Source organism: Paenibacillus sp. FSL P4-0338 (genome assembly GCF_038002365.1).
GTDB lineage: Bacteria > Bacillota > Bacilli > Paenibacillales > Paenibacillaceae > Paenibacillus_AQ.
In genome coordinates this window covers 288,357-346,027 of sequence record NZ_JBBOCG010000001.1, presented here as the reverse complement: position 1 = coordinate 346,027, position 57,671 = coordinate 288,357, and the positions used below count along the sequence as shown (strand labels likewise).

Annotated in this window: 52 protein-coding genes and 1 pseudogene (2 of these 53 cut by a window edge); 17 read left to right on the top strand and 36 right to left on the bottom strand. The window is 53.3% G+C overall.

Features of this window, described 5'->3' with window-relative positions:
• The 18 genes from MKZ07_RS01435 to MKZ07_RS01350 form a co-directional block, all read right to left on the bottom strand.
• Positions 1-1,897 carry the 5' portion of a hypothetical protein gene (locus tag MKZ07_RS01435; protein WP_036702408.1) on the bottom strand. The gene continues 821 nt to the left of window position 1, outside the view, so 1,897 of the gene's 2,718 nt are visible here — the first part of the coding sequence; it begins with the start codon at positions 1,895-1,897; its stop codon lies beyond the left edge, outside the window.
• A 10-nt stretch (positions 1,898-1,907) separates the two neighbouring features.
• The gene (locus tag MKZ07_RS01430; RefSeq protein ID WP_051494129.1) at positions 1,908-2,717 is read right to left on the bottom strand and encodes a copper amine oxidase N-terminal domain-containing protein; all 810 of its coding nucleotides are present in this window, start codon (positions 2,715-2,717) and stop codon (positions 1,908-1,910) included.
• 50 nt (positions 2,718-2,767) lie between these two features.
• On the bottom strand, positions 2,768-4,075 hold the full coding sequence (locus MKZ07_RS01425) for a hypothetical protein (RefSeq protein WP_036702410.1): 1,308 nt from the start codon (positions 4,073-4,075) through the stop codon (positions 2,768-2,770).
• A gap of 48 nt (positions 4,076-4,123) precedes the next feature.
• Positions 4,124-6,238 (bottom strand): peptidoglycan-binding protein, encoded by a 2,115-nt coding sequence (locus tag MKZ07_RS01420; protein WP_036702411.1) that lies wholly within the window; start codon positions 6,236-6,238, stop codon positions 4,124-4,126.
• Between the two features lie 144 nt (positions 6,239-6,382).
• A complete protein-coding gene (locus MKZ07_RS01415; RefSeq protein WP_036702412.1) occupies positions 6,383-6,673 on the bottom strand; it encodes a WXG100 family type VII secretion target in 291 nt (96 codons plus the stop codon).
• A 33-nt stretch (positions 6,674-6,706) separates the two neighbouring features.
• Complete coding sequence (locus MKZ07_RS01410; RefSeq protein WP_036702413.1) at positions 6,707-7,033, bottom strand: WXG100 family type VII secretion target; 327 nt, start codon at positions 7,031-7,033, stop codon at positions 6,707-6,709.
• 35 nt (positions 7,034-7,068) lie between these two features.
• On the bottom strand, positions 7,069-10,962 hold the full coding sequence (gene essC, locus MKZ07_RS01405; RefSeq protein WP_051494130.1) for a type VII secretion protein EssC: 3,894 nt from the start codon (positions 10,960-10,962) through the stop codon (positions 7,069-7,071).
• A 12-nt stretch (positions 10,963-10,974) separates the two neighbouring features.
• The gene (locus MKZ07_RS01400) at positions 10,975-11,811 is read right to left on the bottom strand and encodes a DUF5050 domain-containing protein (protein ID WP_036702415.1); all 837 of its coding nucleotides are present in this window, start codon (positions 11,809-11,811) and stop codon (positions 10,975-10,977) included.
• A 4-nt stretch (positions 11,812-11,815) separates the two neighbouring features.
• Positions 11,816-12,052 carry an EsaB/YukD family protein gene (locus tag MKZ07_RS01395; RefSeq protein WP_036702417.1) on the bottom strand — a complete coding sequence of 79 codons (237 nt, stop codon included), beginning with the start codon at positions 12,050-12,052 and terminating at the stop codon, positions 11,816-11,818.
• Between the two features lie 21 nt (positions 12,053-12,073).
• The gene (locus tag MKZ07_RS01390) at positions 12,074-12,562 is read right to left on the bottom strand and encodes a hypothetical protein (RefSeq protein ID WP_036702419.1); all 489 of its coding nucleotides are present in this window, start codon (positions 12,560-12,562) and stop codon (positions 12,074-12,076) included.
• A 32-nt stretch (positions 12,563-12,594) separates the two neighbouring features.
• Positions 12,595-13,074 (bottom strand): hypothetical protein, encoded by a 480-nt coding sequence (locus MKZ07_RS01385; RefSeq protein WP_036702420.1) that lies wholly within the window; start codon positions 13,072-13,074, stop codon positions 12,595-12,597.
• Positions 13,075-13,095: 21 nt separating this feature from the next.
• Positions 13,096-13,314 (bottom strand): hypothetical protein, encoded by a 219-nt coding sequence (locus tag MKZ07_RS01380; RefSeq protein WP_036702422.1) that lies wholly within the window; start codon positions 13,312-13,314, stop codon positions 13,096-13,098.
• A gap of 25 nt (positions 13,315-13,339) precedes the next feature.
• Positions 13,340-14,221, bottom strand: a complete 882-nt coding sequence (locus MKZ07_RS01375) for a hypothetical protein (protein WP_076157844.1) — start codon at positions 14,219-14,221, stop codon at positions 13,340-13,342.
• On the bottom strand, positions 14,218-15,201 hold the full coding sequence (locus MKZ07_RS01370; RefSeq protein WP_036702426.1) for a hypothetical protein: 984 nt from the start codon (positions 15,199-15,201) through the stop codon (positions 14,218-14,220). The genes MKZ07_RS01375 and MKZ07_RS01370 overlap by 4 nt, the downstream gene beginning before the upstream one ends.
• Positions 15,179-16,645, bottom strand: coding sequence for an ATPase, T2SS/T4P/T4SS family (locus tag MKZ07_RS01365; protein ID WP_036702427.1), 1,467 nt, complete (start codon positions 16,643-16,645; stop codon positions 15,179-15,181). Before MKZ07_RS01365 ends, MKZ07_RS01370 begins: the two co-directional genes overlap by 23 nt.
• Positions 16,646-16,659: 14 nt before the next feature.
• Complete coding sequence (locus MKZ07_RS01360; protein WP_036702429.1) at positions 16,660-17,487, bottom strand: hypothetical protein; 828 nt, start codon at positions 17,485-17,487, stop codon at positions 16,660-16,662.
• Positions 17,469-18,353: a hypothetical protein gene (locus tag MKZ07_RS01355; RefSeq protein ID WP_036702431.1), complete on the bottom strand. Its 885-nt coding sequence runs from the start codon at positions 18,351-18,353 to the stop codon at positions 17,469-17,471. The genes MKZ07_RS01360 and MKZ07_RS01355 overlap by 19 nt, the downstream gene beginning before the upstream one ends.
• Complete coding sequence (locus tag MKZ07_RS01350) at positions 18,354-19,739, bottom strand: hypothetical protein (RefSeq protein ID WP_143804315.1); 1,386 nt, start codon at positions 19,737-19,739, stop codon at positions 18,354-18,356.
• 153 nt (positions 19,740-19,892) lie between these two features.
• Between MKZ07_RS01350 and MKZ07_RS01345 the strand changes: the two genes are divergently transcribed.
• Entirely contained in the window at positions 19,893-20,312 is a 420-nt protein-coding gene (locus tag MKZ07_RS01345; RefSeq protein WP_051494131.1) for a prepilin peptidase, read from the top strand.
• A gap of 262 nt (positions 20,313-20,574) precedes the next feature.
• On the opposite strand, the gene MKZ07_RS01340 is transcribed toward MKZ07_RS01345, so the two are convergent.
• Complete coding sequence (locus MKZ07_RS01340; RefSeq protein ID WP_036702435.1) at positions 20,575-21,228, bottom strand: deoxynucleoside kinase; 654 nt, start codon at positions 21,226-21,228, stop codon at positions 20,575-20,577.
• Positions 21,225-21,848 (bottom strand): deoxynucleoside kinase, encoded by a 624-nt coding sequence (locus MKZ07_RS01335; RefSeq protein ID WP_036702438.1) that lies wholly within the window; start codon positions 21,846-21,848, stop codon positions 21,225-21,227. The genes MKZ07_RS01340 and MKZ07_RS01335 overlap by 4 nt, the downstream gene beginning before the upstream one ends.
• A 191-nt stretch (positions 21,849-22,039) precedes the next feature.
• Between MKZ07_RS01335 and MKZ07_RS01330 the strand changes: the two genes are divergently transcribed.
• From MKZ07_RS01330 to MKZ07_RS01310, 5 genes are all read left to right on the top strand, one after another.
• On the top strand, positions 22,040-23,572 hold the full coding sequence (locus MKZ07_RS01330) for a stalk domain-containing protein (RefSeq protein WP_036702442.1): 1,533 nt from the start codon (positions 22,040-22,042) through the stop codon (positions 23,570-23,572).
• A 156-nt stretch (positions 23,573-23,728) separates the two neighbouring features.
• A complete protein-coding gene (locus tag MKZ07_RS01325; protein ID WP_036702445.1) occupies positions 23,729-24,235 on the top strand; it encodes an RNA polymerase sigma factor in 507 nt (168 codons plus the stop codon).
• Positions 24,225-25,262, top strand: coding sequence for a hypothetical protein (locus MKZ07_RS01320; RefSeq protein ID WP_341024085.1), 1,038 nt, complete (start codon positions 24,225-24,227; stop codon positions 25,260-25,262). Before MKZ07_RS01325 ends, MKZ07_RS01320 begins: the two co-directional genes overlap by 11 nt.
• Positions 25,263-25,447: 185 nt before the next feature.
• Positions 25,448-25,912 carry a VOC family protein gene (locus MKZ07_RS01315; protein ID WP_341024082.1) on the top strand — a complete coding sequence of 155 codons (465 nt, stop codon included), beginning with the start codon at positions 25,448-25,450 and terminating at the stop codon, positions 25,910-25,912.
• Between the two features lie 27 nt (positions 25,913-25,939).
• Complete coding sequence (locus tag MKZ07_RS01310) at positions 25,940-26,341, top strand: VOC family protein (RefSeq protein WP_036702450.1); 402 nt, start codon at positions 25,940-25,942, stop codon at positions 26,339-26,341.
• Between the two features lie 85 nt (positions 26,342-26,426).
• Here the strand turns inward: MKZ07_RS01310 and nspC are convergent, their stop codons facing one another.
• From nspC to MKZ07_RS01295, 3 genes are all read right to left on the bottom strand, one after another.
• Complete coding sequence (gene nspC / locus MKZ07_RS01305; protein ID WP_341027863.1) at positions 26,427-27,563, bottom strand: carboxynorspermidine decarboxylase; 1,137 nt, start codon at positions 27,561-27,563, stop codon at positions 26,427-26,429.
• Between the two features lie 26 nt (positions 27,564-27,589).
• A complete protein-coding gene (locus MKZ07_RS01300) occupies positions 27,590-28,789 on the bottom strand; it encodes a saccharopine dehydrogenase family protein (RefSeq protein WP_341024080.1) in 1,200 nt (399 codons plus the stop codon).
• Between the two features lie 524 nt (positions 28,790-29,313).
• On the bottom strand, positions 29,314-30,135 hold the full coding sequence (locus tag MKZ07_RS01295; RefSeq protein ID WP_341024079.1) for an AraC family transcriptional regulator: 822 nt from the start codon (positions 30,133-30,135) through the stop codon (positions 29,314-29,316).
• A gap of 171 nt (positions 30,136-30,306) precedes the next feature.
• Here MKZ07_RS01295 and MKZ07_RS01290 point away from each other — a divergent pair, with 171 nt between their 5' ends.
• Positions 30,307-32,130, top strand: a complete 1,824-nt coding sequence (locus MKZ07_RS01290) for an acyltransferase (protein WP_051494132.1) — start codon at positions 30,307-30,309, stop codon at positions 32,128-32,130.
• Positions 32,131-32,294: 164 nt separating this feature from the next.
• Here the strand turns inward: MKZ07_RS01290 and MKZ07_RS01285 are convergent, their stop codons facing one another.
• Together MKZ07_RS01285 and MKZ07_RS01280 are read right to left on the bottom strand one after the other, a co-directional pair.
• A complete protein-coding gene (locus MKZ07_RS01285) occupies positions 32,295-32,501 on the bottom strand; it encodes a hypothetical protein (protein ID WP_036702456.1) in 207 nt (68 codons plus the stop codon).
• Positions 32,502-32,520: 19 nt separating this feature from the next.
• Positions 32,521-33,138, bottom strand: coding sequence for an ATP-dependent Clp protease proteolytic subunit (locus MKZ07_RS01280; RefSeq protein ID WP_268748828.1), 618 nt, complete (start codon positions 33,136-33,138; stop codon positions 32,521-32,523).
• Between the two features lie 137 nt (positions 33,139-33,275).
• Here MKZ07_RS01280 and MKZ07_RS01275 point away from each other — a divergent pair, with 137 nt between their 5' ends.
• Both MKZ07_RS01275 and MKZ07_RS01270 read left to right on the top strand, forming a co-directional pair.
• A complete protein-coding gene (locus MKZ07_RS01275; protein ID WP_051494133.1) occupies positions 33,276-34,046 on the top strand; it encodes a sigma-70 family RNA polymerase sigma factor in 771 nt (256 codons plus the stop codon).
• A 55-nt stretch (positions 34,047-34,101) separates the two neighbouring features.
• Positions 34,102-35,001, top strand: a complete 900-nt coding sequence (locus MKZ07_RS01270; protein ID WP_036702460.1) for an NAD-dependent epimerase/dehydratase family protein — start codon at positions 34,102-34,104, stop codon at positions 34,999-35,001.
• Here MKZ07_RS01270 and MKZ07_RS01265 read toward each other — a convergent pair.
• Complete coding sequence (locus MKZ07_RS01265; protein ID WP_156949772.1) at positions 34,981-37,062, bottom strand: methyl-accepting chemotaxis protein; 2,082 nt, start codon at positions 37,060-37,062, stop codon at positions 34,981-34,983. The two genes, MKZ07_RS01270 and MKZ07_RS01265, sit on opposite strands and share 21 nt — an antisense overlap.
• 495 nt (positions 37,063-37,557) lie before the next feature.
• On the opposite strand from MKZ07_RS01265, the gene MKZ07_RS01260 reads away from it, so the two are divergent.
• Positions 37,558-38,127, top strand: a complete 570-nt coding sequence (locus MKZ07_RS01260) for a YdeI/OmpD-associated family protein (RefSeq protein ID WP_036702464.1) — start codon at positions 37,558-37,560, stop codon at positions 38,125-38,127.
• A gap of 749 nt (positions 38,128-38,876) precedes the next feature.
• Here the strand turns inward: MKZ07_RS01260 and MKZ07_RS01255 are convergent.
• The 7 genes from MKZ07_RS01255 to MKZ07_RS01225 form a co-directional block, all read right to left on the bottom strand.
• The gene (locus MKZ07_RS01255) at positions 38,877-40,049 is read right to left on the bottom strand and encodes an N-acetylglucosamine-6-phosphate deacetylase (protein ID WP_341024072.1); all 1,173 of its coding nucleotides are present in this window, start codon (positions 40,047-40,049) and stop codon (positions 38,877-38,879) included.
• On the bottom strand, positions 40,046-40,825 hold the full coding sequence (locus tag MKZ07_RS01250; protein ID WP_036702467.1) for a glucosamine-6-phosphate deaminase: 780 nt from the start codon (positions 40,823-40,825) through the stop codon (positions 40,046-40,048). Before MKZ07_RS01250 ends, MKZ07_RS01255 begins: the two co-directional genes overlap by 4 nt.
• A gap of 101 nt (positions 40,826-40,926) precedes the next feature.
• Positions 40,927-42,570: a response regulator transcription factor gene (locus MKZ07_RS01245; protein WP_036702469.1), complete on the bottom strand. Its 1,644-nt coding sequence runs from the start codon at positions 42,568-42,570 to the stop codon at positions 40,927-40,929.
• Positions 42,563-44,389 (bottom strand): cache domain-containing sensor histidine kinase, encoded by a 1,827-nt coding sequence (locus MKZ07_RS01240; RefSeq protein ID WP_341024067.1) that lies wholly within the window; start codon positions 44,387-44,389, stop codon positions 42,563-42,565. The genes MKZ07_RS01245 and MKZ07_RS01240 overlap by 8 nt, the downstream gene beginning before the upstream one ends.
• Before the next feature lie 124 nt (positions 44,390-44,513).
• The gene (locus tag MKZ07_RS01235) at positions 44,514-45,872 is read right to left on the bottom strand and encodes an ABC transporter substrate-binding protein (protein WP_341024065.1); all 1,359 of its coding nucleotides are present in this window, start codon (positions 45,870-45,872) and stop codon (positions 44,514-44,516) included.
• A 63-nt stretch (positions 45,873-45,935) separates the two neighbouring features.
• A complete protein-coding gene (locus MKZ07_RS01230) occupies positions 45,936-46,724 on the bottom strand; it encodes a carbohydrate ABC transporter permease (RefSeq protein ID WP_051494135.1) in 789 nt (262 codons plus the stop codon).
• Between the two features lie 67 nt (positions 46,725-46,791).
• Positions 46,792-47,727 carry a carbohydrate ABC transporter permease gene (locus MKZ07_RS01225; protein ID WP_036702478.1) on the bottom strand — a complete coding sequence of 312 codons (936 nt, stop codon included), beginning with the start codon at positions 47,725-47,727 and terminating at the stop codon, positions 46,792-46,794.
• Between the two features lie 292 nt (positions 47,728-48,019).
• Between MKZ07_RS01225 and MKZ07_RS01220 the strand changes: the two genes are divergently transcribed.
• From MKZ07_RS01220 to MKZ07_RS01210, 3 genes are read left to right on the top strand one after another with little or no spacing between them, the layout of a single operon-like run.
• Positions 48,020-48,784 carry a sugar isomerase domain-containing protein gene (locus MKZ07_RS01220; protein ID WP_036702480.1) on the top strand — a complete coding sequence of 255 codons (765 nt, stop codon included), beginning with the start codon at positions 48,020-48,022 and terminating at the stop codon, positions 48,782-48,784.
• Entirely contained in the window at positions 48,781-50,592 is a 1,812-nt protein-coding gene (locus MKZ07_RS01215; protein WP_051494134.1) for a family 20 glycosylhydrolase, read from the top strand. Before MKZ07_RS01220 ends, MKZ07_RS01215 begins: the two co-directional genes overlap by 4 nt.
• On the top strand, positions 50,592-51,071 hold the full coding sequence (locus MKZ07_RS01210) for a GNAT family N-acetyltransferase (RefSeq protein WP_036702481.1): 480 nt from the start codon (positions 50,592-50,594) through the stop codon (positions 51,069-51,071). Before MKZ07_RS01215 ends, MKZ07_RS01210 begins: the two co-directional genes overlap by 1 nt.
• A gap of 86 nt (positions 51,072-51,157) precedes the next feature.
• On the opposite strand, the gene MKZ07_RS01205 is transcribed toward MKZ07_RS01210, so the two are convergent.
• Complete coding sequence (locus tag MKZ07_RS01205; protein ID WP_036702483.1) at positions 51,158-51,952, bottom strand: SDR family NAD(P)-dependent oxidoreductase; 795 nt, start codon at positions 51,950-51,952, stop codon at positions 51,158-51,160.
• A 147-nt stretch (positions 51,953-52,099) separates the two neighbouring features.
• Positions 52,100-53,107 (bottom strand): AraC family transcriptional regulator, encoded by a 1,008-nt coding sequence (locus tag MKZ07_RS01200; protein ID WP_036702485.1) that lies wholly within the window; start codon positions 53,105-53,107, stop codon positions 52,100-52,102.
• A 223-nt stretch (positions 53,108-53,330) separates the two neighbouring features.
• Here MKZ07_RS01200 and MKZ07_RS01195 point away from each other — a divergent pair, with 223 nt between their 5' ends.
• Positions 53,331-54,314: a zinc dependent phospholipase C family protein gene (locus tag MKZ07_RS01195; RefSeq protein WP_036702487.1), complete on the top strand. Its 984-nt coding sequence runs from the start codon at positions 53,331-53,333 to the stop codon at positions 54,312-54,314.
• Between the two features lie 207 nt (positions 54,315-54,521).
• Here the strand turns inward: MKZ07_RS01195 and MKZ07_RS01190 are convergent, their stop codons facing one another.
• The gene (locus MKZ07_RS01190) at positions 54,522-54,713 is read right to left on the bottom strand and encodes a hypothetical protein (RefSeq protein ID WP_036702507.1); all 192 of its coding nucleotides are present in this window, start codon (positions 54,711-54,713) and stop codon (positions 54,522-54,524) included.
• Positions 54,714-55,010: 297 nt separating this feature from the next.
• On the opposite strand from MKZ07_RS01190, the pseudogene MKZ07_RS33495 reads away from it, so the two are divergent.
• The 3 genes and pseudogenes from MKZ07_RS33495 to MKZ07_RS01175 all read left to right on the top strand — a co-directional run.
• Positions 55,011-55,482, top strand: a pseudogene (locus tag MKZ07_RS33495) (glycosyltransferase); the annotation flags it as partial.
• 9 nt (positions 55,483-55,491) lie between these two features.
• The gene (locus MKZ07_RS01180) at positions 55,492-56,166 is read left to right on the top strand and encodes a glycosyltransferase (protein WP_445670297.1); all 675 of its coding nucleotides are present in this window, start codon (positions 55,492-55,494) and stop codon (positions 56,164-56,166) included.
• A 168-nt stretch (positions 56,167-56,334) separates the two neighbouring features.
• Positions 56,335-57,671, top strand: partial view of a hypothetical protein gene (locus MKZ07_RS01175; RefSeq protein WP_036695947.1) — the 5' portion only. 61 nt of this gene lie beyond the right edge of the window; the window shows 1,337 of its 1,398 coding nt (coding positions 1-1,337); its start codon is at positions 56,335-56,337; its stop codon lies beyond the right edge, outside the window.

Genomic DNA, 57,671 nt, shown 5'->3' with positions numbered 1-57,671 from the left:
GGAGCTGCGGACTGGTTGCACTCCAGGCAATTTCACCAGTACCTTGCTGCGTGAACGAACGATTGTATTGCCCATTTACGGCTACAGCTTTGTATGCTTGATTATTCTTATCTAAATGGTACATCCAGCGGATGACATCCACCGGATACGGTTCGGTTCTCCACAGCAACTTCTTGGATAGAGCGGTCCCGGTGTTCTGCCCGATCTTACTGTCTATCACAGGCTCCGGTACTTCTTTGCGTCCATGATAGAAATACATTTCATAGAGTTTCCGGTCCGTTCCCTGCGGGAAGCTGGCGATTGCCGTATCGGTCTCTGTCCGTGTGGTGCAAGTGCCATTGCTGCAGCTCGTCACTTCATACTCATAGCTTCTTTGCACTCCGCCTTGAAAGTCCACCCGGCCTTCTTTTACCGCAGGGGAATATGGATTAGCCGGATTGAGCCATTTGCCATGCTCAGGGTCATCGCCGAAATCCTTGCGGTCAATCACCGCGCTGACGATGGGCTGGCGCGAAATACGACTCCCCGGATCATCCACCACAGGATTGCCCGACACATTATATTGCCGGAATACATCCGGTGTCGCATTGGTCACATTCAGTTGTCCTGTTGCCTTGTTGATCCAGTCTCCGCGGGGTAAGTACAACTGGGCAACTAACGGTACGCCGCCGTAGATCGGGAATTCCACCTGCCGGGTCAGCACATTATAGCCCAGCGGCTGCGGCTGCAGCAGCTTGACGGCGATCGGATGCGAATCGAGCACGTTATTAGCCATCTGCTTCTCCTTGGGGTTCTTCCCCTCCGGGTTCACGCTGAACTTGATACGCACATCGCTGCCTGGCATCTTGAAGCTGGCTTTCAGCAGGCGCTCCCCGTTCTTGGGAATGACAAGCTCGCCGCTACCCTTCTGCGCATGACCGGTGAACGTCAGCTTCGCCGAAGAGCTATCGATGGCCTTGCCTGTACTCACCTGAATAATCTCCCAACGGAAGGGAGTCTTGATCTCTTCAGGAAAAGATGAATCCACCCGGATCTGTACTTGCACCTGTTCACCGGCCTCTGCCTGCAGCGGCAGCTGTTCAAATTCAGTCTTTATATCGTACTCCTGCTCAATCAAGGCCAGCGGTGCAATCGGAATGTCCAAATACGTGATATTCCCGCTGTTATGGGAGATATAGACGGTGCCATACCCCCACGAGAAATACGTGGGCGGCTGGAGCACATGAACATAGTCAATCCACTTGCCACCCTTGGATGGAGTGGCGTTGTTGGTATAGACCTTCTTATCTTGAAGCTCTTTATTCTGATTACGGTACATGAAATCCTTATACGTATGGTTGCCGCCGTATTCAATATTCAAGCCCTCGATAATCGCCTGCTCAAAGGTCCCGTCTGTGAGATAGGCGGTGAGCTTTGAGTTGTTAGTGTTTTGATAGCGGTCAAATTTATTTGTGTTAACTTTGAATTTTTGCTGAACGGCATCATCCTCCCAGGATTCCTTAATCAGGGAGAGATTCTGAATCTGCGTCCCGCTCCACCCGGCGAACCAGGGAACATTCTCTGTCGGTACCGAGTTGCCTTCCCGGGTATAGCCGGAATATTCATAGAGCCCTCCGTCCAATTGGGTGCCATGACTGGTCCCGTAGACGATTTCATAGTAACGTTCGGCACCTGAAGCAATCCTTTTTTGCAGCAGATCCTTCCGGTAGCTGCCCTTGGAGGTCTCCTCCTTGAAGTAATCCTTCACACCATATAAGTCCAGGTAATCTTCGTTGGCGAATTTCAGCACTTCGGCCGGAGTGGCCGGCTTCCCGCGTGCATCCGAATAGGTATCCATTTGGAAGACGGCAGCGACAAAAATGACCGATAGTATGGCTAGAACCAGGGCTCTCTTCATCCATCTACACCTATTTTCTGTATATAGTAAAAACCAGCGCGTTATATTCGGTAGAAGACACATTAATTTTGTATTTTGCATCTTCAAATGTTCTAAAGGGCAGGTTATACTCTACTGTCTTCTTTGGAGCAACATAGTCCAGCATGGCATCTACAGTAGCCGGCTCAATCTTTTGCCGCATAATCGCTTCTGCTTCCTTCATTTGCATGGCATAATCAGCACCCTCGATCTCGAAATCGACCAGAATGACAAGGACGGCCTTGCCCTTGGGAGGATTCTCAGTAGAAGAATTAACCTGAAGCATAGAGCCTGTATCCGTATAATAAGTGAATCCGTTGGAGGTCTTAGGAGTGCCCTTAGCGGGTGCGGAGCTGATAACAGGCGTCTTGCCATCCGTGGAAATATAAGCGGTGCTAACCCGCTGGTCCCAGTTCACGCCTACGCCCAGCCCTTCGCTGACAAACTTCAGCGGCACGAACGTTCTACCGTTCTTCATCAGGGCAGCGGTATCCATCGTCTTCTTGGCGCCATCCAGCGTAAATTGTCTGTTCCCGATGACTAGCACCAGCTTCTTGCCGTTCAGTTCCACCGTTACGGTCTTGGAAGCCGGAACCCAGCCCACCTTCGCCCCGAGGGCTTCACTCACGAAACGGACCGGCACCTGCACCCGGTTCTGCTTGTCGAGGAATGGCTGGGCATCCGGGAAGCTGATTTTGGAGCCGTCCACCACCACCCGGACAGACTGGGCGGCATGTGCAGATACAGGCATTAGCGAGATTAACAGGAATAGGGCTGTGAACAAGATTGTTATTTTTTTCATCTTCATATCCTCCTCAAGTGGGGTTGTGACAAGCCTTAGCTATACTTCCTCTACTGGCGCTGCAGAATTACCGGCTCCCCGTCTAACTCTATCGTAATTACAGGATCGTTAATCAGCGTGCCCATGAAGCCGAAGGCGTGCCAGTCTCCGCTTGCCAGTACTAGGTCTGCACTGTGCTTGCGGCCGTATTGGGTCAGGAGAGGTTCAAGCTCTTTGCCGGTAAAAGGAGTCACCTGCTTAGTCCCGTCACTGCTGTCCGAGACGGCAATCGAGCTGAGCCTGATCTCCTTCCGCGAGTCTGTCAGATCCTCTGCATACAAATCAAGCCCAACTTCAAGCGAACGTTCATCTGACGCCTCTGCAATTGCAGACAGGAAGGCATATTCATCCTCCTTGCCGCGCAGCTTGTTCATCGCAGCTTTATATTTCTCATTCCCCGGCGTAGTTGGCGACAGAATCGCCATCAGATGCACGCCCTGCGTCGAATAGCCGGTATAAATCACGGAGTCGCCCAGCAGCGGTTGAACCTGTTCTTTCTGATCCAGCATCTCTTCTACTTCCGCATCGCTGAGCACGATGGACATAATGCTCTGCAGCCCGCGAATCCGGTCCGAAGCCAGCACGGCGGCCATCAAATCATCAGAGTTTTGCGCAACCTTCTGCATATTTGCCTGCAACTCTTCATACAGCTTCTCTTTCAGTGCAGTGCCTTCATCATCTCCGGCAGGCTTCACCTGATCATAGCTCTCCGTAACGGGACTGTTCGTCTCCCACTTATAAGAAGAGACCCCCCAGCCGCCAACCTTCTGTTGCTGCAGCAGCACCGTAAAGTAATGGTCATTCATTACATATTCCAGGACCCGTCCGCCATCGTCAGGCAGCTCATAGGCATGGGAATCTTCCCCATACAGCCGAACGACATCCGCTTCCGCGTCTCCCATTTTGAGGCCTGCTGCTGTAGGAGAATCATCGGTCACATCAATGATGTAGAGCCGCTCATTCTCATCGAATGTGAAATCAGCTCGGTCCGTCATAACGGTACGATGTCCCTGATTCCAGTCGGCGGGATCACCTGCATTCTCAATTTCATTGCTGTCGTCTATGCCTTCAGCTTCCAATTGTTTGCGCACTTCTTCCAGAGTCATTCCCAGTTGGAACATACCATCTTCTCCATTCTTCTGCTCATCGGTAATAACCCTATGGGCCGGGACTGCTGAAGGACTGGGAGCAGCGGTCTCCAATACCGGACTTTGCGTGGCTGACTGCCCCGTTTCTCCTAAAGTAGCCTTATCTGTCCGTGCGCAGCCTGTAATCATAAGTGCGGTGTACAAGCCTATCATCCAAAACCATTTTTTCATATGGCTATTTCTCCCTTCCAAGAGTTACTGCTACTACTGAACTTTCTGTCACCGCGTACTATGTCCCTTGCCCGATTCTGCGCTGCCGTCCGTTTGCCCTTCTGTAACTCCGCCATTTTTGCCATACCCCACGATATAGGTGTCAGTAAGCTTATAGGAACGCCGGGCAACCCTATCTTTCGTATTGCCTTCAATGGTGTATACGGTTTTGGACTTGCTGTCATAGCCGGTGACGATGCCTGTATGGTTTTGCCCGCTGCGGGTAAAAAAGATAACATCTCCAGCCTTCGGCGTGTATCCCGAGGAGCGTTTACTATAACGCCCTTGCTTGATGTACCATTGTCTCCCGGCTTCAACACTTGCATATTTGGGTACCACATTGCCCAGGATTCCGGCTTCATTAGCGATATAAGAGACGAACATCGCACACCAGGGCTGGTAGTTCATCCCATACCATTTGCCGTAAGGCGTATTGTTGTCACCGCTTGTTTTGCCTTTGGGGACATGCTCCTTGAAGCCCTTAGCCAGTTCCAGCTCGGCGGCTGCAAGAAATTTGTCAATACCAGGGGGATTCCCGGTACTGCCGCCGTTTACACCGCCCTTAGCGTCAGGTGCTTCCGGCTTCGGCTTGGATGGCAGCTGCGGAGTCCCGGAGGGAGTCTGAAGCGCTGCGCTTTCTTTATAGGTGTTGTTGCGCCGGGGGGTATATTTGCCCATGACCTCGTCTTTCAATGCTGCATTATGAATATTCTTGAGCGTCAGCGGAAGACCCGCCTTAAGCACCGCCTCCACCACCCGGTTCGCTCCGCGCGGCGACTGATTCTTAAGATCCGCATAATAGACCAACGCCTGGGGATCGGTAATGCCGAGTTTTTCCCCGCTATCCAGATAGACTTGAACATCCTTGCGGGCCTGCTCATCCTGTGCATTCTTCCCTGCCTTGGTCGTCAATAAGGCGGCAAGCGCTTCTTTCTCCTTCAAGCTCAGCACCCTGGTATACCACCATTTATCCTGCTTGGCGTACTTGATGAGATCCTTCGCCAGACTGGCAGGCAGATGCTTCTTGAGCTTGGCTTCATAGTCTCCCTGGGATGGCGTGATATTCATTTTCTTGAAGGTAAGCAGGATCAGATCTCTGGCCCGTTCGCCGTGCCACTGTATTTTCCCGACACTCAAGCCGCCGCCGTCGTCCGGAACCACAGTACCGTAATTGCCTTCATTGCCAAAAATCACGCCCATCGCCAGGTCCGTAAGCTGCGTCTCCGTGAGCGTGTTGCTGCCCGTTCCGGCGGAAGAATCAGCCTGGTTCAGCTCACTGAACAGCTTCTTCCAGGTGTGCGGGCCTACGACACCGGCCACGTCGCCTGTATTGCCCAGATGATTAGCGGCCTTAAACGCATTCACCGCTTGTTTCGTCTTGGCGTCGAAACGGCCATTCACCGTAACCTCATAGCCAAGCTCACGCAGCCGGATTTGCATGATCCGCACCTGCTCGGAGTACACATGAGGGCTATATTTCAGCCCGCCCTGAATGACGCCGAACAAGTAGAGCCAGGTCATCTCGCCTACGATCCCGGCATCCTTGCCTGTATTGCCCAGTCCATATTTCTTCTTAAAAGCATTTACAGCCTGCTTGGTCTGCTTGCCGAAATAACCGTCTGCTTCAAGCGGATACCCTAATTCAGTCAGACACTTTTGCAGCAGCAGCACCTCTTTACTGTAGACATCGGGGTTGTACGAGAGCTTGGAAGAAAGTGCTTTGATCCCCTCCGGCAGTATCAGAGCTGCCGGTTTGGAGGCTGCAGCTGAGCCTTTGTTCTGGGAAATACCGGGTGCACTCTGCTTTATGACAGATATTCGCTCCAGCCTGATGGTAGACTGCTTCTCTTCCCGATGATACTGATCTGCTGCCCAGATGAGCGCAGCCGCTTTGCGGTCCAGCTCAGTGGAGAGCGTTCCCGCCAGCGAATTGATTTGCTTAAGCAGGTTCTCCACACTATAGACAGCAGACTGCACATAACCTTCTGTATATCGTTCGCGGGTTCTTGCAGCAGCCTGGCCTGCTGCCTTCTGCATATTGCTGCTCCCGCTGATCTCCCGGCCCATCCGCTTCAAGCCGGCCGACAGCTCAGTCAGCCTTGTACGGTCAACCTCTTGCGACACTGTCCCGGCCTCCTTCCGCCTGCTTCACTTCTATATCTGAACCATCACTTTCATGAGGTCTGGTATGCTGAAGTTATGTATGACAAGCATAGCCGCGCCGGAAGCCTAAGCTTCCGGCCGCCTATACCTATATTCCGCCTGCTTCTATCTGCGAAGCTGGCTGGCAATATCGCGATCGCTTTGTTCTTTGATCTCTGCAACCTTATTCAATTGCATACTGATGCCATTCACACACTCGACCAGCTTGTCGAGCGACGGCTTCAACTGATTGAATTCCTCAATGAAGGCCTTGGAGGATTCACCTTGCCACCATGCTTCAGCAGCTTTAATTTCACTATCCAGCTTGTTGATGATATCTTTAGCACTTTGGCCTTTAGCCTTAATGGAACTGGCAACACTTCTAGCCTGCTCAGGACTGAATACCTGTTTCACCATTCGATTCACCTCCCTTCGTGGAATCTATTGCCGTTACTTCTTCCTCGCAGCGGCTGCGGCCAGCGCGCGGCGTGCCTCTTCTTCGGCCTTCGCCCTCGCCCTGCGTTCATCGTCAGCCCGCTGAACAGCGCCCGCCAGGGCCTGCAGCTGATTCTGCAGCTCCCGCATATGTCCAAGCAAACGGGTTACATCCCGGGTAATCTCCTGATACTCGCTGCGGTAAGTATCCCCGGCTCCGCCCTTCCACCAGCTGCTGCTCTGAGCGGCACTGCTGTCATTCTTACTCTGCTCCCGGCGGATATCCTCCGCCGCACTGCTTACATTTCCTGACTGCCGGCGGATTTCTTGCGGCGTAGGCAACAAGCTCACCTCCTCAAATGGGTCATTCGAAGGCCCTAAGTAGCCGTACGAATACCCGAGTATTTATTCTTCAGAATCAGGTAGCCATCGCCCGGCTCCAGCTCCTTCTCCTTCTCACCGTATGGCAACCGGACGTTGAACAGATTCTGATCCTTCAGGCTGCCCAGCTGAAGTCCGCATTGTTCCTCGCGGATTGCCTTCCCGAGTCCGTCCCAGTTCCCGGCCAGCTCGGAGGTGTTATCTCCGGCAATAACGGCAACCTTAAGCGCCCGTTCCTGCTTTACCATTCGTTCCAGCAATTCTTTCAAGGCATAGAGGTCACCATTCGTGAACTCCGTAAGCCGGTCAATGACGAAGACGATACGCGGCCATGAGGCAAACAGCTCTTCGGCTGCACCGCCGCTGCTCTTGACCTCCAGCAGGGAGCGGCGTCTGCCCTCAAGCTCATTCTTGATTTCTTCTGCGAAGGCATACATATCATCTACGGCTGTCAAATCCGTTACACCAGGCTGCCCTAGCACACTGTAAATTCCCATACTCCCTGAATCAAGCGCATAGATAACGCTCTTCTCAGACCGATTAAGAAGCTGTGTGATCCATGACACCAGCAGTGTGCTTTTACCGGACATGGGATCTCCGGCTACCATGACAATAGGTGTTGTGTCCAGATCCAGGATGGCAGGCTGAAGGTCGCCATCTGATAGTCCAATCGCCAGCCGCCCTTCCGGGAGTGCACAAGCCTCATTCAGCTTATTGATATCAATGGATGCTGGCATCACCGGAATCCGCGGTGCTTCCGTTAACAACCCGGTGTCTGCCTGCTTACGCAGATGAAGTATCCACTGTTCCACTCCTCCATGCTTCTGCTCTGGCAGGAGCGGCAATGCCGTCTGGAACTCCAGCGGAGGCTTACCGCGCACAAGTCCCCGGCCGCCAGCGCGTGATGGCTCCAGTCCTTCCGTGCGGCCGACAATCATTTCATATTCGCTTTTCTCTGTCATCTGCAGGCTGATGGCATTCTTGAAATTGATAGCGAATTTATAGCGTACAAGCGAAGCATTGGTAGCCGTAACCACCATATAGATTCCATATTTGGTCCCTTCCCGCGCCAGCACCACCATCTGCTCATCCAGCTCCTCATAGGTCTCCGATAAGGCGAAATAGTTGTCAATCACAAGCACCACTGACGCCAGCTTGCCGATCCTTGCCCGATAATCGGCAAAGCCGTCCGCCCCGCTGTCTTCAAAAATCCGCTTGCGCTCATTCATGGTGCGAAACAGGAATTTAGTGAACTGGAGAATAGTCTTCTCCTGCTCCAGCGTCATCACGCCCCCGCAATGGGGCAGCGCTTCAAGCGCTTTGAACGAAGAGCCTCCGCAATCCATTAAGTATAAATGTACGTCATCTGGTGAATACCGGTACGCCGCTGACAAGCATAAGGTTCTCAGCAGCACCGTTTTGCCCGTGCCCGGCGCCCCGTAGATGAAGAGATTACCTTCCCCGGCCAAATCAAGCATCAACGCTTCCTGCCTTTGCCCGCGCGGGTCATCTACAAGTCCGACGGGGATGCTCAGCGTCTCCTGGACTGCCGGCCAGCCGCCAGCTTCCTTCCAGCCCCCGTCAGCCTTATACAATTCCGCTAAATCTACCGATTCAGGCAGCGGAGGATGCCAGGGTCCGGGGAGCGGGTGAATGTCTGCGCTCCGGGCAGAAGCTGCCAGCGATTTGACCACGCTCTCCAGTTGGCTTGGCACCTCCATCTCAGGCAGCTTCTCTTCATCCAGCGGATAGATCTGCTCCTGTTTGCCGTTGAGCTGCAGCCGGTAAATGCGTTTGTGCCGGAGGTGATGCCTTTGCACGTTGCCAGGATCATACATCGCTCCAGAGTAAGCCGACTGGAACATCTCAAAGATCTCGTCATTCCCCACCTGGATGAACGCCCGCCCCGGTTCCTTGATCATGGCCGCATCCGGACGCTTAATGACATCCTTGCTGTCCGCTTCATCCTGGACCTTCAGGCATATTTTGAATTTCGCATTGCTCCAGATCTGATCATCCACGATTCCTGCCGGCTTCTGCGTAGCCAGGATCAGATGTACCCCCAGGCTTCGGCCTACTCTCGCGGCACTGACCAATTCCTTCATGAAGTCGGGCTGATCCTGCTTCAGCTCCGCGAATTCATCGGCGATCATGATCAGATGCGGGATAGGCGTCATGCCGCGTTCCTTTCCTCCGTTATGATACAGCTTCTGATAGCGGTCGATATTGTTGACCCCTTGTTCGGCGAACAGCCGCTGGCGGCGCAGCAGCTCGCTTTTGATGGAGAGCAGCGCCCGGTTCGTCTCATTCCCGCCCAGGTTGGTAATCGTCCCCACCAGGTGCGGAAGCCCCCGGAATACATCGGCCATCCCGCCGCCTTTGTAGTCAATCAGGACAAAGACCAGGTCATGCGGATGATAGTGGATCGCCAGCGAAATAATCAGGCTCTGAAGCAGCTCGCTTTTGCCTGAACCCGTGGTCCCGGCAACCAGGCCGTGGGGGCCATGCCCGCTCTCATGCAGATCCAGACGAAATGCGGTTCCGCCTGCGCGTACACCGATAGGGACACTCATTCCCCTGAACGTCTTGTTGCGGCTCCAAATGGACGGGAAATCCAATTCCTCCACGGTACGGACCCCCAGCATGTCCAGCAGTGTGACCGAAGCAGGAAGAGCAAACGCTGCTCCCGTAGACCGCAGACGCAGAGGGGCCAGCTTACGGGCCGACTGTTCAAGCGTTCTCGTATTCACCTGATCGGGCAAGAAGGTCAGCTTGACTCCCGATATTTTGTCCGCGAGTTCGGCACTCTTGCTGTTCATATGGATCACTACGCGGCTGTTCATCGGAAGATAGGCTTTATTGGCTGCAATGAACATCGAGGATACGCCAAGCCGGGAATTCCCGTTATAGAGATAATTGTAGATAGGTTCATTCTCAAGCAGCGAAGGATCTTCAATGATAAAGACATAATGCGGATGCAAACTCCCGGGCACCGTGCGCAGCTCCCGTTCCCTCAGAATCTCCTGTAATTCACCCAGCACAGGGTGGGCCATCGGCCGGCCGCAGAGCAGGTAACGGGTGGTGAAATCCTCATTCCACACATGGGGCAGATGCTTAAGCCAGCTCCAATCTTGAACACGTTCCTCCGGCACCAGCAGCACGAGCTTCACATCATCGTATCCGTGATGCGTCACCAGCTGCAGGACCATTTGCTGCAGCAGATGCCGGGTTCGCTCTGCCTCTCCTGCGAGGCCGCAGATTTCAGCTTCCAGGAGGTTAACCGTAACCGGTGCATCAGGAACCTTGGCGAACTCCAGCGCCAGCCGGTGCGGCTCCATCAGCAGCGGGTCATTCTCCAGCACGACTGCCTGCTTGTTGTATACGATACGTAAGGCGGACGGCACACTGCCTACCCCCAGCCGCAAGGAGAGGAAATCCTGGTGAACCGGCATCCGTTCCCACAGCTTGCTGTCATGCTGCTGAAGTCTATGCAGACAGGCTTCAGGCTCCGGGTTCATCTCATGCAGCGCCTTACTCTGCTGTGTCCGGGCCAGTGACAGTTCGGCCCGGACATCGGCAATATATTGCAGATACTTCTGCTCCCGCTCCTTCTTCTGCCGGTTATACTTACGAATCTGCGACGCTGCACCCGTGAATGAGAACAGAAGCGTGGTTACCGTCATGGCAATGGAGAGCATCATATACATAGACTGGGCTGTCAGTGCCAGCAGCACGGTAATGACGAGCATTACGGCAGGGGGCACCAGCAGGGCCATCCAAGCGATCTCCGGTTTAGCATAGGCATGTGGAGGATTAGGAATTTCCAGTTCACCGCCAGGCATATCCGGCAAAAATCTGGGCTGGCGGCTGAATTCGTATACTTTTGCCATCTTCATCCCCCCTTAACGACTTCTGTCTGCCTGAAAGCGAACCTCTTGTCCGCCTGACATTGGCATGGTGTACCACAGCTCTTGATGAATGAAGAACAATTGCCCGTCTACCTTATGCACGCGGTCCGCACGCTCTCCATAAATGCGCAGGCTCTCACCAGACTTCAGATCCAGCCTATAGATCGATCCGTCATTGCCCGCATTGCAGCAGTAGATGTAACCACCTTCGCTGATCATGCTGAGCGGAATCAGGTCCGGGTAGGCTTTCTGCTCACCGGACAGCGGATCAAGCAGCGTCAAGGCATGTCCATTCATCAGATCCGCATACAGGAGCCGCGTTCCGCAGTACTGCAGATAAGCAGCGCCTCCCTCAGTCAGCCGGGTAGAGCGGTTACCCTCCAATGGACAACTGTAAATACCTTGTGCGCAAGCATAATAGAGCTGTTCTCCCAAGATCGTATAGCACTGCACCACACTGTCCGTAAGGCATTCGGTCTTGCGTCCGTCCGGCAGACAACGGTACAATCTTCCATCCTTTTCATTAATGTAAAACAGCCAGCCTGCTCTGAGCCTGATCTCGCGGCAAGGCTCATGCAGCAGTACTTTCAGCTCCAGCGTTCCCGTATCCACTCTGCACAAGGCATTACCACGGCTCTGGTCACTGGCGAACAGCAACCCGCCCGCTTCATTCATGAACCAGAGGATTCCGGGCAGCCTTGCAGCTCCTTCTTCATCCCGGCTCAACAGATAAGTTCCCGGTTCCGGTTCCAGCGTCCCGCATAGATCCGTTATGCAGTACACACCCGGAGTCTGTAACAGGAGTCCGCCGCCTGCAATATTATCATTCATGCTGTCATTCCTCTCCTATCAGCGTCAGCAGCGCGCCGTGGCTGACACCCTCTTCCTCAAGTGAACGTGCGCTCTCCAGAATACGGCCCAGCGGCTCTGCCTGCAGTCTCCCTCTCTGCGGCTTCTTCAGCGCAAGCGGCTCCTCCAGCATCTCCAGCAGTTCAGATACCGGGATTTCCGAGGGCAGCTTCAGATCAGCTTCCACCATTCCTGCCTTCAGCGTAACCATCACATATTCCATAAGAATCCTATCCTCCGTTCCCTAGTTCTTCACAGAGAGTACGGTCATCCGCTCGCCTGTCATGACGAAATCCACATCCTGCCCGGCTTCCCGGGCCAGGCGTAAATATCTTGTCTTGAACACATAAGGTACTTCCGCCAGGACATGCACTTCAGTAGTTTCCCGCCCATTCCATGCCTCAGGCTCATGTCTAAATTCAAGGGTTACCTGTATCGCCTGCTGCTCCCCTGCGAAGGTTAGCTGACCTCCATCGTTGCTTGTAAGCCCGGCTTTCATCGCTGCACCAAACGCTTCAGCGAAGTACTCCGCGAAACGTTCTTCATCCACCTCCGCGTCCAGGCCCCGCAGCTTCTCATAGACCAGGCTCCGGTCCTTCGCTGAGCGCAGCGCATTATTAAGCGCCGTACTCAGTACAATCTGCTCGCGTGAAATGTTGAACACTTCTGTCAGCGGTGCAATCAGGATGGACAGCATCACAGCGATCAGAATGGACACAGCGATTGTTCTCAAGTCCTTCAGTCCCCGCTTCTCATCCGAATGAGTTAATCGAAATAATAGTCCAGATCCTTATAGTGCTTCAGCCCGACTGAGGTTAGCGAAAAAGACACGGGAATCTCCGTGCGGATCTCTTCCCCCCATAGCTTAACGCTCAGCGGATAAACTGCGCGTACCGTGACCGTCACGGGCTCTCCCCGCTGGCGGTAGGGCTTCTCCAGCTCGGTCGCATTGGCATAGACTGTCTCGTCGTCATTGCCGACAGCCCTGCCATTATCTTCATTCAATGCTTCGACCTCGATCTGATTCGGATGCTCCCGGTAGATTGGACGCTCCTTCAGACGCTTCAGCGCATCATCATAATAGGATTGCTTGATATAGTTATCTTCGGCAGCGACCTGTGACAGGTTGAAGGTCTCGATGACCAGTGTCATGTACCATGGGAAGAAGAACACCAGATTGGTGAACACCATAATGCTGGCTGCCACCACAATCGCGACCAGAAAGGATTTTGCGACTCCCCGCATTGCTGGTGTACCTCCTTCAGATTACTGTGTGAATTTCTCAATCTGCTTCATGAAGAGATCCCAAATGTCACTGATCCAGGCTCCCAGATTTCCTTGCACAATAACGATGGCCGCACCGATAATGACGATGGCCGCTACGGTAAGTGCAATCTGCTTCACCCCGATATCCCCGCGCTCTTCTGTCCAAAAGCTCTCTTGACTCTTCTTAGGTTTAGCCACGTTTTCCGATTTCTTCTCCATATTGTTCAACCTCCGAATATAAAATTTATTGAAACATTTCCAGTGAACCCTTGACCAGGAACAGATAATAAATGGCAATGTACACAAACAGGATGATGATCAGTATCCATTGGATTCGGGCATTGCTGCGCTCACGCCGCAGAAGATCCTTCTCCAGTGCTTCCACCCTAAATTGATTGACCTCATTCTTGAGGTACACCATCTGGGAGACATTGTCATAGCCTCTAAGGCGGGTCTCCATGATGTCGCAGAACTTGATGACATAACGCATGGGAACCCGTTTCTTGAGCTGCTTCAGCGCGTATTCCTCGCCGTATTCAATATTGTCCAGCATCACACCCAGCTCTTCAGCCATATCCTGGCCCGCATGAGGCAGGTAATCCCGGATCACATCTGCCAGATAGATATTGATGGATTTGGAGTACTGGTAGTAGACCATGCTGTAAAAGGCAGGAAAATCAAGCGAGATATTGCGGTTCTTCTTCTCGATACGTTCTTCAAGACTCTTGACCGGATAGATCCAGCCCAGCAGAATGAAGATGGCGGTCACACAGCCAAGCAGCCGGTTTGCACTGCCCAGCACGATTGCCAGAAGCGTTCCGCCCGAGGCATAGAGCAATTGATTCAGTCTAATCTCCTCCGGCCGGACCAGCAGCTCCAGACGGTCTATCATCTTGCGGAAGCGGATGCGGTCTGCGGTGCCTACAAAGCCTGTCATATATTTCAGGGCAAAGTTCTTTTTGTACAATGCTACCCGCTGCTTCAGCTGCGTGCTTTTTCGTTCGTTCATGAACCGGCGTGCGCGCTTCTTCTTTCGTCCGCTGACCGGCTTTAGCATGGGCAGGAGAAACAGCTTAATCAGATACAGAATGGACGTTAAGGCACACACCTTGGCAATAAAGATCATTTACGGTCACTTCCTCCCCCAAGGTTACCCTGGAGCGCCTGGGTGCGTGCAAAGCTCAGACAGATTACACAGATCATCATGGTATTAATTAGCTTGCCAGCCTGCGTATCCAGCATGAATTCGCGAAATCCGTCAATGGACAGAGCGTAGATGAAGAATAGCAGTACGATGACGGTTTTCATCAGGAAATCACGGTTCATTTTACGGAAAATCGTCTCCTTACGCGCATTGATCTCCCTCAGTACCGCATTCTCATCTACAATATCCAGGAAAATGTCGGCCATTCCCTTGCGTTCGTTATATTCAAACACAATCGCCTTCTTCGTAAAATCATCGAACTTAGGACCGAGCTGGCGGTTCAGCAGAGTGATGGCCTGCCTGAAGCTATATCCGTTATTCTCGCAGTTATCAATGAACTGCCGGAGATAGACCCGGATGTTAGGGCTGATGTATTCGTCACTCTCCATCACCTTCTTGATCGCGACCAGCACACCGTCACGTGCCAGCGGACAGATCAGATCCTCTGCGTCCATAATATTTTCGATATCCTGGGCACGTATAATCTTGGACTGCATCACGAACCAGGTCATCAGGCCGACAAAGATGGAGATGGTTACGACTACCGACAACGTTACACTATTCATGAAGAACACAATGACCACGGCTACCAGCGCGAAAGAAATGCAGAGCAGAGAAGTGAAGCTCTCCAGAGTAACCGGGAGGTTGAAATCCAGAATCAGCCCTTCCACCAGCCGGTTATATTTCGCGATCGGGTTCTCCTTGCGCTTGACAATACGCTCCCGCTTAATCCGGGCAACGTAACGTTTGGTATTGTATTTACCAAGATGGTCGGCCACCGTGTCCAGCATATCTAACAGGCGGTGAAGAGAGCCCTCGAAGAAGCGGACCTGGAAGATCGTATTGAACAGCACAAAGGCCGCAGCTCCGAGCAGCAGACTAATGAGTAAGTTCACATTCATCGAATGCATAACCCTCCGTTTCGTCATCGAGGGGCTCCCGGGTGAGGAATTCAAACCGGCTGCGCTTAATGCCGGCCTTGAGCATAGATTCCTGGGCACGCAGGGATAGCTTGCCCACCCGCTTGTGCCGCCCGATGATTTGGACAACCCTTGTGCCGCCCGCCTCCTCCACCACATCATCATAGATGAACTTATAAATCGGATTAATCAGCGGCTTCAAGCCTTCAGACCCCAGAATCTCAGATATCGACGTGACCTTGCGGGTACCGTCAGCCAGCTTCTCCTGGTAGATTACGAATTTGACTGCACTGCAAATGTTGCGCAAGGCGAGCTCGGCAGGTTCATTCGACACCATCAGATAGGCAGTCAGGAAGCGGTAGATCGCCTCCTCATCCCCTTCGGCATGAAGTGTGGTGAAGAAGAAATGCCCCGTCTGTGCCGCCCGCAGCGCAGTCGCGAATTCACCCGGGGTCCGCAGCTCGCCCGGCCCGATCCAATGGGGAGACTGCCTCATCGCATTGATCAGCAGATTCTCCATGGTAGCCGGGCTGGCATCATCCTCTTCAGGCACGGATTCGTACTGCAGCACATCATTGATGATGGGGCCGAATTCTCCACCTTCCCGGCGGTGCAGCCGCATCTCGGACGGATTCTCAATGGTTATAATCCGGGAGAGCGGATGAATCTGCTTCACTAGCACTTCATTCAGCGTAGTTTTACCGCTACCGGTTGGTCCTACAGTAATCCATGACTGATCTGCTTTGGGAATTAGGGAGAGCAGCCGGAACATATTGACGGAGAAGCTTTGTTCATGAATCATCATGGCTGGAGTAAGACTTTTTTTGCTGAATTTGCGGATTACAAAAGCAGGCAGCTCATAGGGTGAGATTTCCGCATGCGTGGCATTCACCCGGTACCCTTCCACCGTTCGGGCATTCACCATCGGAACCTTCGGTGTTAGGCGCATCTTGGACACTCCAATTAACTTCGATATGATACGCTCCATATGTTCGCGGTCTGTGAAATGCTGGTCCCAGCGCAGCGTTTTGCCGCCGGTCTCCACGAAGATCTGTTCCGGCCCGTTGGCCCGGATCTCGTCAATTTGCGGGTCCTCCATGGCCTCGGTTATCGGGCCATAATGCGTGATTTCGTTAATCAGCGCATTTTTCAGGGACTGCAAACCGCCATATTCCTCCACACTAGGCTTCTGGGAATCGACAAACTCCATAATATACCCCTGGGTCATTTCCCGTTTGCGGATCGGGTCTCTCTCCCGGCGGAAGGCATTCGTTGCTGCCTTGCTAATATATTTCTGGCATAATTCCAGCGCTTCCTCGAAGCTGATGGTGGTGTATTTATTTTTGAGTGCATCCATATCTTCCGCTTGAGTGCTGTGGTGCGAGAACTTCTGCTGCATTTCACTTACTTTTGCCCGGGTTAGCAAGGCTCAGGCCTCCTTCACTGATTAATAATGGAATCCCGCAAACGGTTCATTTCCTTCATGAATGCCTTATTTTGCAGAGGATGATCTTTAACATATAGCTTGCCGTCCTGGGTGTACGCCGCTGCGGCCTTCACAAAGGGCAGCGCTGCTGCGATCTGAAAGCCCATCTGCTTGAACACCTTATAATCCAGCCCGATCTCATGCAGGTTCATCATAATCACACTGGTGAACTTGGCTGTGCTGATGCCAATGGAAGCGGCAAAGTCCAGCAGCTTGGTCATATTGCCCGGAGCCTCGATCCGCTCGGCTGCTGTAAAATATCCGATATGGCAGTGCTTCATCGCCCCCGTACAGAATTCGAGTGGAGGATTATATGGAATGTCCAGCAGGATAATATCGAACATTCCCTTAAGTGTGGATAATACCTGTTCAATATGCGCGAAACCAAATTCGAAGTATTCCTCCAGCAGATCATAGGGACTGGGGGAGAGCAGATACAGGTTCTCCTCAGAAGTAGGATCAATATCTTCACGCATATCCGCTTTATCGCTTTTGAGCACCCGGATCAGCCCTTTTCCTCTGGCGGGAGGATCTACACCAAACAGATAGTAGAGGTTCGGATTGAACACTTTAAAATCCACGATGCAGGTGTTGAAGCCTTGTTGTGCCAGCAGATAGCCTAAATTGCCGATCAGCATGGCCTGATCTGTCCCTTCACAGGCCGGCAAGAAACCAATAACACTATAGATCAGCGGGCTGTCCCGAAACTCGGCTCCTACCAGCTCCTTAGAGGATATCTTGCGGAAGATGCTCTCCAGTTTTTTTACTTCTTTTCGATCCATGATTCCACCTCATTTTGCAGTGTAGGCAGCTCATCCATAATTACCGTGCTGCCGCTTCTGCTGAGCATCGTAATCAGAAAGCTTTTGCTGTCCAGGCTTTTGTATTTGGCATACTTATTAATCTCCTCACCTGAGCCTTCCAGCAGCAGAGCCTTGGGCTGAATGCTCTTCAGGAAATCGTCGCTGCGCATAACCTCCTGCCGCTTGTCCTCGCTCAGCTTCAGCACTTCCTTGTATACCTCATAGATCGAATGGCTGTTGGCGTTGAGCATATCCTTGATGACAATACTGTCGAACAGAATCTCGGTCTTCGTAACGGAGGACTGTGAGGGGTTGAATACGGCATTGGGATTGCCTCCTGCACCAGAAGCTGCAGCTTCTTCCACATTGTAAGACACCCGGATACGGACACGGTCTCCCGGCATCAGAATGTCTCCGCCAGCCTCAAGGAAGTTGTAGGGCAGGGTGAGGACTTCCTGCTTCTCACCCAGCTTATACAGCCATTCATTCTTGACCGGCTTCTCATCCAGCAGCTGATCCTCATACAGCACACTATTATCCCGAATATAATATTTCGTGAACTTGCCCAGTACTTCAGGAAGCTTGTCCGCCAGCACCATATCGGATGTATACTCTGTGCGGATAATGTTATAGGTCTCCACTTGCTTCTCTGTCAGCACCGTAAAGGCGGGCAGCCCTCCCTTTTCTGTGAGCCGCAGCACCTCTACCGTATCACGGGCATCCTGGCTCGCGTTGGTGATGACTATGTATGAGACGACAATGACGGTCAGACTGAACAGTACTGCAACTATTCGTTTCAACAGGTTCCGGTTGGGAGCCACATTTTTTACACTTCTGATATCCATCTACCCCGAACCCTCCATCAATCTAAGAAGTATGGTGCCGAAGGCCCGCTCGAACTCCGGTCCGCTATTCACAATCGGGATATCACTTTCGATCTGCTGGTCAAATCCGGCACTGGCAGGCACGTACCCGGCCAGTGCCGGTTCAAACCGGAAGCTGTCACTGAGGCCCGAGCCGAGCAGCTCACCGACCTTCTCCGGGGTAAACAGGTCACCGTGATAACGGAAGCTGTGATTATAGCGGGTGACAATAACTTTGGTCTTGGCATTGAGATAGGCGGCAGAATCCCGTTCAAGCACTAATTCAATATTCCGCAGGGTGCTTAGCACCGAATATAGGTTGTTAGGAACACACAGTCCGAAGGTATCCATATGAATCAGCGCACTCTCCATCTGCCGCATGGCATCCAGGGGAAGATCGAGTACGACCAGGTTGAAGTTATTCCGCAGAGCCGATAACAATCCGGCCAGCTTCTCGCTGGTGTAGAATTGCTGAATCGCCCGCTTGTCCTGGAATCCGTAGCTGAGTGTAGTCATCCATAGATTTCCTTGGACCGGAAAAGCATTGGTCCTGTAATCCTGCGGCTTCGCCAGCATCCGGATCAAGGAACTCCCCAGATGCTCATCCTTGTGCGCCTGTTCATCAAATCCGCTGAAATATAAGTTAATCCCTCTGTATTCAGTATCCATATCCACAAGAATAGTGTTCAGTCCGCGTTTTGCAGCTTCTGCCGCCAGATTGACTGCGGTGCTCGTCAGCCCGCTGCCCCGGTGTCCGGTCACCGCCACTACCCGGCTCATCCCCCGGCTGATGTTCGCCAGTTCCCGGGAGAGCGAATCAGTGGACTGGAGGGCTTCTGTATCCTTGCCTTTGGAACGGAATCTGTCCAGGAAAGAACGCTTCTTGCCCTTCAGCTCACCCGGTTCACTCTCCCGGGCTGGCGTGAAGCGCATTTCTAGGCTGCCTGATCCTAACCCATTATTCCTCAGACGATCTGCAAGCTGTGCCAAAGCCTGCTTCACCAATGCGATTGGCAGCCTGGGTGTATGATATTCAAGAACACTGAGCCCCAGATATTGTCTTGCAAGGGATGACCATGCTTCTCTCTGACGCGGGTCTCTCGTTAATATAATTACCGGAGTGTCTTCCCGGGTCTGGGATAGATGCTCTAACAGATTATGAACAGACTCCCTGTCAGCAGCCAGTCCGTCCGGCAATCCTTCGTCTGTAATCACAACAGCTTCCGGTGCGGGAATCGTGGAATTCTGCAATAACCCGGCTGTATCCCGGACCCGCAGGCCTCCGTCATTCATAGTTGTCCACGGATCAGCGATATGGGCAGTGATGTACCCGTGACCTGTACCAGCCAGTAGAAGTACCCTCATCATCAATCCTCTTTCATTGTAAATTTGCCTGGTATAGAACCCCGGCCTTCAGCCTTGACACAATACGGCACATCATGAGAACATTTTCCATAAAACGACTAATAGTGCAGAGCACAAAACCCAGCACAGCACACAGAATCCGAGGCGGTGTCCTATATGAAACTCCTACTGTTATCCAGCCTTATGCTAATACTGATCCTATGTAGCTTAAATGATATCCGCCGGCGCAAGATTCCCAATATTCTGACGGTCTTAATTCTGGGAGTGGGCATTCTTCATATGATCCTGTACGGGTCTCTGCTGAACTCGCTTAACGGTTTGCTTCTTCCCGCCGCCCCCCTTCTTCTCTTGCGCAGGTACTCTCGTTCAATTGGAGCAGGAGACATTAAGCTAATCTCGGCTGTAGGGGTATGGCTGGGAGGACTCCTGAATCTGGCCCTGTTCGGTGCGGCTTGTCTGTTATGTGCTGCGGTTCTGCTCTTGAAGCGGACTTACCGGCAGGATATTCCCGGCTCCGTGCCCTTCGCTCCTTTTCTTACTGTTCCAGTCATTCTGACTGTGTTAATTATGTATTAACTTCATTTGATTTAGCTTTTCTCAATTGGTAATATTTCCTTCTGTTTTTAATTAATCCAATGGCAGGTGATTTGAAACAGGCCACATTACCCAAATTAAGGTGCAAATGCGAAATATTATACAGACCTATAGACAGCATAATTTTCAGGTAAACCGCTAATTATTATGTAGATCAATCGAACTAATCGTTCGTCCTAACGAAAAAGAGCGTTCCACAGTCTCTATCGGCTGTGAAACGCTCTTTTTTTTGTAAATAAACACTTTATGCTTGTGCCACCCGCTGCCCAATCGTCCGGCCTACCTGATCCAGAATGGCAGACACCGAGGCGGGATCATGCACATCGTACTCATCAATATTCAGCCGCAGCACCGGACAGGCGCTGAATTCGTTAATCCACTGGGAATAGCGGCCGTGCATATGCTCCCAGTAGGAGACGTCGGTCTGGATCTCCATCTCGCGTCCGCGCTCATTGATGCGGGTCAGGATCGAAGGCAGGCTGCCTTCAATATAGATCAGCACGTCGGGATGCGGGAAATATGGCGTCATTACCATGGCCTCATAGAGGCTGGTGTACGTAGCATAATCGGTCGGGGACATGGTGCCTTGATCGGCGTGCATTTTGGCGAAAATCCCTGTGTCCTCATAAATCGAACGGTCCTGCACAAACCCGCCGCCCAGCTCGAACATCTTCTTCTGCTCCTTGAAGCGTTCGGCCAGGAAATAGATCTGCAGGTGGAAGCTCCACCGCTCGAAATCGTGATAGAACTTCTCCAGGTACGGGTTATGATCTACCTGCTCCAGCGAGGTCTGGAAATTCAGGCGCTGCGCGAGTGCTGCGGTCAGCGTCGACTTGCCGACACCTACGGTTCCGGCCACAGTGATAATGGCATCATTCGGGATGTTGTAACTACTCATTTCATAAGCTCCTTTACTTGCTTCGCGATGGTGTTGAAATCTTCGGGATTCTCCACGAAATCCACCTGATTTCCGTCGATAGTGACGATTACGGTGGACGGTTCGCGGCGGGCCAGTGAGGCCATTGCATCGTCATAATCCTCAATTAACTGCTGGAGGTAGGCAGGGGCAATGATCTCTTCAAATGTACGCGCACGCTTGGCAATCCGGGCCAGCAACGTATCCAGATCCGCCCGGATATACAAAATGATGTTCGGCTTGGGGAAATCATCGGTCAGAATATGATAGATCTCCCGGTATTTGTCCCGTTTCGATCCCTTCAGCGTCCGTTCCCCGAAGATCAGATTCTTATAGATATGATAATCCGAAATGACCGGCTTCCCTTGATCTATGTACTGCACAGTTGTGTCTTCAAGCTGCTTGAACCGGTTGCAGAGAAAGAACATCTCAAGCTGGAAGCTCCAGTCGTCCATATTCTGATAGAACTTGTCCAGAAACGGATTCTCGTCGACAATTTCTTTAATGACCGGAAGCTGTAGTTCGGTGGCGAGCATCGTGGCGAGGGTGGTTTTACCGGCTCCAATCGGGCCTTCCACGGCTATAAAAGGTGCATGTTTCATTAACGCTAATTTCCTCCTCAAGTACGGACAATTCCAAAAAACAGACTAAATTATTGTACCACAGGAGCACCGCAAGCAACGGTTAATTTTCAAAGAAACTTTTCAGGGCCAAGCAGCGTCTATATTCAAGGTAATATATTCTTTTATTTACCTAATTCAGTAATTTCCTATAGAGAGTAGAGGATATCGTGATGAAAAAAAGAATTTTGCTTGTGAGCATGGTGGTGGGTTTGACGGCGTGTCTGACTCTGGGGAATCCCGAGGCTGCAACAGCAGCAGCTAATGACGTTGGCTCCGGCATCTCCTCCTACGGACCCGATTATCTGATTAAGGACGATGGGACCCTGTGGGTCTGGGGGGAGACGAAGTCCGTACCTACTCAGGTACATGGACTAAGTGATGTACAGGCTTCTTTCCCTTTATATTACAGTGCAATGGTAACCACCAAGGATGGCTCGGTCTGGAAGTGGGAGAGCAACGCCCGGACTATGGCCATTGAAGTTACACCTGTGCCCGAATTGAAGAATATAACCAGTTTCCAAAGAGTATACCCGCGTCATTTGGCAGTCACTGGAGAGGGTGCAGTCTATACTTCAGTTACGTCAACCGACGACAATACGACACCTCCGTTCGCGCCTGTTCCCGGCCTGGATCACGTTACAGCCATCTCTCAATATTCCGAGAGCAACAAGCTTAACAATAAGTTTAGCGACTGGCAGCGCTATCTGTTCCTGAAGACAGACGGGACGGTCTGGACCAGCATTGACGAACTTGCCACTTTTACACCGGTCGCCAATCTGAAGGACATTGTCCAGCTCGAACAGAATTATGCGCTCAGTAAGGATGGCAGCGTCTGGACCTGGCCGGACCAGGATAGTTATTTACCGGAGACCTATAGTGACCCGGCGAAGATAACTGCAACTCCTTTTTCCGGCTTAAAAGATATTCGCACTCTGTACAACAACGGGCGCAGCCGGCTCGCGATTGACAAGCAATCCCGTCTCTGGTTCTGGGGCTCCACAGTCACTGGATATTCGGATGGAACCACGTATCAGGATGAACCCGTTCCGGTTGTCTTCTCAGGGATCAGCAAGGTGACCGATGCGTACATTGTTGAACAATCAATTGTCGCTCTGACCTCAGACGGCAAGGTCTATGCGGCTTCGATTGCCGCAGAACTTATGTCGCCAAATGCAAAGTTTACCTTGCTTGCTTCCGACATCCAGTCGATAAAAGGCGGAGGAAGACATGTCATTATGCAGAAGAACGACGGCACCCTCTGGGGGTGGGGCGTGAACAAGAATGCTGAGCTCGGGTACGGTACTTATGAATTCAGCTACAAAGAGCCCGTTCCGATGCAAAAGCCAATCTCCGTTAGCCTGAATGGCGAATCCATTGCCTTCACCAATGGTGTCATTACCCGTAACGGACAGAATTTCATTCCGCTGCGTTCACTGTTCAGCAAGATGGGAGCTACTATCGGTTATTCCATGGACAAAGTAGTAACGATCACCGGTACCGCTGCCGATAAAACTCCGCTAACCATCGTCATCAACACCGTGAACGGAGCCACCACCGTAAATAATAAAAACGTCACTCTGGCAACACCGCCGTTTGTAGTTAATGGTACCGTCTACCTGCCGCTGCGCTTCATCAGCGAACAGCTCGGGGCCAAGGTCGACTGGCTGCCGCAGGAGAGCCGGATTGCGATTAGTATGAAGTAAGGATTCTATCCTGAAATAAAAATATAGCGGACTATTCTCAAATAGAGAATGGTCCTTTTTTATTTTTGATCTTGTATATAAACAAAGAATAATCTAAAATTCGCCTTTTGAGATATTTTGAAACCTTCAATCGTGTTGTTTATAGGAGGCGAAATAATGAAATCCAGCTCTTTGTTAGACACAGATATAGAATTCGCTGAACTCTATCAACGGCATGCAGATCTGGTCTACCGGCTTTGCTATATGTATTTAAAAAATCCTGTTGATGTTGAAGACGCTGTTCAATCTGTGTTCCTCAAACTAATTAACACTCCAAGGTTCTTTAATGACCACGAGCATGAAAAAGCATGGTTGACAGTAACTACTAGAAACTACTGTAAAGATATTCTTAAACATTGGTGGAGAACCCGCCGTGTGGCATTAGAGCGTTTGCCGGAGGCTGTTACTTGGAATGGTTTTGAGCCTTCGGGTAAAGTCTTTTCAAAACTTCTTTCGCTCCCCGAAAAATACAAAACCGTATTGTATCTATATTATTTCGAGGAATACACAGTAAAGGAAATCGCTGAAATGTTAGGCTGCAAAGAAAGCACAATCCAAACACAATTATTTCGAGGCCGTAAACGGCTTAAGTTAGATTTGGGAGGAGATTATATTGAGGATTAAAAATATTCATGAGGCTTTTGAAGCATTGACGCCAACAAAGGATCAAAAAGAAAAAATTTTTCAAAATCTTTTAACAAATAGCCAGATTAATCATAAAAGTCAAAGAAGAACTGCTCCTATTAAACTTAGAAGATATACTATACTTGCTGCTGTCCTGATGGTTGGATTAACCACAACAGCTTTTGCAGCAATATATACAGGACTTGATGAAGCACTGATTCAATTTCTTAAACCATCCAATAAGAATCAGGTTGTACATATGTCTAATGGCGCTTTTACAATAAATAAAATAATTAAAAATAAGCAGGGCTCACTAACCATTAGGCAGGTGATCGGCGACAGCAATCTAACTTATATTTTAATGGACTTTACCGCTCCTAAAGGCACAGATCTGAATGCGGCCCGCTATCGATTTCATGCCGATATCGACTCTAATCAAAGCTCGTACAGTACTGGATACGAGGTAATCGATGACGGGAATCCTTATGACAACAAAATTAGTTTGGTTATGAATATAATGACCAATAATTCCTTAGCTGGTCAAACTGTTGATATTATTTTTAGAGATTTAGAAGCAGCTGATCCGTTTCCCGGTATTTTTGATACCGTAGTATCTGGTTCCTGGGAAACCTCACTTAAGCTTGATTTCAAAGAGTATTCTACCCTTCATCAGATTAATCAGGCCATTTCACTGTATGGTTATAAGGCAACCTTAAAGACGATCTCTGTCTCGCCAATTTCCATCACCTTGAAGATTGAGAGCGATTCATTACAAGAGATTAATAAATTCGCCTTCAAATCAGAAGAAATTGCTCCAAATATATATTTGGATGACTTACCTATCACTATAAATTTTACAGATGGCACTTCAGAAACAACTAGAATTTTTACAGGAATGTCTACGAGCTATTATACAAGTAACCAACTCATTACACTAAAAACTTTTGATCGTGTTATTAATGATAAAGAAATCGAGTCTTTCATATTCTTTGGTAAAAAGATTCCGATTAAGACAACCGGCCGCTGAAATCACTGTATTCGAACTCGCGGATCACCTTGAGGCCTTCTGCTTCATTGTTTGCAGACAAGCCAACAGCAAATGTACTGTGCCATACCCGGGGCTGAATGTCGCTTTTGTGCAATACAAACCAGGCACGATAATATACAATGAGCTTAGTAAAATCATCTATAGCAAATTTGGGAGGGGCTATTGTGGGCTTCAAATCAACAATTTTGGTAGTAGAAGATATAGCGAGATCAAGAATGTTGTACGAAGATATTCTTAAATGTAAAGTAGAGGCTGATTTTGGCTTATATAATGTTGGATTTGAAGGCGGTTTGGCGCTGTATAGAAAATCGTTTTTTACAGAGTTAATTCATCAAATTGACAACGCATCCAAAACACATAATGTCGTTATTTATTTTGAATTTAAGGATATTTACTCGTTAAGAGACCGGATTGTGGCTGACGGATTTGAGTTATTGCACGATATTAAGGAACAGCCCTGGGGACAGAACGTACTACGCTTCTATGATTATGATCAGCATATTGTTGAGGTAGGAGAAGACATGGAGACTACGCTAGTTAACATGTACCGGTCAGGTATGTCAGCAGCAGCCATTGCTGTCAAGACCGGCTATCCTGAAGACCATGTCAAAACTCTATTAGGAGTTTAGTTAGCCATTTAAGGGGAGGTCGTTTTTATGATAACACCATTTATACATTTTCCAGGAAAATGTGTCGAAGCCATTCAGTTGTATGAGAGGGCATTTAAGGTGACCGACAAACAAGTGATGCTCTTCCAAGAAGCCCCTGACAACTCCGGAATGACTATCACATCAGAAATGTCCAATCTAGTCATGCATTCAACCCTCACAATCTGTGGAACAATGTTTAATATGAGCGACACGGTAGATACGCATGATGCAGGAAACATGTTAGGCTTTAATGTGAGGATGGACTCGGAGGCTGAGTTCTATAAGGCCTTCGATGTATTGAGTAAAGAAGGCGAAGTTTTACAAGAAATCGGGCCACAGTTTTTCAGTAAGCTATATACTGTTCTGGTCGATCCCTTTGGAATACGCTGGCAAATCATTTTAGTCTGACCACCCTGTTAGATTAATACAGTGCCGCAAAAAAACGCCCCCTCAGCCAAGCTGAAGGGGCGCTTCTATTATTATCATCAACCGATTAAGACAACCGGCCGCTGAAGTCACTGTATTCGAACTCGCGGATCACCTTGAGGCCTTCTTCTTCATTATAAGAAGCGATAGCCGGGAGGTTCACGCCGTTGAACATGTGGTTCTTCACCATGGAGTAATGCGCCATGTCGGTGAAGATCAGCTTATCGCCGTATTTCAGCGGTTCCGGGAAGGAATAATCACCGATCACATCCCCTGCCAGGCAGGTCATGCCGCCAAGCCGGTAGGTGTGGGCGAATTCGCCCGGTTCTCCGGCACCGAAGATGCCCGGACGATAAGGCATCGCCAGCACATCCGGCATGTGGCATTCAGCCGAGGTATCGAGAATCGCGATATCCATGCCGTTATGCATGGTGTCGAGTACCGTAGCAACCAGATAACCAGTGTTCAAGGCAACGGCCTCTCCCGGCTCCAGATAGATCTCCACGTTGTACGTCTCTTTCATATGCAGAATGCACTTGATCAAGGTGTCGAGATCATAGTCAGGACGGGTAATATGATGCCCGCCGCCGAAGTTCAGCCATTTCATCCCGTGCAGGTACTGGCCGAATTTCTCTTCTACAACCCTCAGCGTACGCTCCAGCGTATCCGAGTTCTGTTCGCACATCGTGTGGAAATGCAGTCCGTCAATGCCGTCCAGCTCGTCCGGCCGGAAGTTCGGCAGGGTTACGCCCATACGGGAGAAGTTGTAGCAAGGATCATAGAGCGGCACTTCAATCTCGGAATACTCCGGATTGACGCGAATCCCGCAGCTAATCTGCTTCGGCGCGTTCTGCACGCGCTGCTTGAACCGGCTCCACTGGTCGAACGAGTTGAACACTATATGATCGCTGTAGCGAAGCAGCTCATCGAACTCACGGTCGACATAAGCGGGTGCATAGACATGGACCTCTTTGCCCATCTCCTCGAAGCCCAGCCGGGCCTCGAACAGAGAGCTGGAGGTTACGCCATGCAGGTACTTGCCGACCAGAGGGTACATGGCGTGCATGGAGAAGCCTTTTTGCGCAAGAAGAATCTTGGCTCCGCTCTTCTCCTGCACATAATTCAGGGTCTCCAGGTTCTTCGTCAACAGCCGTTCATCCACCAGATAGGCAGGGGACGGCAGATTGCTGATATCGATATCGATGTCCTTGTTCTTCATGGCCATGCGCCTTAATCCAGCAGCGTCGGCGAGAAATCTTCTTGCCAAGGCAGGCCGTGTTTGTTAAGTGCATCCATGAACGGATCTGGATCGAACTCTTCGATATTGTGTACACCCGGTTTGTTCCAGATCCCTTTGATAATCATCATCGCCCCGATCATCGCAGGAACACCGGTAGTGTAGGAAATGGCCTGTGAGCCAACCTCTCTATAGCACTCTTCGTGATCGCAGACATTGTAGACATAATAGGTCTTAGGCTGACCGTCTTTGGTGCCTTGAATGATACAGCCGATATTGGTTTTACCTTTGGTTCTTGGTCCCAGGGAAGCCGGGTCAGGCAGAATGGCCTTCAGGAACTGCAAAGGAATAATCTCTTTACCTTCATAATTAATAGGCTCAATAGAAGTCATGCCGACATTCTCAAGCACCTTCAGGTGGGTCAGATAGTTCTGCGAGAAGGTCATCCAGAAGCGGATCTTCTTCACGCCAGGAATGTTAACAGCAAGTGATTCTAACTCTTCATGGTACAAAAGATAGATATCCTTCGGACCGATCTCCGGGAGATCGTATACTTTCTTCTCAGACAGCGGCGCGGTCTCAATCCACTCGCCATTCTCGAAGTAACGTCCGTTCGCAGTAATCTCGCGGATATTAATCTCAGGATTGAAGTTGGTGGCAAACGGATAACCGTGGTCGCCCGCGTTCGCATCCACAATATCAATCGTATGAATCTCGTCAAAATAATGCTTCTGCGCATAGGCCGTAAATACTCCGGTTACGCCAGGGTCGAAGCCGCTGCCGAGCAGCGCTGTAATTCCGGCCTGCTCGAATCTTTCCTTGTACGCCCATTGCCAGGAATATTCAAACTTCGCCGTATCCTGCGGTTCGTAGTTGGCTGTATCTACATAGTGCACTCCGGTAGCCAGGCAGGCATCCATGATCGTCAGATCCTGGTAAGGAAGAGCCACATTAATCACGACATCCGGCTGGAAGCTCTTGATCAGCTCAATGACTTCTTCCGTGTTGTCAGCATCCAGCTTGGCCGTAGAAATCTTAGTCAGGCCCCCGTCCAGCTTCTCTTTGAGCGCATCGCACTTCGACACCGTACGGCTGGCAATGCAAATCTCTTCGAATACATCCGGGTTCTGGCAGCATTTATGAACAACAACGCTCGCTACACCGCCAGCGCCAATAATTAACGCTTTTCCCAAATTAATAACCCCCTAATTATGCTTAAGTTATTAGTTATTAGCCTTGCTGCTCTGGAACAGGCTACATCCTATGAAAAATCAACAACGCTGATTATACAGAAACTTTCTCAATAAATCAATAAAATCCGACAAAAACTGTGATCTTCCGTGTAAAATCTGCAGTTTTCTACATTAATACTCTGTAATTCACTTCATTGCACTGAAATCCTTCGTTTTCCTTCGCTTTTAACCTTAATAAATGGAGAACCAGCTTAGGGTCCCTTCCAAATTTCAGTCCATCAGGCCAACCGGATAATTATATCACAACGGCGGTGTTGTTCAACTTTTTATTTTAAATTTAAGCAAGGCAGCCGGACAAAAGTGCAAATGAGGCACATTATAATAACTTACCCGTTTTTCGCTGCCGTTAACTGATAAGTGTAAAGGTCGCCCAATGTTGACTAATCTGATCCGGTCCGGTCCATTCGTTTATTATGCGTAACCCTGCCTTTCCCATACCTCTGTCATACCTGGGCGTTGCGGGATTAACTAGACCTTATCGCAGACGGCGGTTGTCCGCTGATCTGCTTGAAAGCTTTGCTGAAATGAAACTCATCGCTGTATCCGCAGGCGGCCGCAATCTCCTTCAGGGTTAGCCTGGTATACAGCAGCTGCTTCTTCGCATGCTCATAGCGGATCTCACTTAAATACCCTTTGGGACTCTTGTGCAGATATTGCTGAAAAAGACCGCGCACATACGAGGAGGATATGCCGTAGCGCACCGCCAGCTCATGGATCTGTAAGGGTTCACTGTAGCGCCGCTCCAGCTCCTCCTTCATCCGTAAGAATAATTCGTATCCCTGCCCCCGGTCAGGATGGCCGCCCTCCTTAGCCTGAAATAATTCGTACAAAAGCTGATAGAGCAGCGCCTGAGTCTTAAGCTGGCTTCCGGGACTGCCGGGAACAAAGTCGCCAGCAATCCGGCGAAACAGCTCACCCAGCGCTCTCCCCGGCTCCCTCCCGGGCTTCAGGCGGAACGGCAAGGGCAGTTCATGAAGCGGCTCTACCCTCCCCTGATTGTCCGCTGAAGGCGACAATGTATACAGCGAGAGCAGGATCATGGTGATCCGCAGTGGCATCCCGCCTCCGCTGTTCATCTCCATGGACAATCCCGGACGGAGATAGAACAGCATGTCCGGCGACACCGGATGCTCCTCTGTGTCTGTCCGGAACACTCCTTCCCCCTCCTGAATCCAATACAGGCTGTGGACATGTATATTCTGACGGATATCCCTCCAGTGCGGAAAGGTAGTCTTGTCATGAATCCAGTGGATATCCATCACCAGATTCTGCGGAATCTCCACCATATATAGCTCCTCCGTTTCTCGGCCTGCCATTTACAAGGATGGGATCAATCAGGGATTCATTTCTGAAGCGTTTTTGACATGCCAGTTCTGTTCATTATACCATGCCACTCCCCTGCATTCATTGCTACACTTAGGACATTAACGGCTGGAATGATGAAGGAGAGATACCAGATGACTGAAACCTTGTCCACTACGGCACAAGCCCTGGATTACATGCCTTGGATTGGCCTGTCCGAACAAGAAAGGCTTCAGCAGGACCGGCACCAGCAGCAGCTTGCTGCCGATTATCCCTGCACCTTCGGGGAAGCCTGCTTCGTCTCGCCGCAAGCCATTGTGCTGCCGGATCAGCTAACGCTTGGCGACCGGAGCTACATCGCCGGAGGTGCGATTGTCCGCAGCACACGGCTGGTCACAGGCAGCGACTGCTCTATTAACAGCTATAGTATATTGTCAGGCGATATTACCATGGGCAATGGCGTACGGATTGCTTCCCATGCAAGTCTATACGGCTTCAATCACGGCTATGCCGTGACGGATGTTCCGGTCTTCCGCCAGCCTCTGACAGTCAAGGGCATTGTCATTGGAGATGATGTGTGGATCGGGGCGAATGCCGTGATTCTTGACGGAGTGCGGATCGGGGCGCACAGCATTGTTGCGGCGGGGGCGATCGTAACCCGCGATGTACCGGCGTACAGCATTGTCGGCGGCAATCCGGCCAAGCTGATCCGCAGCCGTCTGGCCGGGAAGACAGTGACAGAAGATCATAAGGAGGATGCAGCAATGGAGATGAAAGAGCAGGCTGGCGAATACGCAGAGCATGTAGCGGATGCGCAGAGACTGTCGTCTGCTGAATATGAGGCAGATACTGCTAAGCTTGAAGGAGCGGGAATGGGCAGCGGGGTACTGCCGCTTGGCGGAGCGGAGCCTGCTCCTTCAAGCCTGTATGAGCAGCTCGCGAATTTCAGCAAGCAGGTGCAGGAGCAGCTAACTCCCCTGCTTGCGTTCTACTCCGAAACGATAGAGGGAGAGAAGCTGTTCCGGGACCGGCCTGGAGCGGGGCGGACTGTAAGGGCGTACTGCGATGCTGTGGAAATTGCTGCGATGTTCGGCAGTCTGCCGCCCGGCTGGACGAAGGAGGAGCTGACCGCCACATTACACCAGTTCCAGGACAGCGGGACCGGATTATTGCCCGACCCGTGGTCGCCGCCCGGACCGGAGGATCAGCCGGAGCTGTTAACCGATCATCTCTCGCGTTATCATCTTCTCGCTGTAGGCTACGCGCTAGAGGTGTTAGGTTCTGCTCTAACCTATCCCGTAGCCGTGGCCGAGAATATGGATACCGCCACACTGTATCAGCAGCTTGATAGTCTGCCCTGGGCGGACAATGCCTGGGGCGGCGGCGACTGGATTGATTGCTATGCTACCGGGCTGTATCACAATCTGAAGTCCTTCGGCTCCGGCAAGCGCCCGGATGATCTGTTCGGCTGGCTGGCGACGCACTGCAGCCGGGACTCCGGGCTGTGGGGTCTGCCTACTCCGGAGGAGAGCTGGCTGCAGCCGGTGAACGGCTTTTACCGGCTTACCCGCGCTACCTATGCACAGTTCGGCCTGCCCCTGCCGTACCCGGAGCAGAGCATCGATACCGTGCTGGCTCACAGCCGGGACCGCCGCTTCTTCCGCCTGGACGCGCTGAATGCCTGCAACGTGCTGGATGTCGTCCACCCGCTCTGGCTCTGCCTGAAGCAGAGTGATTACCGGCAGGCGGAGATTCGCGCTTGGGCAGAGAAGCTGCTCGGCGAAGTGCTGCCCTTCTGGGTTCCCGGACGCGGCTTCGCCTTCCAACTGTCGCGGCAGCAGGAGACCGGCCTGCAGGGCACGGAGATGTGGCTAAGCATTATCTGTCTGCTGGCGGACTTGTGCGGGTTAAGCTCAGCCCTGGGCTACTCCCCGAAGGGAGTTCACCGACTGGAGCCTGCCTTCTCGTTATCCGTATAAACGCGGCTTGCGCCCAGAAGGCGGCTTGAACTTATTTTCATAAGTGGAAACGGCTTTGTCGTCCTTTAAAAGGACGGTACCGTTTCAGCGCAAAAACCCCGTTATCTCCGCTCGTTCTGAGCAGTGATGACGGGGTCTTGTACGCTTTTATAGGCTGCTCCTGGTTATTGCCCGAAGCCGACGCGCGGACGCTCGCGTTCCTTGGTCTGCAGCTCTACCGCCCGGATCGAGGTAATGGGAATGTAGAGGGTCTGATACTCCGTACTGTATTTCACGAACCGTTCATCCAGCTCCTCCAATACGCCACCTCTAACACTTGTACCATCCAAAAAATGAATATGAACTTCCTGTCCCTTCAGCGCTTCCAGCATGCTCTTCCTCTCCTTCGTCTCACAAATGGGTGATGATGGTGTCAATAATTCCGTATTCCAGTGCCTCCTCAGCCGACATGAAGTAATCCCGGTCCATATCCTTCTCCACCTTCTCCTTCGGCTGGCCGGTCCGCTCAGCGGTGATCCCGACAATCTTCTCACGGATCTGAAGAATACGTCTGGCGCTGATCGCAATATCGCTGGCCTGCCCCTGCGCCCCGCCATGCGGCTGATGGATCATAATCTCGCTGTTCGGCAGGGCCGATCTTTTGCCAGTGGCTCCCGCAAGCAGCAGCAGTGAAGCGAATGAAGCAGCAAAACCGGTGCAGATCGTGTTGACTTGAGGTTTAATTACCTGCATCGTATCATAAATACCGAAGCCTGCGGTAGTTGAACCTCCCGGGCTGTTAATGAACATCTGAATATCCTTCTCCGGCTCATCGGCCGCGAGGAACAGCAGCTGCGCGATAATGCTATTGGCCAGCCCGTCATCGATTGCCGCACCCACGAATACAATCCGGTCCTTCAGCAGCCGGGAATAAATATCATAGGACCGCTCTCCTTGGGCTGTCTGTTCAATCACATAGGGGATTACGCTCATTCTGGTGTGCCTCCTCTGATCTGTTTTAGTGTGGATACCCTGTAAACGGTCCACCCGCACGAAAAGATACGGTGGGCGGAAGAGGTGCGGAAATAGCGGGGTGCGTATCTTTTACATTGTGCTGTTCGTTTATATAATAGAAGCAACGCAACCCATCGAAGGAGAGGGCCACTATGACGATTCTTGAACATCACCGGACACCGGATACGATAGCTATGGATACAAGACATCTTCAGGAGCTGGGAAGAACCTTGCAGCGCTACTGCCTGTCGCTCACCCGCTCCCGCTGCGACGCCGACGATCTGGCGCAGGAGACCTGGGCCAAAGCGCTCGGCTACCGCAAATTCACCATCAGCCCCAATCCCGAAGCCCTGCTGCTGCGGATTGCCAAGAATACCTGGATTGACGCTTCCCGCCGCCGGGGGTCGCTCATCCGTGCCATGGAACGGTCTGGAGTGTCAACCGATCCAGCTTCTGCTGCGGCAGCCCTAGAGGAGCTGACCGGGACGGAGCTGACCTTTCAGGCGCTGCTCGCCCATCTCTCGCCGCCGCAGCGGACCGCCTGGGTCCTCCGCGATGTACTGGGGTATTCAGCCGCCGAGTCCGCCGGACTCTTGGCTACGACGGAAGGCGCGGTCAAAGCAGCGCTGCACCGTGCACGCCAAGCCTTGAGCAAGGTCCGGGAGGAGCTGATCCAGCATGAAGGTCCCGCGCTTCCGCAGGATGCCGATTACCGGGGTTATCTGCGGGCGCTGGCTGAGGCCTATGAGCAAGGGCAGATTCCAGTATTACTGGAGCTGCTCCGCCAGGAGAACGCCGGGGAGGTAACCGCTGCTGTAAGCAACTTTACCGTTCAGTCCGTGTATTCCATGTATACAGACAACACCAGATACGCCTATACCCAGGGAGCACCTGCATACGGCGGGCTTCAGATGGCTGCATAATACGGATGAATGGAGCAGTGGCTCTGCTCTGATTATAACTTAGGAGAGTGAACCCATGAAGAAGGTGCTTGTGCTTGGAGGAACGAGATTTTTCGGCAAAAGACTGGTGGAGCTGCTGCTCCAGGACCAGGACAGCGAGGTCACCATCCTGACCAGGGGGCTAACTGAGGATACCTTCGGTGAGCGTGTGACCCGGCTGGCTGTGGACCGGACGGATGAAGCGGCGCTTGAGCAAGCTATCGGGGATACTTTATGGGATATCGTCTACGATAATATTTGCTACACGCCGGATGAGGCGGCTGCTGCTGTGCGGATCTGGGCCGGGCGGACCAAGCGGTATATCCTGACTTCCAGCTTATCCGTGTACGATCCGCAGCCGGAGGCGCTGGCTGAAACGGACTTCGATCCTTGGTATTATCCGCTGAAGTCTGGCGGAAAGACGGAAGTCAGTTACCAGGAAGGCAAAAGGCAAGCCGAAGCGATTCTGCTTCAGACAGCGGATTTCCCGGTGGCTGCGGTACGTTTTCCGATTGTGCTGGGCACAGATGATTATACGCGCCGGCTGCATTTTCACATCGAGCATGTTCTGGCAGGTCAACTGATTGGCATTCCTAATCCGCAGGCGGAGATCTCGTTCATCCGTTCGGACGAAGCGGCTGATTTCCTGCATTGGCTGGGCCGGGAGGGCTCAGCTGTCACGGGGCCGGTGAACGCCTGCTCGGACGGCACCCTGACCATTGGCAGCGTTATTTCCATCATCGAACAGATCACGGGAAGGACGGCTGTCGTCCAGTGTGAGGCGGCGGAAGCAGAGCAATCCCCTTTTGGCATCGGTGCATCCTGGTTCATGGATACGGCAAAAGCCCGCTCGGCGGGCTTCAGCTTCCTATCCTTATCAGAGTGGTTCCCAGAGCTGGTCTCGTCGCTGACCCATTCACTTCGCCAGGACCAGTAGTTCCTCTTCCAGCTCTTTGGAGATCTCTTTCTGCGGTTCGTTAACAAATGTACTCAGGCCGGGCGCAGGCTTATCCTGCACCGGTATTCCCGCAGGCAGGGGCCGTTGAATTTCGGCTTCTGCCTTTTTTCTCGTCTGTTGCGTGAGGTTCTTATGCATCTCCTGCTGTGGCTTGGCCTGGATATGCTCTTCTGTCTTCGCTTGCGCCTTCACTTTCGATGCCTGCACCCTTCCGCGAACCGTTGTATCTGCATGTGCTGAACTTGAATTTGAACCGGAATCCGCTGCTGATTCTTGCTCAGATGCTGCTTCCCGTGTAATTCCGTCCTCAGCAGCCTCCGGTATTTTGAACACATTGATCTCCCGGAACAGCCGTTGCGAGATTTCATTAATCTCCCCGGCCTGCCTTGCAATGTCCCCGATGGCCTGATCCTGCTGGGTGCTGGAAGCGTTAACCTCCTGAACTCCGGCCGCCGTCTGCTCAGCTACAGCCGCAACAGAATGTACAGATTCGGCAAGCCGTGAATTGAGGGTACGGGTCTGTTCCACCTTGAGGTGAATTTGCCCGATCTGTGTGCTGATGCCTGTAATCGATTCGTCGATAGCGGCGAAGGAAGCCAGGGTCTGCTCCACCTGATGGTCCTGCTGCTCCAGGCTGTCCCGGGTCTCCAGCATATGTCCCTGGAAATCCGCCATACCGGCCCCAAGCTCCTGAATAATCCTGCTGATATGCACCGAGGAGTCATTCGTCTGTACGGACAGCTGCCGGACTTCATCGGCAATCACCGAGAAGCCTTTGCCTGCTGCTCCCGCTCTGGCAGCCTCGATGGCCGCATTCAGCGAGAGAATATTCGTCTGCTTCGAGATTTCGGTGATTGAATGGGTAATGCGCGAGATATCCTTGGACTGGTTCACCAGCTTGTCCAGCGCACCATACACCTTGCCGATGGATTCCCGGGACTGACGGGAGCTGTGGCGCAGAGCCGTAACGGTATCCGAGCCCTGCTGTCTGTTCCGGTTAGCCGCTTCACTTGTAGTCAGCATTACATCGGTATAGTCAGTAATTTCCTGGACCCCACTGGCCAGCTCCTCCAGGAGCTGCGTGCTCTGCTCCGACTGGCTGGCCTGCTGGTCTGCCCCAAGCGAAATCTCCTGTATAGTTCTTACAATATTCTGGTTCGTATGCGCTGTAACGGCCGAAGACTCCTCAAAAGATTGCGCGTAATCGGCAAGCGAACCTGCCGCAGACAAGGTCTGCCGCAGCATCTCCTGTACCCTGCCGACCATATGGTCGAAATGATGGCTCAGCTGTCCCAGCTCGTCATTGTACGGGGAGTTAATCTGCTGCCGCAGATCGCCCTCCGCGATCTGTCTGAGCGCCGCCTGAAGCTTGCGCACTGGTGACAGGAACGAGCGGATCAGCAGCCAAGCGAGCATCAGCATAAACAGGGAGACTGCGATCGCAGCGTACATCACGATGGATACGGTATCATCCAGCAGAGCGAAGGAGACCCCCTGGGCCTGATCGGCATTGGCAGCGGCAGCGGTGTACAGCTCACCGTTAGTCTTTAGCATGTCCTGATTCAGCGCAAGCGCTTTTGTATGTATACCATCTATGGTCTCCAGCACACTCAGCGGATCAAGGGTCTCGTCCGATATCGTCGTTACCAGTTCTTTCGTTAGAGCGCCATATTCTTTTGCTTGTGCAGACAGTAGCTTATAACTGGCAGAAGCATGCGTACCCTGTTCAAAATTCACCTTGACCAGCTCCGCAGACAGCTGCTGCTGCTTCTCCTGCAACGGTTCGGCCTGCTCCAGGTCACTGGATTCCGCCAAGGAAGTCTCCGCACGGTTCAGCTCCTGCAGCTGCTGGGTGATGGTTGAGACCGTAATTCTATTCTCCATTTCGCTCTTCTGCCGTTCCATGGATTGCTCGACCTGCTTGATTTTATGTCCCTGGTACACAGCCACGCCCAGAAAAATAAGTGTAATCGCCGAGAAACTCAAGATCAGCTTCCATTTCATCGAAAAGTGCAGCGGCTTCCCCTTCAAAAGTATCATCCCTTCATATCCAGCCTGATTTTGCAATAGGTATATTCTGCTAATACTCTCTAATTGTAAAAGCCGGATATTAATTGTCCTCCTAAGTTATGTATGCGCAGCGTAAAGATTCTGTTGCGAAACTGTTAACAAATGTGCAGAATTTAAGGAATGACAGGACTAATTGGACTAATAAGACTATTGGATAGGAACACGGCTTATTTGTACGGGACGATTGGGCCGGTGGGTGTCAGAGAGACAAGGTGTGACAGCAGCGGCAGGCCCGGTTGTTGTACAAATTGCAACTTTGATATACCGATAAAAGGGTAATTCTAAAGATTGTTGCACAAAATGCAGGAATATCGCCGCCCAACCCCTTAGAGTAGAGGGAATGCTGCCTTTTGTGCAATATTTTCAGATTAGGATTAATTTAATGAGGGAGAAGTTGTATAATATGCAGGATTTGTACCAGCAAGAGCGCAGAAGGCATACGCAAGAAGGGACTGAAGAGTAACAGTGAGCATTGAAAATAGGCTTGAAGCTACTTCAAGAGAAGAATTAAGAGATTGGCTAATGGCGAACAGCACCACAGAGGGTTCTTGCTGGATAGAAGTCAGTCTCAAGCCGCTCCCGGGGACGATACTGTATCTGGACGCCGTGGAAGAAGCGCTGTGCTTCGGCTGGATTGACGGGGTGAAGAAGGCGGCGGCTGACTCGAAGCTGATACAGAGATTATCCCCGCGCAGCAAGCGCAGCTCATGGACCGAGCTGAATAAGGAGCGCGTCCGCCGCCTGGAGAAGCTGGGACTGATGCGCGCCGAGGGACGGCGGTGCCTGCCGGATATGGATGAAGAAGCTTTTCGAATTGATCCCGTGATTGAGCAGAGATTGAAGGCGGATGAGCAGGTGTACCGCCATTTCCTGGCCTTCCCGGCGCTATATCAGCGGGTGCGGATCGACACCATTCAGAGCTACATCCGCCAGCCGGAGCTGTTCGAACGCAGATTGGACAAATTCATAGAGAATACCAGAGTGAACAAAATGTACGGCCAATGGCATGACGGTGGGCGTCTGCTGGAGTATTAGTTCGGTTGGAGTATAGTTCTGGTGGATTATTAGTTCTGTTGGTGAGTTTGATTTCGGACAAATTGTCCTTACAGGCGGGGCATATAGCTCCCGAATGGTTTGCACAAACGGCAAGTGTGGGGATGTGTGATGGGTACATTGAAAGTACTGGGATGTGCTCTGCATGATGGAGATTACATAATGCATATTAGTTGGAAAAACGTATCCTATTCTGGGTCCTTTGGAGCGTTTGCAGAATTTAATTGGATTTATGTCATTTATTATTGTGCAAACTCCCTCTATGGCTCTGATGCCAGCATATTAAGTGCCTTTTTTCCAACTACGACTCGCTGTGTCCCCTTCCGTTCCTGAACGAGTGTTTAAAATCCAACTGTTCCCTGCGGCAGGGGCTGATGCAGACGATGAGGCTAATTCAGTACACATATATTGATGCTGATGTGATGCAGCTTGTGGTCCAGGTGCTGGCGCAGACGTTGACGCTAGTGCGGACGTATTGCGGATGCTAGTGCGGGTGTATTCAGAAAACCGAATACATTTACTATTAATGTTACTGGCGTGGTGCTGACGCTGGCGCAACAGCCATACTCGTACTCGTACTCATGCCCCTGCCCATGCTCATACCCTAACCATACCCTCGCCCAGCACCTGCCGCTCCCGCTCTCTATAATCGCTCAATTTGAGCGATTCACTTACATATCATAACAGGCCCCCGTAACCGGAGGCCTGCCCACACCTTACCGCCGCGCCTCTCAGTCCCGGCGGTACACCCAGCCGCCGGCCTGGCACAGCGCTGCCAGCGCAATCCCGGCACCGCCCGGCCCGGTCCGGCGGATCAGCGCCAGATCGGCCGGTGCCCCGGCCGCCAGGCCCGCCGCCGCAGGCAGGGCCATGAAGCCTGCCGGGCGCACGGACGCCATGTCCCAAGCGTCCGGCAGCGCGGCCAGGCCCGCGGCGCTGAGGCGCGCGATGTGGCGCAGCAGCATCTGCGCCGAGCCCGCCAGCAGCCCGGGCTCGCCGGCGAGATGCAGCCGGCCCGCCGGGGTCAGCACGACACGGCCGCCGACTGGCGTGTCGTAGCTGCCGGGCGCCAGCCCGGCAAGGGCAACGGCATCGCTGACCAGCAGTGCCCGCTGGCCCTTGACCTTCATCGCCACCTTCAGCACCTCCTCCGGGAGGTGGAAGCCGTCGGCGATCAATGTGCACCACAGCCCGTCCTCCGCGAGCTGGGTCCACAGGTAGTTCGGATGGCGCGGCAGCATAGCATGCGCGCCATTGCCCAGATGCGTGGACAGCCGCGCTCCGGCGGCTACCGCCCCGGCAATCTGCGCGGCATCCGCTGACGTATGCCCGATGGAGACGGTGATCCCCTGCCGGACGCAGTGGCGGATGAACTCTGCGCTCCCCTCCCACTCGGGGGACAGCGTCACGATGGCGAGGCGCCCGCCAGAGGCCGCCTGCCACTGATCGAGCAGGGCCGTGTCCGGCGGCCGGATATGCTCCAGGGCATGCGCCCCGCGCGGACCGTCCTCCGGCGAGAGGAACGGGCCCTCCAGATGGATGCCCTTAATGGTCGCCGCGCTGGCTGCATCCTCGTCACAGGCCCGGGCAATAGCCCGCATCGCCCCCAGGATGGTATACGGCGCGCCGGTAATCACCGTAGGGTAACAGGCGGTCACACCTTCCCGCCATACCGCGCGGACTGCCTTCTTGACATCCTCTGCAGTCAGTGCCGGATGATTGAAATCATGTCCGCCATAACCGTTGATCTGCAGATCGACAAGCCCCGGAGCCACCAGCGGCAGCTCTGCCTGTTCCTCCAGCGTCAGCCGGGTCTCCAGCGGTTCGATAGCAGCAATTAAGCCCTCCTCCACCGTAAGCCGGACCGGCTCGCCCGTCCGGTAATGCAGCGCCTCCAGCTTCATGAGAAGACTGCCCCGAACGAGTCGGTATCCAGGAACATCCGGCAGTCCCCATGCCCCCGCAAGATGGTGGACGGACATGCCGTAGAGACGGATTCATGCAGCGTCCGGGTCACCGCACCGCGCTTGGAAGCGCCCGGCACCATGCAGAACAGCCATTGCGCGGACAGTAGCACCGGTATCGTAAGCGTCAAGGCCTGCTGCGGCACTTCCTCCAGACTGGCAAAACACCCGTCATTCACCTGCTGCCTCCGGCAGATATCATCCAAGACCACCAGCTTCACAGGAAGCGGATCAGCGAAATCGGCTACCGGCGGATCATTGAACGCCAAGTGGCCGTTCTCCCCGATGCCAAGGCAGACTATATCGATAGGCGCTTCTGCCAGCAGCCGCCCGTAACGCCTGCATTCCGCTTCGCTACCTGCGGCAGGACTCAGATAATGAACCGTTCCCGGCCGGACCTTGTCGAACAGCGCCTCCCGGAGGAAGCGGCCGAAGCTCTGCGGTGAGCCTGCCGGCAGGCCGGTATATTCATCCATATGGAATGCGGTAATGCGGCTCCAGTCCAGCTCCTTCGCAGTGGCAAGCTCAGCAAGGAATTCGTTCTGCGAAGGGGCGGCGGCGAAGACGATCCGCACCTGCGCTTTGGAGGCCAGCAGCGCCCGGATGGCTGCCGCCGCCTCACGCCCGGCAGCAGCTCCAAGCTGTGCACGGTTTTTGTATACACGGACAAGCATAGCACCCGACAGCTCGGTGTGAATCGGTTTGATCGTCAGCATGGGTAGTGCCTCCTTGCTTCAGGGGGTTGTGTGAATCGGTTTGATCGTCAGCATGGGTAATGCCTCCTTACTTCAGAGGGTTGTATGAATCGGTTTGATCGTCAGCATGGGTAATGCCTCCTTGCTTCAGGGGGTTGTGCGGAACGGCTGCCTTCCTCTCCCCGGAATTCTCCGGGCGTAGCACCGGTATGCAGCTTGAACAGCTTCGTGAAATAGCTCTTATTCTCATACCCGAGCCGCTCGGCAACCTGTTCCACGCTTTGCGGAGATTGGTCCAGCCATTCCTTGGCCTGCTCCATTTTGATATGGGTAACGTAGTGGATGAAGCTCATTCCGGTCTCCTTCTTGAACAGGCGGCTGAAATAGCTCGAATTCAAATGCGTATATTCCGCCACCTCCTCCAGGGTGATCTTCCGGTTCAGATGGCGGTCTACATATTGCTTCACCTTCTTAATCTCCTCCCGCCGGGTCTCCTGGTACATCTCGCGGATATAAGGAAGCCGTTCGTAGAAGAAGGCCAGGGACCAGCTCTCCAACGTGCCGATATCGTCAATGTCCGCCAGGGTATCATGCAGCAGCTCCAGCGAAAAAGTAGACTGGAACTGCTGGCGCGCCATCAGCCGCATCTGATTGTCGTAGAGCAGCTTGAGCGTCCATTCCTTCACCTGGCGCGGGGCATAACGCTTCAGACGGATGTGGTCCATCCATTGGGCCAGCAGCTTCGCAAGCCTGTCCGCGGATTCCTCCAGGAAGGCTTCGCGGATCTCGTGCGCAGCTTCGGCGTAACGGGTGAACAGGTCCTCCTCTGTGAACGGCGGAAGCTCCTTCAGTCCCGTTAGCTCGCCCGGCTTCAAGTAGAAGGCATACTCCCGGCCTTGGGTTAGCAGCTCAATCAGCCCCTCGCGGAAATGCCCGCTGCCCGCAGGGATACACAGGTATTGAAAGGAGGCCCTTACCCCCGGCACGGCTTGAATGGCTGAACGCAGCCTGCCCAGCATAGAGATGTGTCCGGCCTCTGCCCCGTTCCCCATACCGCCGGTGAACACCAGTACACAATCACGGCCGCTGTAGGGCAGGCATAGGACAGCAGTATTGTCCTGATACACCGACTCAGCCGCCGATGCCGCCAAGGCCATCCGCCTAGGCTCCTCCCCCGCAGAATCCCCGCTGTCTCCGCTAATCCGGCAGAGCACAGCCACATGAGCTGTGAGCTCAGGCTTAAGGCCCAGCTCGGCAGCGTCACTCTGCCACTCGCTGCCTGGCAGCTCCCGGGCAATGATCCGTTCCAGTACCCGTTGCTTCAGCAGCCCCTTTTGATGCTCGGCCATGCTTTTCCATTTCAGCGTCTGGGCCTTCTCCTCGTCCCTGCGGCGCAGCTCCCCGCCCAGCTCCCGGAGCAGGGTGATGATCAGCTCTCGGCTCATCGTCTCCTTCAGAATATAGTCGCTCACCATCAGCTTGACCGCCTGCTGCGCATAGGTGAAGTCATCCATGCAGGACAGCACAACCACGCGCACCTCCCCGCTTCGCATCTTCAGCTCGCGGATCAGCTCCAGACCATCCATATACGGCATGCCAATGTCTGTAATCACAATATCCGGCATGTCCGCCCCGGCCTTCTCCAGAGCGACCAGACCGTTCTTGCAGGCCGAATGCAGCGTGAATCCAAGCTCGTCCCAGGGAATCATTGCCGACAGGAAATCCAATACCGGCTGATCATCATCCACCAGCATTACGCTATACATCCCTACCACGCTCCCTTTCCTCAGCCTGATCCGGAATCTGCACGGGCAGCACGAACCGGAAGGTTGTCCCCTCGCCGGGCCTGCTGTCCATCGTAATCTGGAAGGCTGAACCGTAAGTCAGATGCAGACGTTCATAGACATTGGACATTCCGATGTGGGCCAGCCTGCCAGGCGGCATCGCTTCCTTGCCCGGCGGCTTGGAGCTTAGCCCGGCGCGCAGGCGGCTCAGAGTGACCTCATCCATCCCCTGACCGTTGTCTTCTATCTCAATGAACAGCCGGTGATCCTGCGTCCAGGTTCGGATCAGAATACGCCCGCCCCCTTGGCGCAGCCCATGAATATAGGCATTCTCAATGACAGGCTGAAGCAGGAAGCGGGGGATACGGACACTGAGGCTCTCGGAGGTACAATCAGTATCCAGCGCCACCTCCTCGGACTGGCGGAAATTCAGCAGCTCCACATAGCTCCTGACAATATACAGCTCATCATGCAGCGTAGTGTATTCATCCCGCTGTTGAATCGTCATACGCAGCAGCCGGGAGAGCGAGAAGAGCAGTTCCGCATTCTCCTCATCTCCCCGCATCATAATGCGCAAGCGGATCGAGTTCAGGATATTGAACAGGAAGTGGGGATTAATCTGCGATTGCAGCATCGCCAGCTCCGCCTTGCGCTTCTGTGCCTGCTCTTCCTTGATCTGAAGTACCATCCCTTCTACCCGGTCCAGCATATGATCGAAGGATTTGCCCAGCCGCCCGATCTCATCATAGCCCCGGACTCCCGAACGGAGGCCGAGCTCCCCCCGGTCCACCCGCGCCGCCACCTGATCGAGCCGGATAACCGGCTTCGTGAACTGCCTGACCAGCAGCACCAGGATCAGCAGGAAAAAAGCGCCCGACACCACCTGCACCGCCGTACTCCAGCGGTGGGTCGCGCTGATCCGGCTGACCGCCTCACGGTAAGGCGACAGGCTGACAATCCGGTAATTGCCGTAAGGGATCTCCAGACTGCTGAGCAGATACTGCTCCCCCCGGTAATCGATGAAGCTGAAAGCGGCGGCGGGCTTCACGGCATCCATAAGTGAGAACGGCCGGCCCAGCAGGGACTTGTCCCGGGCGGCAATCACCGTTCCGTCCGGCGCAATCAGCAGGGTCTGCTGTCCCTTCCCGCTATCACTCAAGATCTGGCTGATCCGGCTCTCGGCGATACTGATTATTACCGTAGCGTAGGTTGAACTGGAGGACAGCTTGAGATTGCGGGCAATCGTAAGCACCTGCGGGCTGCCGGCTGCTGCGGTCGGGATATAGTTATCAATTACGCCTGCCCAGTACAGCTCGAAGGCAGGCTGCTTGCGGGCGGTATCCATCCAGGGCTGCTGGAGCAGTGCCCCGACATCGAGCTTGGCGTAGGAATAATTGGAGTAGTATTGCCCGTCCGAGGTGAGGACGGTCACGAACGTTTTTTCCATCATGGAGGTCACGCTGACCAGCTTGTCGGTCACCTCTTTGAAATCCAGGATATGCCTGGCTGTATCAGGCTGGTGCAGCTTGCTGCGCTGCCAGTTTTCTTTGAGAATAAGTGTGATGCCGGGATCGAACTGGATATAATTCGCCACCAGCACCATATTGCTAAAGAGGTTCGAGATGTACAGGCTCTCCTGCTCCAGCGAACGGCGTTCATTCTGAATCACCTGGGAACGGAGGATATGCTCTGTGCAGGAATTGGAAATATACAGGGTAATAGAGGCGGGAAGCAGCAGACAGAGCAGGGAAGCGACGAGCAGCTTATTGCGAAAACCGAGTCTCCATCCTCTTAGCAGCAATGGCCATCCCCCTTCACAATCAGACTATCGTGTCTATGCTTCTATCATATCAGCTTTCCGCCTCTAGCAGCTGATTTCACCGCAGGATTTCAGGTAAAATCCGGCCGTTTAGCCCTGCCAATTTTTACTTATTGGCATCCACAATCTTCTGCAGCTCCGCCTGCGCTTCGCTGATCGTAGTCTCCAGATCCTGCTGCTTCAGGATGAACAGCTCGGTCTCTTTGGTAAAGGCCGTTTCCAGCTCGCCCTGGTAGGTCGGCGGCACACTTAAGGGAGCAGGCTTCGCATTCTTGATCACATAGGCCAGTGAGGTTTCGTCAATGTTGTCCGGGCTCATGGCCTTGGTTTTGACGCCTGCAATGAACTGGTCCACATCCTGCTTCTTCCAGGCGGAGTATACATTCTGCATCTGCTCGCCCTCCGTGGAGTACCAGCGGATGAAATCATACGCTTCCTGCTGATGCTTCGACTTTTCCAGAATTCCAACGTAGTTGCCGTTAGCAATACTGACCCCGCTCGGTTCTCCTGCACTGTTCGAAGGCATCGGCGCGAACGCGGTGGTGAACGTAGCCGGGAACTCCTCCGACCCGCCGGCTTCACCGATCATCCAATTGCCGGTCACGATCATCGCGGCATGTCCGGTGAAGAATTCTGAGCGGTATGCGAGCTTCTGGGAGATCGTATCGGCATACGGTACGGCCACTCCGGATTCCTCAGCCTTATTGCGCAGCTCCAGAGACTTGCGGATGCCCGCGCTGTCGATATTTACGATACCGTTATTGACCAGATTATTGTCCTTCTCCTGGTTGATGATTCCGAGCTCCCAGTACATGGCCCAGGTATGGAAATAGGTGCCGAAGGTCTTGGAGGGGCCAGTGCCGCTGGTCAGTTTGGCTGCATAATCGAGATAGTCGTCCCAGCTCCATTCCGTCGGAACGGCTAATCCTGCCGCATCCAGCTTGTCCTTGTTCAAGAGGACAAAATAATTCTCAAGCGTATCCGGGAGTGCATACACCTTACCGTCCACGGATGGATCAATCGTGTATTCGTCAGCCAGCGTGATCCCTTCCTTGCTGATCAGGTCATTGAGCGGAGCCAGCAGGCCCAGTCCGGCGCGCTGTGAATAGTCGGTTGCTCCGGGCATGAATACCACATCCAGGTTCTCGCCGGAAGCCACGAGCAGATCCAGCTTTTTCATTCCGGCCACAGAGTCCCCGTTGTCGGCAAGCTCGACATATTCCAGGGTGACGCCCGGATGTGAATCCTCATAGGCCTTCAGCAGAGGCTCCATATCCGCCGCAGGGGACCAGTTAGCCACCTTGATCGTTACCGGTTCTGCGGAAGGTGCGGCACTCTCCCCCGCCTCCGGTGCAGCCGTACTGCCAGAAGTGGGCGATGCACTATTGTTGCCCGAATTGCCACAGCCTGCCAAGGCTACCAGAAGCACGACGATCCATACCAGCGCGAACACATTCTTTTTCATCCATAACACCCCTTCTAATGTGGTTTACATCCGGTTATGCAACTTCCGGGAACTTGCCGGCCTTCACCCCTTCACCCCCCCCAAGGAAATGCCTTCGATCACCTGCTTCTGCCCGAGGATGAACACAATCAGCAGCGGGACAATAGCCGAGACCGAGGCCGCCATAATCAGCGAATAGAAGGCGCCGTTACGGTCGGCGAAGGCGTTCATGCCAAGCTGTAGCGTGTAGAGCGTCTTACTGTTTAGGAAGACCAGCGGCGTCTGAAAATCATTCCAGGTCCAGATAAACCGCAGAATCGCATACGTGGCAATCGCGGGCCGGACCAGCGGAAACAGAATGAAGGTGAAGATGCGCAGATGGCCCGCACCGTCAATCTGTGCCGATTCGATATATTCGTTCGAGAGCGAAGCGAAGAACTGGCGGAGCAGGAAGGTGCCCAGCACGCTGAACCCGCCCAGCAGGATCAGGCCCAGATGCGTATCGTACAGGCCCGTGGAACGGAAGATGATGAACAGCGGCACCAGTGTGGCTTCCGCAGGAATCATATAGGTTGCCAGCACCAGTACGAACAGTGCATTTCTGCCGGGGAAGCGGATTTTGGTGAAGCCGTAGGCGGCCATGCTGGACACTCCCACAGACAGGAGCGTGGTGAGCGCCGTGACCTTGATTGAGTTCCAGTAATAGAGCGTGAAGTTGGCTTTGCCGAACCAGACGGAATGATAGTTGAAGGACGCCCGCAGGGTCTGCGGAATCCATTCAATCGGATACTTGAAGACATCGGCCTCCGGCTTAAGCGAAGCAGACAGCATCCATATAAAAGGAAGCAAAAACACGATCCCCAGCAGCGCCATGATCAGGGTGATGATGGCTTTTCCCCAATCCAGATTGCCTATTCTCACAGGTGTGCGCCTCCCTTCTCTAGTAATTGACCCAATAGCGCTGCCCCAGCCACTGCAAGCCGGTAATGGCCAGCACGATGACGAACAGAATCATAACCATGGATGAAGCATACCCGGTCTGAAGATCGACGAAAGCCGTCTGGTACATGTCATATACGACAACAGAGGTGGAATGGGCCGGTCCGCCGTCCGTCAGCACCTTGACCAGAGCGAAGGATTTGAAATTGCCGATAATCCCGGTCACCAGCAGGAAGAAGGTGGTCGGCGTCAGCAGCGGAAAAGTAATTGAGCGGAACTGGGCCAGCTTCGAGGCGCCGTCAATCGTCGCCGCTTCATACAGATCGGCAGGAATATTCTTGATTCCGGCGATATAGATAATCAGCGAGACCCCAAGATCGATCCAGATCATCAGCAGCATGACCGAAGGAAGCGCGTAGGTCGGATCGGCCAGCCATTTGGGCGGATGGTCCACGCCGAGCGCTGACAGGAAGCCGTTAACCGGACCGTACGAAGGATGGAAGAGCACCTGCCACACGACCGCTACCGCGACGACACTGGAAATCTGAGGCATGAAGTAGATGACTTTAAAAGCACCCGGCGCGTACACATGACTGGTGATAATCACCGCCAGAATCAGCGCGATCCCCATTCCGGCCGGTACGGCAAGCAGCATTATGAAGTTATTGCCCAGCGACTTCAGAAACACCTCATCCTGCATCAGCTGGCGGAAGTTATCAAAGCCATTGAAACGTATCTTGTCGAACCCGGTGACAAATGACCATTTGGTGAAGCTGAGCACGAAGGAGAATATCATAGGAATTAGCGTAAATACGAGCACACCCAGCAGCATGGGACCGGTGAACAGGTAACCCATCCCGGCTTCCAGCCGTTTTCTTTTTCTGCTGCCGGCGGTAGGTTTCTCACGGGACTGCGGTAAAGTAACTGACGTCTTCAATGGCTCTGTCCCCCCTCTTGCGTGATCTTATCTCTCATTATAGAAAGGTAAGGCAATAGGCATAAGCCACGATCCTGACCCGTTCGGAAAAATTTTTACCTGACCCTGCATCAATCAGTCAAAAACGGTCCGGAATTGCGCAAAATAGTTGATTTACTGAGGTAGTCCGGTTTGTTATCTTCTAGGCAAGCACCAGCTTAGGCTTACAAAACTTAAAGTGTATGCTTTCGAAGCCAGTTTGGCGAAGAGACCCAGGGGGCTTATGCTTACAAATCTTTTAGGAGGGATAGTGATGAACGTGAAGTCAGATATTATGTCCGCTTATATGGATACTATTGTCGAACTGCTGAATGAGATACGGAGTGAGCCGCGGGACAAGCTGCTGGAGGTGGCGGAGCTGCTCGCCGGGCATATTGCGGAGGACAGGCTGATCTATCTCTACGGACCCGGGGGACACTCCAATATGAATGCTACCGAGGTCTTCTTCCGTGCCGGCGGACTGATGCATATCAGCGCTATTTTAGATGAAGGCACGATGATCTCGAATGGTGCCCTGCGCTCCATGGCGGTTGAACGCACTCCCGGCTATGGCACATTGGTGATCGAAGACAACCGGCTCGGACAAGGAGACATTCTGATCATCGCCAATGCTTACGGGATCAACACAGTCTGTGTCGATGCCGCTCTGGAAGCACGCCGCCGGGGCGTGATCACTATTGCGGTGACCTCCGTGGGCCATGCCGAGGCTACGCCAGCGAATCATATCGCCCGCCACCCCTCGGGACAGAATCTCTACGCACTCTGCGATTATGTTCTGGACAGTAAGGTCAAGCCCGGTGACGCTGCGCTTCACATTGACGGCACCCAGCCGAAGATGGGCTCCACCTCTACCTTCGCTAACGCTTTTCTGCTGAATTCCCTGATGATGACCACTGCCGCCTGCCTCGGGGCAAAAGGGATCGAGGTGCCGGTCTGGCGCAGCGGCAACGCCCCGGGCGGGGACGAGTGGAATAACCGCTTCATTGAGCGCTTCAAAGGCCGGGTACGCTGGCTATGAGCCTGCAGCTGATTCCAGCCCCTCAGGTGGTGCAGAGCCGTGGACCGGAGCCGGTCACCGGGCTTCACGGCTGGGCGGTGCAGTTATGGAGCCCCGGGGAGGATGTCCGGCTAGTGGTGGCGGCTGAACGGATATTCGCCGGGGTAACAGTACATGCTGCTCAGGGCGGCAGCGGTGTATTCGCCCTGGTCACGGAGGGTACCCCGCTCAACCCGCTGCTGGCCCGGCGGGTCGAGGGCAGACATGACAGCTACGTGCTGATTACCGATAAGGACCGGATCGAGCTGTATGCGCTTAGCGCCTCCGGCCTCTTCTATGGGCTGAAGACACTGGAACAGCTGCTGGGGAGCGGCGGCGGTACCGTACCTGCGGTGACGGTTGCCGACTGGGCCGAGCTGCGGCTGCGCAGCGATTATCTGGATCTGCGTACCGTCTATCCGACCTATGAGCATCTGCTGGAGTATATCGCAGAGCTGGCCGATTATAAGATCAATACGCTGATTATCGAATATGAGGACAAGCTGCCCTTCCGTAAGCTGGCCTTCCTGCGCCATCCTGAGCTTGCCTTCACGGAGGAAGAACACCGGCGACTGCTCAGGACGGCACACGACCACTTCATTACCGTCATTCCGAAGCAGCAGTCCTTCGGGCATCTGGAATACATTCTGAAGCATCCGGCCTATATCGGTCTGCGCGAGGTCCCGGAGACCGTGTCGGAGCTGTGCCCGCACCGCAACGGCTCCTTCGGGATGATGGCCGGGATTCTGGAAGAGGTGGCAGCTCTTCATCCGCACAGCCGCTATCTTCACCTCGGCTGTGACGAGGTCTGGACCCTTGGCACATGCGAGGACTGCAAGCGCTCCGGGCTTACCCCGGAGGCTTCGTTCATCCGCTTCGTCAATCAATTGGCGGAGAAGACGCTCAGCCTCGGCAAACAGCCGATGATCTGGCATGATATGATCATGCAGGCTACAGCAGAGGAGATTGCGGCGCTTGACAAGCGTGTGATCGTGGTCGTCTGGATCTATGGCGGGCACCGGATGAAGGCGGATGCCCGTCAGATTCTCCACAAGCTGCGGGATGCGGGCATCCAGACCCTGGGCGCTTCCTCTGTCCGCTGCTGGGACGATAACGGCGATCAGAATTATCCGGTCATCCATAACCGGATCAAGAATGTGCAGGACTGGATTCAGCTCGCCCGCACCGAGCAGCTGGAGGGCATTATTCATACGAACTGGGGTTGCCCGTTCTCGTTAGGCAGCCCCTACGGATTGTTCGAGACCTCGCGTTATCCGGCTTTCTTCGCTGCCGAGCAGAGCTGGAATGCCGGAGCGGAGACCGGGACCTTCCTGACACGGTTCCTGCACCAGTTCCACGGCTTGCCTGCGGACCTGCTGAGCGGGGAAGACTGGGCGGAATATGCGGTCACTGACTATTACTCGCTGATTCCGCAGCTTCTGCCCGAGGTCAAGAAGAACTGCTTGACCGCTGAGCTGATCGATGCCATGATCCAGTACGAGCTTCCGGCGCAGCGCCGCTCACCGCTGCATACCTTCCTTTTCCGGGGAGCGATGTCGCCGGGCAGCGAGGAAGTGATGACCTTCCTCCGGGACAAATACCGGAGCGGCTATGGCGATCTGCGGCGAGCCAAGCTAAGAATGCAGAGCGTGCTCGCAGAGCTGCTTGTGCCGCAAATGTCGGAGCTGTTCATCCGCTCTCGCTTCTACCGGCCTGAACTATTCGAGGCCAACCTGCAAGCCATGATGACCGATCTTGAGATCATAGAACAGAAAGCGGGGGAACCTTGATGCCTGATATGCTTGTGAAGCTATACGATCTGCCGGACAACGGGGCGCTGCTGGAGCGTCTGCGGGGACAAGGCATTGTTATTAAACGGGCGATGACCGGAGATAAGCAGGCCATTGTGGATTTTGTCGGCCGCCATTTCACGGAGAGCTGGCGGAATGAATGCGAGGTAGCCTTCGCCCACCTGCCCGTCCACTGCTATATCGCCGTGAAACAGGGCGAGGTCATCGGCTTCGCCTGTCACGAGGTTGTAGTGAAGAACTTCTTCGGCCCGACCGGCGTGCTGGACGATTACCGGGGGCTGGGCATCGGGAAGGCCCTGCTGCTGGAATGCCTGTCCGCCATGCACCAGAGCGGCTACGGCTACGCCGTCATTGGCTGGGTCGAGGACGCACTGGCCTTCTATGAGAAGACCGTCGGTGCGATAGCGATCCCTGACTCTTTTCCCGGGGTATTCCGTGACCTGATCAAACTGGGCTGAATCTGGCCCTGATACAGCAATACAGCGGCACCCCGGGGCTTGACCGTCCCAGGTGCCGCTGTTTTTGTTGAGGATGTACACCTCCATCAATATATAGTCGGCACCATCCCTCCATCCATACGGATGGGAGAACCTCTAAAGGCTGCCGCATAAGGACTGCATACAAAGGCAGCCAGCCTGCCGATTTCCACCGGCTTGATGAAACGCTGTAATTCAGATTGCGGCAGATTAGCCGCCATGAATTTCTGTTCTTTTTCTGCAAAAGTTAAATTTTCGTCAGGATACATACCCTCAATGATATGGTGAACCTTTTCTGAGAGTGTAGGCCCGGGCATGATGGTATTCACTGTAACTTCCGTTCCTGCTGTCACTTTAGATATACTTTTGGACAAGGACAGCAGCATGGATTTGGTCATCGCATATTGAGGCATTTGTCCTGAGGGCATGACCGCCTCTTCGCTGGCAATGAAGATCACACGGCCATAATTCCTGCTCAACATTCCAGGTAAATATAATTTCGTTAATCCGTTTGCAGCAAGCACATTCGTCCGGAAATATTTCTCCCAGATGTCATCGTCCACTTCCTCATACTGCATCAATTCATAAATGCCCATACTGTTTATCAGAATATCAACGCTGGGGAAATGGGCGAATAAGGCTTGTCTTTGCTCAGAATCGGCAACATCGGCTGTGGCATTCTGAGGAGAGGTGGCCGGGTAATTCAGCTTCAATTCACGGACAGTCTGCTCCACCTCTTCCCTATTCCGTCCATTGACCAGTACGTTGACACCTTCCTTGGCAAGCTCTATCGCAATAGCTTTTCCTATACCCTTCGTTGATCCTGTAACTAGCGCTGTTGTATTGTGTAATCCCATCTCCATAATGCACTTCTCCTTATTCATTCCTTGTTGTGTTGCGGATAGTGATTATATTATCTCGTTGGGATCGTTCAGTAACTAGCACCTTGCGCCAAGCTTCTTGCCGGACACGCCAAAAGTTACAGCTCAACACATGCGGCATTCAGGTGTTCAACTATTCAGATGTTCCGCACGCCACTGTGAAGGCGTAACCCCTTCCCAATGGCGGAAGGCACGGAAGAAAGAGTTCTGATCCTCATACCCGGTCAGATACGCCACCTCTTTAAGATCAAGCGAAGGATTTGCCAAGAACTTCTGTGCCTGCTCATGTCTGACTTGTGTCAATAGCTGCTTGAAGGTCGTCTTCTCGTCAGTCAGACGGCGCTGTAAGGTCCGCCCGCTCATCGCAAGCTCCTTCGCAACCGTCTGGAGGTCGGGGCATCCGCCTGCGAGACAGTATGCAATAATCACCTTGACCTTCCCGGATACAGAGAAGCTGCCAAGCTGTTCATTGAGTGAGCGGTCCAGTGCGGGAGCAAGGATCTCCAGCAGTTCTTCGTTATACGAAACAAAGGGAAGGTCCAGATGGCTTTGCAGCAGCGTCAACCGGTTATACTTGCCGCCTGTTTGAATCGCGCAGCCGAAATAAGCTTCGAGCACTTGTTCATCGCCCATGGAGTGGACAAATTCGGCTGCCTGCGCCTTCAAGGGCTGACCCGTCCCCTTTCTTCCCAGCTCCAAGAGAAAAGCCAGCGTAATTCCCGCCAGCACCTGCGGGCCGGGCAGCCCTGTATCTCCCCACTCCAGTTCAATGATGCACTGCCCGTTCTCTTCCGCCATCCGCAGGCTTTCGGGCGGACACATCTGTTTGTACTTGACCATGCGGTGCAAGGCATCGCGATAGTCGCGGGCGTGATAAGTCGCTAATACGGCGGGCGGATACTGCGCGGTGTCAAAGGCGGCCGCAAGTCTGGTGATGCCTGATGCAAGATCTCCGGCGAGCTCGGAATACGCCTGCCAGATGGCGAAATATTGGGCAGTGGTAACTGTGGCTTCTGTTGTTATGGTTACAGGGAGCTGTGCCATGCGGGCTACGTCGGTTGCAGCAATCCCCAGGCGGCTTATCCCTGTCCAGAATCCCGGAGGCATTTTAACGCGTTCAGAGGGACGGGACTTCATAGGTGGGCCTCCTTTAGCCAGTTGCATATTACAGTGTTATGGTTGTCTTAAGGCCATATAAGAATACTCTTGTGCCTGTGATCATGTCTATCTTAATGAACGGCAAGGGTAGAACACTTCCTAATTTCACACATATTTCTTATTTGGTTGTACCCTACAGGGATTACAATGGATTCAGATCATCGCTGTACGGTGTCCATCATAATTAGTAGGAGGATCAATCATGCCCAATATCTGGATGCATATTGAATTCGGTCAGCAGCTGGCCGTAGAATTCAGCAGCCGTTTTCCGTGTCTCCAGCTGCTGGAACAACAGCAGAAGCTCTACAATCTTGGCTGTCAGGGTCCGGATTTCCTGCTGTATCACAGCTTTCTCCCCTGGAGCAAGGATGCGGGGGCGCTGCATCTCGGGGATCTGATGCATTCGCGCAGCTGTGGGCCTGTACTTATAGACTTCTGGGAGTCTGCGCGAAACCTCAGCGGAGCTGAGGGGGATCAGGCACAGCTCTACTTCCTCGGCTTCCTCACCCATCATCTGCTGGACCGCAATCTCCATCCCTATATTAACTGGAAAGCGGGCTATCAATACCGCGACCATCAGCGGTTTGAGATTGATCTGGACACCTTGTTCATGGACCGGCGGCGGAACCTCAACACATGGCAGAACCCGGCTTGGTCTCTGATTGACGCCGGCTCCCGCCTGCCCGGTCCGGTTCACCGCATCCTTCACACTACTGCCCTTAAGCATTACCCGGAAGCGATGGCCCGGTTGCCTGAGGAGATCTGGCAGACCTCTTACCGCGATATGGTGCTGGCCCAGCGCTGCCTGTATGACCCGAAGGGCTGGAAGAAGGCTATCACCTGGGGACGGGCACGCCTGCTGTTCTCCCGTAAGCTTACCGCCCGCGAGGAGCTGCTGGATTATCTGAATGAGCGGCACTCCGAATGGCGGCATCCCGCACTCTATTCCGAGGTCCGCACAGAATCGGTGTGGGAGCTATGGGAGGCTGCTCTTGCGGAAGGCCGGACGGTGCTCGGAGCACTTGCCGATTGGCTGGAGAGCAAGGACCCCGCTGCGGCAAGGTGCAAGCTGGAGCAGTTCTCACAGGTGCTGGGCAACCGCTCCTACGATACCGGCAAGGATTGCAGCATGAATCTGCAGAACCAATACGCCGAGCCGATCTGGACAAGTCTCCCGGGCAGTTGACGGCGGGGGGGGGGGGGAAGTATTTGGACGGGTAAGGGATGCGAGTGCGGGACCGGATGTGGGGCAGGGAACCGGGCATCGGGAAATGGCAACGCCCCCTCATTCCCACGCAGTAGCCTAAAATAACCACAAACAGCAAAAACGCCTGGTTCCCCGGGCGCTCAGCCTAATCTATACACTAGCCTGCTATCACACAGCCTTTACAGCTTACAGCGGATCAGCATTCGGAAGAATCTCCGGCGGGGCTGGAGGAATAATCTCGGGCTGCTCCGGCGGTACGATTTCGGGATGCTTCTCCGGCACAATCTCCGGCGGGATCACAACCGGCTCCGGGAGGATATCCGGCTTCACACCCGGGACAACCTTCGGCGGAACCTCTGGCGGCAGATCTTTGCTCATCTCCTTATACCTCCTTCATTCCTGATACCTCATGTATACCCGTTCCGCTCCTCCCTTAACCTTATTGCCCTAGTCCTCTCTAGTCCCCCCTCCCCCTCCTTGGTCCTCCCTAGTCTTTCCTACTCCTCCCTACTCCTTCTACTCCTCTCTAGTCCTCCCCACTCCTCCCCACTCCTCCCCGCCCCTCCATTGTCCTCCAAATCCCCCCCTTCATGCGAGATGTTTAACCTGCGGTTGATCTACAAGTAATAGTTAGTTGTTAAGATCAAGGCAACAAGATTACTGGGAGGGATACCGATGCGTCTGGCTTTATTCACGGACACCTTTCTTCCGCAGACGAATGGCGTTGCCCGTACACTCGGCCGGCTGACCGGCCACCTGCACCGCCGGGGAATCGATCATCTGCTGTTCACGCCAAAATCAGCCCCGGAGAGCAGCTACCCCGATCCTGTCAGACCCGTTGCCAGCATCCCTTTTTTCCTCTATCCCGAGTGCAGGCTGGCCCTGCCCGGCATGTCCTCCATCCAGAGTGAACTGACTGCCTTCGCCCCCGACCTGCTCCATCTCGCCACCCCGTTCAACATCGGCTTAACCGGCCTCCGGTATGCCCGCAAGCAGCAGCTCCCCCATGTCGCCTCCTATCACCCACTTCGACCGTTACCTCGAATACTACAAAATGAGAAGAATCCTCCCGCTCTACTGGAAATACATGAAGTGGTATCACCGGTCCTGCGATGCCATCCTGGCCCCTTCCCGCGAGACCTTAACCAGCTTACGCATGGAGGGCTTTACCCGGCTGCGACTGTGGTCCAGAGGGGTGGACTGCACCTTGTACTCACCGGAGAGACGAAGCGAAGAAGTGCGGGAGCGTTACAGCAAGGGAGCAGCGCTGATGATGCTCTATGTCGGACGGATTGCCCCGGAAAAAGATCTCACCACCCTCCTTCAGGCCATGCCGCTCCTGCCGGAGTCTGTGCGTGCAGCGGTTCAGCTGGTGATTGTCGGCGATGGGCCGCTGCTGCCCGAGCTGAAATCGCAGGCACCGGACAATGTCACCTTCACCGGGGCCAGACACGGCGAAGAGCTGGCAGAGCTGTACGCCTCTGCGGATCTGTTCGTCTTCCCCTCCTGCACGGAGACCTTCGGCAACGTCGTGCTTGAAGCCATGGCGTCGGGGCTTCCCGTCATCGCCGCAGATGCTGGCGGAACCCGGGAGCTGGTGGCACCCGGTGTCACCGGCATGCTGTTCAAGCCCCGCAGCCCGGCAGCCATGGCAGAGCGGATCTGCACTTCCGCCGCCGGGCACCTGCTGCGCAGCGCAATGGGCCGCGAAGGGCGGCACCAAGCCCTCAAGCGCTCCTGGGAGCAGATTTTCGACAGACTGATTAAGGATTATGAAGAAGTCATCGAGCGCCGCAGGATCAAGAATGAAGCTGGGATTTACACCGCCTGATCCGCTGTCTGCCCGCCTATGAAGACTAAGCGTTCCCGGGACCACGGGAATGCTTTTTTCCATTGTTCACGGTTTCTCCCCATCACTCTATTGACCATTGGAATAATGACTTATATTATACACATATACAATAATCCAAAAAATGGAATTCAGTCAGGCGGTGATCCTTTGAAGCCCCTCACAACGATTCGCAGTCATCTTGAGGCTTATCTCTATTCCCAGCAGTTGTCCATCAACCAGTTCTCCATTCAGTCCGGCATTAATTCCGGCACCTTAAGCCGTATCCTTAGCGGCCAGCAGCCGATTGCCATGAATCATCTGAAATTGATTACCCGGGGCATGGAACTGCCCGAGGATCATTTCTATAGCATGTATGTCGATGAGTGCTTCTTATATTCGGCACCAACCTGGCGGCGGCTGCGCCCCTTCATCCTGAATTCGGCGGAGCTGGGGCGGCTGGACTGTATTGAGCTTGTAGCCAAAAATCTGCTGGACAACCTAACCTACGCTCCGATGCTTTTTGAAGTGGCCGAGGACCTGTTCCAGGAGCATCACTGGCAGGCGGCGGCCGTGCTCTACAAGAATATCAGCACAAGCGAGAAGTATCAGCATTCGGAGCGGCTGGCCCTCTGCCAGTACCGTTTGTTCCGCATCACCCTCGGAGACAGCCAGACACTCAACCTCCAGGCTGCTCTTTTATTCGAATGTTATCTTGAACGGCTTGAAGTGCCGGATCAGCTCGACGGGCTGAAGCATCTGATGCATGTCTATTACTCGCTGCACAAGTGGGACAAGGTGGACGCGCTGGCCCAGGAGATGCACCGTCTTGCCATGCTCAGCTACCACCATCTGCACCGGTCGCAGCGCAGGGACCGCCAGGATAAATGTCCTGAGAAGCCGGTTTTCTTCTATGCGCTGTATTCGCATCTGATGCGGGCAAGTGTGTGCGAAGAATTCCGGGACTATGAATCGGCGCTGAAATACGTAGCTCTATATATGGATAGGAGCTGGATACGCGAAAAAGGGGAAGAAACCCGGCACATTCTGGACCAATTCCAGGAGTGGGGTACGGCCAATACCCTTCTCTACCGGATGATGTCCGGCGACTATGAAGTGTTGCCTGAATATGTGGCCTATATTGCTCCGCATGCCAGTGAGATCTTTGTAGCCCTGTACCATATTATGATCTCAGCCAACCGTTTCTCCTGGAATGTCGATGAAGTGCTTGAACAGTTCCCTTCCTATATTCCTTACCGGACCAACCTGAAGGACTTCGGGGAGCTTCACAACCAGCAGATCCTGGCTGACCAGTACTCTACCTTTCTCGCGGAATTAGCCAACTATTATTTACGCAATCACCGCCTGGAAGGAATGGGCTTCCTGCTCCAAAGTCTGGAATCCTCTGCTAAAATAAAGAGTGATAGCATAATCATTAAATGTGTGAATCTGTTTGAACAATTCCGGCATCAAGCCACTGAGGAACAGACAGAACAATACAGACTTCT

Excerpts from the sequence above, each read along its gene's own strand:
- MKZ07_RS01430 (WP_051494129.1), bottom strand. The coding sequence starts at position 2,717 with ATGAAAAAAATAACAATCTTGTTCACAGCCCTATTCCTGTTAATCTCG.
- MKZ07_RS01425 (WP_036702410.1), bottom strand. The coding sequence starts at position 4,075 with ATGAAAAAATGGTTTTGGATGATAGGCTTGTACACCGCACTTATGATT.
- MKZ07_RS01415 (WP_036702412.1), bottom strand. The coding sequence starts at position 6,673 with ATGGTGAAACAGGTATTCAGTCCTGAGCAGGCTAGAAGTGTTGCCAGT.
- essC (WP_051494130.1), bottom strand. The coding sequence starts at position 10,962 with ATGGCAAAAGTATACGAATTCAGCCGCCAGCCCAGATTTTTGCCGGAT.
- MKZ07_RS01400 (WP_036702415.1), bottom strand. The coding sequence starts at position 11,811 with ATGAATGATAATATTGCAGGCGGCGGACTCCTGTTACAGACTCCGGGT.
- MKZ07_RS01395 (WP_036702417.1), bottom strand. The coding sequence starts at position 12,052 with ATGGAATATGTGATGGTTACGCTGAAGGCAGGAATGGTGGAAGCTGAT.
- MKZ07_RS01385 (WP_036702420.1), bottom strand. The coding sequence starts at position 13,074 with ATGCGGGGAGTCGCAAAATCCTTTCTGGTCGCGATTGTGGTGGCAGCC.
- MKZ07_RS01380 (WP_036702422.1), bottom strand. The coding sequence starts at position 13,314 with ATGGAGAAGAAATCGGAAAACGTGGCTAAACCTAAGAAGAGTCAAGAG.
- MKZ07_RS01375 (WP_076157844.1), bottom strand. The coding sequence starts at position 14,221 with ATGATCTTTATTGCCAAGGTGTGTGCCTTAACGTCCATTCTGTATCTG.
- MKZ07_RS01370 (WP_036702426.1), bottom strand. The coding sequence starts at position 15,201 with ATGAATGTGAACTTACTCATTAGTCTGCTGCTCGGAGCTGCGGCCTTT.
- MKZ07_RS01360 (WP_036702429.1), bottom strand. The coding sequence starts at position 17,487 with ATGGATCGAAAAGAAGTAAAAAAACTGGAGAGCATCTTCCGCAAGATA.
- MKZ07_RS01355 (WP_036702431.1), bottom strand. The coding sequence starts at position 18,353 with ATGGATATCAGAAGTGTAAAAAATGTGGCTCCCAACCGGAACCTGTTG.
- MKZ07_RS01350 (WP_143804315.1), bottom strand. The coding sequence starts at position 19,739 with ATGATGAGGGTACTTCTACTGGCTGGTACAGGTCACGGGTACATCACT.
- MKZ07_RS01345 (WP_051494131.1), top strand. The coding sequence starts at position 19,893 with ATGAAACTCCTACTGTTATCCAGCCTTATGCTAATACTGATCCTATGT.
- MKZ07_RS01340 (WP_036702435.1), bottom strand. The coding sequence starts at position 21,228 with ATGAGTAGTTACAACATCCCGAATGATGCCATTATCACTGTGGCCGGA.
- MKZ07_RS01335 (WP_036702438.1), bottom strand. The coding sequence starts at position 21,848 with ATGAAACATGCACCTTTTATAGCCGTGGAAGGCCCGATTGGAGCCGGT.
- MKZ07_RS01330 (WP_036702442.1), top strand. The coding sequence starts at position 22,040 with ATGAAAAAAAGAATTTTGCTTGTGAGCATGGTGGTGGGTTTGACGGCG.
- MKZ07_RS01325 (WP_036702445.1), top strand. The coding sequence starts at position 23,729 with ATGAAATCCAGCTCTTTGTTAGACACAGATATAGAATTCGCTGAACTC.
- MKZ07_RS01310 (WP_036702450.1), top strand. The coding sequence starts at position 25,940 with ATGATAACACCATTTATACATTTTCCAGGAAAATGTGTCGAAGCCATT.
- MKZ07_RS01295 (WP_341024079.1), bottom strand. The coding sequence starts at position 30,135 with ATGGTGGAGATTCCGCAGAATCTGGTGATGGATATCCACTGGATTCAT.
- MKZ07_RS01290 (WP_051494132.1), top strand. The coding sequence starts at position 30,307 with ATGACTGAAACCTTGTCCACTACGGCACAAGCCCTGGATTACATGCCT.
- MKZ07_RS01285 (WP_036702456.1), bottom strand. The coding sequence starts at position 32,501 with ATGCTGGAAGCGCTGAAGGGACAGGAAGTTCATATTCATTTTTTGGAT.
- MKZ07_RS01275 (WP_051494133.1), top strand. The coding sequence starts at position 33,276 with ATGACGATTCTTGAACATCACCGGACACCGGATACGATAGCTATGGAT.
- MKZ07_RS01270 (WP_036702460.1), top strand. The coding sequence starts at position 34,102 with ATGAAGAAGGTGCTTGTGCTTGGAGGAACGAGATTTTTCGGCAAAAGA.
- MKZ07_RS01265 (WP_156949772.1), bottom strand. The coding sequence starts at position 37,062 with ATGATACTTTTGAAGGGGAAGCCGCTGCACTTTTCGATGAAATGGAAG.
- MKZ07_RS01255 (WP_341024072.1), bottom strand. The coding sequence starts at position 40,049 with ATGAAGCTGGAGGCGCTGCATTACCGGACGGGCGAGCCGGTCCGGCTT.
- MKZ07_RS01250 (WP_036702467.1), bottom strand. The coding sequence starts at position 40,825 with ATGCTGACGATCAAACCGATTCACACCGAGCTGTCGGGTGCTATGCTT.
- MKZ07_RS01245 (WP_036702469.1), bottom strand. The coding sequence starts at position 42,570 with ATGTATAGCGTAATGCTGGTGGATGATGATCAGCCGGTATTGGATTTC.
- MKZ07_RS01235 (WP_341024065.1), bottom strand. The coding sequence starts at position 45,872 with ATGAAAAAGAATGTGTTCGCGCTGGTATGGATCGTCGTGCTTCTGGTA.
- MKZ07_RS01230 (WP_051494135.1), bottom strand. The coding sequence starts at position 46,724 with ATGGCGCTGCTGGGGATCGTGTTTTTGCTTCCTTTTATATGGATGCTG.
- MKZ07_RS01220 (WP_036702480.1), top strand. The coding sequence starts at position 48,020 with ATGAACGTGAAGTCAGATATTATGTCCGCTTATATGGATACTATTGTC.
- MKZ07_RS01215 (WP_051494134.1), top strand. The coding sequence starts at position 48,781 with ATGAGCCTGCAGCTGATTCCAGCCCCTCAGGTGGTGCAGAGCCGTGGA.
- MKZ07_RS01210 (WP_036702481.1), top strand. The coding sequence starts at position 50,592 with ATGCCTGATATGCTTGTGAAGCTATACGATCTGCCGGACAACGGGGCG.
- MKZ07_RS01205 (WP_036702483.1), bottom strand. The coding sequence starts at position 51,952 with ATGGAGATGGGATTACACAATACAACAGCGCTAGTTACAGGATCAACG.
- MKZ07_RS01200 (WP_036702485.1), bottom strand. The coding sequence starts at position 53,107 with ATGAAGTCCCGTCCCTCTGAACGCGTTAAAATGCCTCCGGGATTCTGG.
- MKZ07_RS01195 (WP_036702487.1), top strand. The coding sequence starts at position 53,331 with ATGCCCAATATCTGGATGCATATTGAATTCGGTCAGCAGCTGGCCGTA.
- MKZ07_RS01190 (WP_036702507.1), bottom strand. The coding sequence starts at position 54,713 with ATGAGCAAAGATCTGCCGCCAGAGGTTCCGCCGAAGGTTGTCCCGGGT.
- MKZ07_RS01180 (WP_445670297.1), top strand. The coding sequence starts at position 55,492 with ATGGAGGGCTTTACCCGGCTGCGACTGTGGTCCAGAGGGGTGGACTGC.